At 69.8% G+C, this 56,024-nt stretch carries 53 protein-coding genes (2 of these 53 only partly in view); 33 read left to right on the forward strand and 20 right to left on the reverse strand.

Features of this window, described 5'->3' with window-relative positions; translation table 11 throughout:
• The 3 genes in view from ACFWNN_RS17055 to ACFWNN_RS17065 are tightly spaced (at most 57 nt apart) and all read right to left on the reverse strand, a layout consistent with a single transcriptional unit that may run on beyond the window.
• Positions 1-260: the 5' portion of an MFS transporter gene (locus ACFWNN_RS17055; RefSeq protein ID WP_382440860.1), read on the reverse strand. 970 nt of this gene lie to the left of the window's left edge; 260 of the gene's 1,230 nt are visible here — the first part of the coding sequence; its start codon is at positions 258-260; its stop codon lies beyond the left edge, outside the window.
• Positions 212-1,255, reverse strand: coding sequence for a PLP-dependent cysteine synthase family protein (locus ACFWNN_RS17060; protein ID WP_382440861.1), 1,044 nt, complete (start codon positions 1,253-1,255; stop codon positions 212-214). The genes ACFWNN_RS17055 and ACFWNN_RS17060 overlap by 49 nt, the downstream gene beginning before the upstream one ends.
• 57 nt (positions 1,256-1,312) lie before the next feature.
• Entirely contained in the window at positions 1,313-1,654 is a 342-nt protein-coding gene (locus tag ACFWNN_RS17065; RefSeq protein ID WP_382440862.1) for a hypothetical protein, read from the reverse strand.
• Positions 1,655-1,734: 80 nt separating this feature from the next.
• On the opposite strand from ACFWNN_RS17065, the gene ACFWNN_RS17070 reads away from it, so the two are divergent.
• The 5 genes from ACFWNN_RS17070 (at position 1,735) to ACFWNN_RS17090 (ending at position 6,291) form a co-directional block, all read left to right on the forward strand.
• Positions 1,735-2,727, forward strand: coding sequence for an ABC transporter substrate-binding protein (locus ACFWNN_RS17070; protein WP_382440863.1), 993 nt, complete (start codon positions 1,735-1,737; stop codon positions 2,725-2,727).
• A gap of 4 nt (positions 2,728-2,731) precedes the next feature.
• Complete coding sequence (locus ACFWNN_RS17075; RefSeq protein ID WP_382440864.1) at positions 2,732-3,931, forward strand: MFS transporter; 1,200 nt, start codon at positions 2,732-2,734, stop codon at positions 3,929-3,931.
• Positions 3,932-4,030: 99 nt separating this feature from the next.
• Positions 4,031-4,951 (forward strand): hypothetical protein, encoded by a 921-nt coding sequence (locus ACFWNN_RS17080; protein WP_382440865.1) that lies wholly within the window; start codon positions 4,031-4,033, stop codon positions 4,949-4,951.
• A gap of 18 nt (positions 4,952-4,969) precedes the next feature.
• Positions 4,970-5,887, forward strand: a complete 918-nt coding sequence (gene pip / locus ACFWNN_RS17085; RefSeq protein ID WP_382440866.1) for a prolyl aminopeptidase — start codon at positions 4,970-4,972, stop codon at positions 5,885-5,887.
• Positions 5,884-6,291 carry a DUF1992 domain-containing protein gene (locus ACFWNN_RS17090; RefSeq protein WP_382440867.1) on the forward strand — a complete coding sequence of 136 codons (408 nt, stop codon included), beginning with the start codon at positions 5,884-5,886 and terminating at the stop codon, positions 6,289-6,291. The genes pip and ACFWNN_RS17090 overlap by 4 nt, the downstream gene beginning before the upstream one ends.
• A gap of 495 nt (positions 6,292-6,786) precedes the next feature.
• Here ACFWNN_RS17090 and ACFWNN_RS17095 read toward each other — a convergent pair whose 3' ends face one another.
• Positions 6,787-7,299 (reverse strand): lytic polysaccharide monooxygenase auxiliary activity family 9 protein, encoded by a 513-nt coding sequence (locus ACFWNN_RS17095; RefSeq protein WP_382440868.1) that lies wholly within the window; start codon positions 7,297-7,299, stop codon positions 6,787-6,789.
• Between the two features lie 450 nt (positions 7,300-7,749).
• Between ACFWNN_RS17095 and ACFWNN_RS17100 the strand changes: the two genes are divergently transcribed.
• Complete coding sequence (locus ACFWNN_RS17100; RefSeq protein ID WP_382440869.1) at positions 7,750-9,774, forward strand: ATP-binding protein; 2,025 nt, start codon at positions 7,750-7,752, stop codon at positions 9,772-9,774.
• Complete coding sequence (locus ACFWNN_RS17105) at positions 9,771-10,889, forward strand: LuxR C-terminal-related transcriptional regulator (protein WP_382440870.1); 1,119 nt, start codon at positions 9,771-9,773, stop codon at positions 10,887-10,889. Before ACFWNN_RS17100 ends, ACFWNN_RS17105 begins: the two co-directional genes overlap by 4 nt.
• Here ACFWNN_RS17105 and ACFWNN_RS17110 read toward each other — a convergent pair.
• Entirely contained in the window at positions 10,876-11,523 is a 648-nt protein-coding gene (locus ACFWNN_RS17110; protein ID WP_382440871.1) for a DedA family protein, read from the reverse strand. The two genes, ACFWNN_RS17105 and ACFWNN_RS17110, sit on opposite strands and share 14 nt — an antisense overlap.
• 23 nt (positions 11,524-11,546) lie before the next feature.
• Between ACFWNN_RS17110 and ACFWNN_RS17115 the strand changes: the two genes are divergently transcribed.
• From ACFWNN_RS17115 to ACFWNN_RS17125, 3 genes are all read left to right on the forward strand, one after another.
• Positions 11,547-12,338 (forward strand): cytochrome c biogenesis CcdA family protein, encoded by a 792-nt coding sequence (locus ACFWNN_RS17115; RefSeq protein WP_382440872.1) that lies wholly within the window; start codon positions 11,547-11,549, stop codon positions 12,336-12,338.
• An 8-nt stretch (positions 12,339-12,346) separates the two neighbouring features.
• Positions 12,347-12,820 carry a TlpA family protein disulfide reductase gene (locus ACFWNN_RS17120; RefSeq protein WP_382440873.1) on the forward strand — a complete coding sequence of 158 codons (474 nt, stop codon included), beginning with the start codon at positions 12,347-12,349 and terminating at the stop codon, positions 12,818-12,820.
• Positions 12,821-12,958: 138 nt separating this feature from the next.
• The gene (locus ACFWNN_RS17125; RefSeq protein WP_382440874.1) at positions 12,959-13,267 is read left to right on the forward strand and encodes an HPF/RaiA family ribosome-associated protein; all 309 of its coding nucleotides are present in this window, start codon (positions 12,959-12,961) and stop codon (positions 13,265-13,267) included.
• Positions 13,268-13,313: 46 nt separating this feature from the next.
• On the opposite strand, the gene ACFWNN_RS17130 is transcribed toward ACFWNN_RS17125, so the two are convergent.
• The 3 genes from ACFWNN_RS17130 to ACFWNN_RS17140 form a co-directional block, all read right to left on the reverse strand.
• The gene (locus ACFWNN_RS17130) at positions 13,314-15,542 is read right to left on the reverse strand and encodes a PEP/pyruvate-binding domain-containing protein (protein WP_382440875.1); all 2,229 of its coding nucleotides are present in this window, start codon (positions 15,540-15,542) and stop codon (positions 13,314-13,316) included.
• Positions 15,543-15,955: 413 nt separating this feature from the next.
• On the reverse strand, positions 15,956-17,059 hold the full coding sequence (locus tag ACFWNN_RS17135; RefSeq protein WP_382440876.1) for an MAB_1171c family putative transporter: 1,104 nt from the start codon (positions 17,057-17,059) through the stop codon (positions 15,956-15,958).
• Complete coding sequence (locus ACFWNN_RS17140; RefSeq protein WP_382440877.1) at positions 17,056-17,562, reverse strand: hypothetical protein; 507 nt, start codon at positions 17,560-17,562, stop codon at positions 17,056-17,058. Before ACFWNN_RS17140 ends, ACFWNN_RS17135 begins: the two co-directional genes overlap by 4 nt.
• Before the next feature lie 69 nt (positions 17,563-17,631).
• Between ACFWNN_RS17140 and ACFWNN_RS17145 the strand changes: the two genes are divergently transcribed.
• Both ACFWNN_RS17145 and ACFWNN_RS17150 read left to right on the forward strand, forming a co-directional pair.
• Positions 17,632-17,979: a YciI family protein gene (locus ACFWNN_RS17145; protein ID WP_382440878.1), complete on the forward strand. Its 348-nt coding sequence runs from the start codon at positions 17,632-17,634 to the stop codon at positions 17,977-17,979.
• The gene (locus ACFWNN_RS17150; protein WP_382440879.1) at positions 17,979-19,175 is read left to right on the forward strand and encodes an RNA polymerase sigma factor; all 1,197 of its coding nucleotides are present in this window, start codon (positions 17,979-17,981) and stop codon (positions 19,173-19,175) included. The genes ACFWNN_RS17145 and ACFWNN_RS17150 overlap by 1 nt, the downstream gene beginning before the upstream one ends.
• On the opposite strand, the gene ACFWNN_RS17155 is transcribed toward ACFWNN_RS17150, so the two are convergent.
• Together ACFWNN_RS17155 and ACFWNN_RS17160 are read right to left on the reverse strand one after the other, a co-directional pair.
• Positions 19,116-19,673, reverse strand: coding sequence for a copper resistance protein CopC (locus ACFWNN_RS17155; RefSeq protein WP_382440880.1), 558 nt, complete (start codon positions 19,671-19,673; stop codon positions 19,116-19,118). The two genes, ACFWNN_RS17150 and ACFWNN_RS17155, sit on opposite strands and share 60 nt — an antisense overlap.
• A gap of 75 nt (positions 19,674-19,748) precedes the next feature.
• A complete protein-coding gene (locus ACFWNN_RS17160; RefSeq protein WP_382440881.1) occupies positions 19,749-20,921 on the reverse strand; it encodes an MFS transporter in 1,173 nt (390 codons plus the stop codon).
• Between the two features lie 126 nt (positions 20,922-21,047).
• Between ACFWNN_RS17160 and ACFWNN_RS17165 the strand changes: the two genes are divergently transcribed.
• Together ACFWNN_RS17165 and ACFWNN_RS17170 are read left to right on the forward strand one after the other, a co-directional pair.
• Positions 21,048-21,443: an ATP-binding protein gene (locus ACFWNN_RS17165; protein WP_382440882.1), complete on the forward strand. Its 396-nt coding sequence runs from the start codon at positions 21,048-21,050 to the stop codon at positions 21,441-21,443.
• A gap of 82 nt (positions 21,444-21,525) precedes the next feature.
• Entirely contained in the window at positions 21,526-21,927 is a 402-nt protein-coding gene (locus ACFWNN_RS17170; protein WP_382440883.1) for an ATP-binding protein, read from the forward strand.
• Here ACFWNN_RS17170 and bla read toward each other — a convergent pair.
• From bla to ACFWNN_RS17190, 4 genes are read right to left on the reverse strand one after another with little or no spacing between them, the layout of a single operon-like run.
• A complete protein-coding gene (gene bla, locus ACFWNN_RS17175) occupies positions 21,920-22,819 on the reverse strand; it encodes a class A beta-lactamase (RefSeq protein WP_382440884.1) in 900 nt (299 codons plus the stop codon). The genes ACFWNN_RS17170 and bla overlap by 8 nt on opposite strands.
• 9 nt (positions 22,820-22,828) lie before the next feature.
• Positions 22,829-25,495: an amino acid adenylation domain-containing protein gene (locus ACFWNN_RS17180; protein ID WP_382440885.1), complete on the reverse strand. Its 2,667-nt coding sequence runs from the start codon at positions 25,493-25,495 to the stop codon at positions 22,829-22,831.
• 32 nt (positions 25,496-25,527) lie between these two features.
• The gene (locus tag ACFWNN_RS17185; protein WP_382440886.1) at positions 25,528-26,121 is read right to left on the reverse strand and encodes a GntR family transcriptional regulator; all 594 of its coding nucleotides are present in this window, start codon (positions 26,119-26,121) and stop codon (positions 25,528-25,530) included.
• 11 nt (positions 26,122-26,132) lie between these two features.
• A complete protein-coding gene (locus tag ACFWNN_RS17190; protein WP_382440887.1) occupies positions 26,133-29,612 on the reverse strand; it encodes a BTAD domain-containing putative transcriptional regulator in 3,480 nt (1,159 codons plus the stop codon).
• Positions 29,613-30,095: 483 nt separating this feature from the next.
• On the opposite strand from ACFWNN_RS17190, the gene ACFWNN_RS17195 reads away from it, so the two are divergent.
• The 5 genes from ACFWNN_RS17195 to ACFWNN_RS17215 are packed head-to-tail and all read left to right on the forward strand — an operon-like array spanning position 30,096 to position 34,832.
• Positions 30,096-31,475 carry an extracellular solute-binding protein gene (locus tag ACFWNN_RS17195; protein WP_382440888.1) on the forward strand — a complete coding sequence of 460 codons (1,380 nt, stop codon included), beginning with the start codon at positions 30,096-30,098 and terminating at the stop codon, positions 31,473-31,475.
• Positions 31,476-31,500: 25 nt separating this feature from the next.
• Positions 31,501-32,334 (forward strand): carbohydrate ABC transporter permease, encoded by an 834-nt coding sequence (locus tag ACFWNN_RS17200; RefSeq protein ID WP_382440889.1) that lies wholly within the window; start codon positions 31,501-31,503, stop codon positions 32,332-32,334.
• Complete coding sequence (locus tag ACFWNN_RS17205; RefSeq protein WP_382440890.1) at positions 32,331-33,152, forward strand: ABC transporter permease subunit; 822 nt, start codon at positions 32,331-32,333, stop codon at positions 33,150-33,152. The genes ACFWNN_RS17200 and ACFWNN_RS17205 overlap by 4 nt, the downstream gene beginning before the upstream one ends.
• Positions 33,152-34,135 carry an ABC transporter ATP-binding protein gene (locus ACFWNN_RS17210; RefSeq protein ID WP_382440891.1) on the forward strand — a complete coding sequence of 328 codons (984 nt, stop codon included), beginning with the start codon at positions 33,152-33,154 and terminating at the stop codon, positions 34,133-34,135. Before ACFWNN_RS17205 ends, ACFWNN_RS17210 begins: the two co-directional genes overlap by 1 nt.
• A 4-nt stretch (positions 34,136-34,139) precedes the next feature.
• On the forward strand, positions 34,140-34,832 hold the full coding sequence (locus ACFWNN_RS17215; RefSeq protein ID WP_382440892.1) for a phytanoyl-CoA dioxygenase family protein: 693 nt from the start codon (positions 34,140-34,142) through the stop codon (positions 34,830-34,832).
• Here the strand turns inward: ACFWNN_RS17215 and ACFWNN_RS17220 are convergent.
• Positions 34,808-35,941 carry a mandelate racemase/muconate lactonizing enzyme family protein gene (locus tag ACFWNN_RS17220; protein WP_382440893.1) on the reverse strand — a complete coding sequence of 378 codons (1,134 nt, stop codon included), beginning with the start codon at positions 35,939-35,941 and terminating at the stop codon, positions 34,808-34,810. The two genes, ACFWNN_RS17215 and ACFWNN_RS17220, sit on opposite strands and share 25 nt — an antisense overlap.
• 74 nt (positions 35,942-36,015) lie before the next feature.
• On the opposite strand from ACFWNN_RS17220, the gene ACFWNN_RS17225 reads away from it, so the two are divergent.
• The 6 genes from ACFWNN_RS17225 to ACFWNN_RS17250 all read left to right on the forward strand — a co-directional run bounded on the left by ACFWNN_RS17225 (position 36,016) and on the right by ACFWNN_RS17250 (position 44,644).
• Entirely contained in the window at positions 36,016-36,831 is an 816-nt protein-coding gene (locus tag ACFWNN_RS17225) for an ABC transporter permease (protein ID WP_382440894.1), read from the forward strand.
• Positions 36,832-36,833: 2 nt separating this feature from the next.
• Positions 36,834-37,841, forward strand: a complete 1,008-nt coding sequence (locus tag ACFWNN_RS17230; RefSeq protein WP_382440895.1) for an ABC transporter substrate-binding protein — start codon at positions 36,834-36,836, stop codon at positions 37,839-37,841.
• Positions 37,838-38,629 (forward strand): ABC transporter ATP-binding protein, encoded by a 792-nt coding sequence (locus tag ACFWNN_RS17235; RefSeq protein ID WP_382440896.1) that lies wholly within the window; start codon positions 37,838-37,840, stop codon positions 38,627-38,629. The genes ACFWNN_RS17230 and ACFWNN_RS17235 overlap by 4 nt, the downstream gene beginning before the upstream one ends.
• A gap of 68 nt (positions 38,630-38,697) precedes the next feature.
• Positions 38,698-41,577, forward strand: a complete 2,880-nt coding sequence (locus ACFWNN_RS17240; protein WP_382440897.1) for a PQQ-dependent sugar dehydrogenase — start codon at positions 38,698-38,700, stop codon at positions 41,575-41,577.
• A gap of 116 nt (positions 41,578-41,693) precedes the next feature.
• Complete coding sequence (locus ACFWNN_RS17245; protein WP_382440898.1) at positions 41,694-43,724, forward strand: PQQ-dependent sugar dehydrogenase; 2,031 nt, start codon at positions 41,694-41,696, stop codon at positions 43,722-43,724.
• Positions 43,724-44,644 carry a hypothetical protein gene (locus ACFWNN_RS17250; protein ID WP_382440899.1) on the forward strand — a complete coding sequence of 307 codons (921 nt, stop codon included), beginning with the start codon at positions 43,724-43,726 and terminating at the stop codon, positions 44,642-44,644. Before ACFWNN_RS17245 ends, ACFWNN_RS17250 begins: the two co-directional genes overlap by 1 nt.
• Here the strand turns inward: ACFWNN_RS17250 and ACFWNN_RS17255 are convergent.
• Both ACFWNN_RS17255 and ACFWNN_RS17260 read right to left on the reverse strand, forming a co-directional pair.
• Positions 44,641-45,204: a DUF4232 domain-containing protein gene (locus ACFWNN_RS17255; RefSeq protein WP_382440900.1), complete on the reverse strand. Its 564-nt coding sequence runs from the start codon at positions 45,202-45,204 to the stop codon at positions 44,641-44,643. The two genes, ACFWNN_RS17250 and ACFWNN_RS17255, sit on opposite strands and share 4 nt — an antisense overlap.
• A gap of 88 nt (positions 45,205-45,292) precedes the next feature.
• Positions 45,293-46,468, reverse strand: a complete 1,176-nt coding sequence (locus ACFWNN_RS17260) for an SGNH/GDSL hydrolase family protein (protein ID WP_382440901.1) — start codon at positions 46,466-46,468, stop codon at positions 45,293-45,295.
• A gap of 55 nt (positions 46,469-46,523) precedes the next feature.
• Here ACFWNN_RS17260 and ACFWNN_RS17265 point away from each other — a divergent pair, with 55 nt between their 5' ends.
• On the forward strand, positions 46,524-47,075 hold the full coding sequence (locus ACFWNN_RS17265) for a class I SAM-dependent DNA methyltransferase (RefSeq protein ID WP_382440902.1): 552 nt from the start codon (positions 46,524-46,526) through the stop codon (positions 47,073-47,075).
• A gap of 61 nt (positions 47,076-47,136) precedes the next feature.
• On the forward strand, positions 47,137-48,843 hold the full coding sequence (locus tag ACFWNN_RS17270; RefSeq protein WP_382440903.1) for a hypothetical protein: 1,707 nt from the start codon (positions 47,137-47,139) through the stop codon (positions 48,841-48,843).
• A 10-nt stretch (positions 48,844-48,853) separates the two neighbouring features.
• Here ACFWNN_RS17270 and ACFWNN_RS17275 read toward each other — a convergent pair whose 3' ends face one another.
• On the reverse strand, positions 48,854-49,663 hold the full coding sequence (locus tag ACFWNN_RS17275; RefSeq protein ID WP_382440904.1) for a LysR family transcriptional regulator: 810 nt from the start codon (positions 49,661-49,663) through the stop codon (positions 48,854-48,856).
• 83 nt (positions 49,664-49,746) lie between these two features.
• Here ACFWNN_RS17275 and ACFWNN_RS17280 point away from each other — a divergent pair, with 83 nt between their 5' ends.
• Positions 49,747-50,628 carry an MBL fold metallo-hydrolase gene (locus ACFWNN_RS17280; RefSeq protein WP_382440905.1) on the forward strand — a complete coding sequence of 294 codons (882 nt, stop codon included), beginning with the start codon at positions 49,747-49,749 and terminating at the stop codon, positions 50,626-50,628.
• Here the strand turns inward: ACFWNN_RS17280 and ACFWNN_RS17285 are convergent.
• The gene (locus ACFWNN_RS17285; protein WP_382440906.1) at positions 50,625-50,975 is read right to left on the reverse strand and encodes an MmcQ/YjbR family DNA-binding protein; all 351 of its coding nucleotides are present in this window, start codon (positions 50,973-50,975) and stop codon (positions 50,625-50,627) included. The two genes, ACFWNN_RS17280 and ACFWNN_RS17285, sit on opposite strands and share 4 nt — an antisense overlap.
• A 335-nt stretch (positions 50,976-51,310) precedes the next feature.
• Between ACFWNN_RS17285 and ACFWNN_RS17290 the strand changes: the two genes are divergently transcribed.
• The 3 genes from ACFWNN_RS17290 (at position 51,311) to ACFWNN_RS17300 (ending at position 54,834) form a co-directional block, all read left to right on the forward strand.
• Complete coding sequence (locus tag ACFWNN_RS17290; RefSeq protein WP_382440907.1) at positions 51,311-52,045, forward strand: carbonic anhydrase family protein; 735 nt, start codon at positions 51,311-51,313, stop codon at positions 52,043-52,045.
• Between the two features lie 333 nt (positions 52,046-52,378).
• The gene (locus ACFWNN_RS17295; RefSeq protein WP_382440908.1) at positions 52,379-53,587 is read left to right on the forward strand and encodes an MFS transporter; all 1,209 of its coding nucleotides are present in this window, start codon (positions 52,379-52,381) and stop codon (positions 53,585-53,587) included.
• 38 nt (positions 53,588-53,625) lie between these two features.
• Positions 53,626-54,834 carry an MFS transporter gene (locus tag ACFWNN_RS17300; RefSeq protein ID WP_382440909.1) on the forward strand — a complete coding sequence of 403 codons (1,209 nt, stop codon included), beginning with the start codon at positions 53,626-53,628 and terminating at the stop codon, positions 54,832-54,834.
• Here the strand turns inward: ACFWNN_RS17300 and ACFWNN_RS17305 are convergent.
• Positions 54,741-55,334: a DedA family protein gene (locus ACFWNN_RS17305; RefSeq protein WP_382440910.1), complete on the reverse strand. Its 594-nt coding sequence runs from the start codon at positions 55,332-55,334 to the stop codon at positions 54,741-54,743. The genes ACFWNN_RS17300 and ACFWNN_RS17305 overlap by 94 nt on opposite strands.
• Positions 55,335-55,452: 118 nt before the next feature.
• Between ACFWNN_RS17305 and ACFWNN_RS17310 the strand changes: the two genes are divergently transcribed.
• Positions 55,453-55,986: a DUF1453 domain-containing protein gene (locus ACFWNN_RS17310; protein WP_382440911.1), complete on the forward strand. Its 534-nt coding sequence runs from the start codon at positions 55,453-55,455 to the stop codon at positions 55,984-55,986.
• Positions 55,983-56,024, forward strand: the beginning of a protein-coding gene (locus ACFWNN_RS17315; RefSeq protein WP_382440912.1) for a sensor histidine kinase. It continues 1,053 nt past the right edge of the window; only the first 42 of its 1,095 coding nucleotides appear in the window; its start codon is at positions 55,983-55,985; its stop codon lies beyond the right edge, outside the window. The genes ACFWNN_RS17310 and ACFWNN_RS17315 overlap by 4 nt, the downstream gene beginning before the upstream one ends.

Consider the following 56,024-nt stretch of genomic DNA (forward strand, 5'->3'; position numbering starts at 1 on the left):
CGATCGGCGAGCGTGCCGCCGATCAGGAACATGCCCTGCTGCGCGAAGTTCCGCACCCCCAGGATCAACCCGACGGCCCACCCGGCCAGCGCCAGCGTTACCGACAGGTGCGCGGCGAGGTACGGCATCAGCATGTAGAAGCCCACGTTGATGCTGAACTGGTTGAGCAGCAACAACTGCACGCTGCGGTCGAACGAGCGGAACTTCGCGATCACGCCGTCACCGCCACCGGGTCCACCACGGAGGCGCACCGCGTCCACGACAGCACCTCGCGCTCGCCCGGCGCCTCGATCACCAGCGGATCGGCCGCCGGAACGACGTCCAGCAGCCCGTTCGCGGCGCAGAACTCGTCGTTGAACACCGTGTCGAAGTACCGCTGCGGCCCGTCCGGGAACACCGCGGCGATCCGCGTTCCGGGCGGTGAGGTCCGCGCCACCCAGGACGCCACCAGCGCCACGGCGCCCACGCTCCAGCCGCCGCTCGCGTAGTGCCGCGCGGCCAGCGTCCGGCACGCCCACACGGCCTCGCCAGGGTTCACCCAGTGCGCCTCGGCGAACGCCGGGTAGTCGACGTTGCGCGGGAAGATGCTCGACCCGAGCCCGCGCATGAGCCGGGTCCTGGCGGGCTGGCCGAAGATCGTCGAGCCGATCGTGTCGACGCCGACCAGCCGCAACGCCGGGAAGTGCTGTCGCAGCACCGAGGACACGCCCGCGCTGTGCCCGCCGGTGCCCACAGCGCAGACCAGCACGTCGACGTGTCCGAGCTGGTCGGCGAGCTCGTGGGCCAGCGGCGCGTAGCCCGCCACGTTGTCGGGGTTGTTGTACTGGTCGGGGCAGTACGCGCCGGGCAGGCTCTCCAGCAGCGCCGCGACCCGCTGCCGCCGCGCCTCCTGCCAGCCTCCGGTCGGATGTGGACGGTCGACCACCTCCACGGTCGCGCCGTACGCGCGCAGCATCCGCGCGATGATCGGCTCCAGCCCGGGATCGGTGACGAGTGTGACCGGGATGCCGTGCACGATGCCGGCGAGCGCGAGGCCGAGCCCGAGCGTGCCGCTGGTCGACTCGACGATGTGGCCGCCGGGCGTGAGGTCACCACGTTCGAGCGCGCACCTGACCATGTGCAGGGCGGCGCGGTCCTTCATCCCGCCGCCGGGGTTGGCGCTCTCCAGCTTCGCGAAGAAACCGGCGTTCGACGTGCGGGAGAGCTCGTCGATCCAGAGCACGGGCGTGCTTCGGTCCAGCACTGGGACAGACATGGGAAATCCCTCGGAGAAAGGTGGTGCGAGAAAAGGGTGTAGGGGGCTGGGGCCGGCCTACGTCCGGGAGATTCCGAGGTCGAGCAGGAGCGAACGCCCTGAGGCGCCGTGGTCGAGCAGTGCCGGGCACGAGCGCGATCTGGCTGAGGGCCGTTCGGCCGGTTCCGCGTCCGGAGTGGTGAACGACAGGGCGCTGACCTGCACGGCGGCCTGCGCCGTCGGGGCGGGGGACGCCTGGTGGCGCTCGCCGTGGTGACACAGCTCGCCGGAGATGCCAGGCACGAACGCGCCGTGGTGCGCGGGCTCCGGCGGGCACGCCGGGTGGAGTGCGAACACCGCGATCAACAGGAGAGCGAGGGCCAGGAATCGGCCACGCCCTGTCGTCGATCGATTTCGCACGGTGACCAATCTACCGCAATGTCTGAAAGCGCAGATTCGCCTGTTAAGTTAGGCAAGCCTAAACTCAGGAGGTGGACAGATTGCGCAGGACAGTCGCCGCGGTTCTGCTGCTCGGCCTAGTGGCCGGGTGCGGTGGAAACGCTCCCACGGAGCAAGCGGGTGGCCAGTGGTCGTTCAAGGACGACCGCGGCAAGGAGGTCACCGCGGAGAAGCGCCCGGAGCGCGTCGTCGCGCAGGTGTCCGCCGCGGGCGCCCTCAAGGACTACGGCATCAACGTCGTGGGCACCTTCGGCCCGCTCAAGCGCGCGGACGGCACGACCGACCCGGAGGCGGGCAGCATCGACCCGAGCCAGGTCACCGACGTGACCGGCCCCGGCTACGGTGAGATCGACTTCGAGAAGTTCGCCGCGCTGAACGCCGACCTGGTCGTCGCGGGCTACTACCCCGAGGTCTCCGGGCTCTGGCACCTCACCGCCGAGTTCGAGGAGAAGGTCACCAAGGTCGCCCCGACCGTCGGCATCGGCCAGTCGAAGATCCAGCTGCCGGACGGCATCAAGCGCTTCAAGGAGCTCGCGAAGTCGCTCGGCGCGGACGTCGACTCGGCGAAGGTGAAGGCCGACGAGGAGGCGTTCACCAAGGCCTCCGAGCGGTTGAAGGCCATCGGCAAGAAGATGACGGACGCCGGGCAGAAGATCCAGGTGATCGGCGCGGACCCGAAGCTCTTCTACGTCGCCGTGCCCGCCCGCAACCCCGACCTGGACTGGTACGTCAAGGAGCTGGGCCTGCCGCTGCTCACGCCGGACAAGCCCGACACCGAGGGCGGCGGCTACTTCCAGTCGCTCTCGTGGGAGAACTCCGGCACGTACAAAGAGCACGTGATCATGTGGGACACCCGCCAGCACGTGCTGAGCCCGGAGCAGATGAAGGAGGGCCACCCGGTCTTCCAGGGGCTGCCCGCCGTGCAGGCCGGCCGGTTCGTGGAGTGGAACGCGGTCGCGCCGCTGAGCTACTCCTCCTACGCCGGGATCATGAACAAATTGGCTGACCAGCTGGACCAGGTGTTGGCAAAGTAGCCATGTGCTGACGCTTCTGAAGACGAACGGCCCGTTGCGCGTGCTCAGCACCGCACGGGTCGTTTCCGTTGTGGGGGACGCGCTCAGTCTCGTCACGCTGATGGTGCACGTGCAGACCGTGCTGGGGAAGGCGATCGCCGTCGCGGCGCTGCTGCTCGTGGGGGACTTCGCGCCGGCGTTGCTCAGTCCGCTGACCGGGGTCATCAGTGACCGGTTCGACCGGCGGACCGTGATGATCGTGTGCGAGGTCGCGCAGGGAGTGCTGCTGGCGGTCATCGCGTTCACGTTGCCGCCGTTGCCCGTCCTGCTGGTGCTGGTCGGGGTGCGGGCGGTGATCGGGCAGGTCTTCATCCCGGCGTCGCGGGCGGCCGTGCCGAGCCTGGTGGAGCCGAAGGACCTCGCGCAGGCGAACACCGCGCTGGGGCTGGGATCCAACAGCGCGGACGTCATCGGGCCGTTCCTGGCCGCCTTGCTGCTGCCGTTGCTCGGTGTTCGCGGTGTGTTGGCGGTGGACGCGGTTTCGTTCGTGTTGTCGGCGTTGTTGTTGCTGCGCCTGCCGAAGCTCGTGGTGGCGTCGGAGCCGGGGGAGACGGTGTTCACCGACGTGAAGGCCGGGGTCGGGGAGATCTGGCGCAACCGGGCGTTGCGGATCGTGTTCCTCGGGTTCTGCGGGGTCGTGGCGTGCACGGCGATCGACGACGTCGCGGTGCTGCAGCTGACGATGGGCGTGTTCGGGGAGTCGGAGAGCATGGCCGGGCTCGTGCTCGGCGCGGTCGGCGTCGGGCTGCTGCTCGGGTACGCGTTGCTGGCGCGCGGGTCCGCCGGGCTGAGCATGGTGACGTTGCTCGTGGTGGGGTTCGTGATCAGCAGTGCCGGCAACCTGTTCACCGGCCTGGCGTGGGGCGTCGCGTCGGCGTTCGCGCTGCAGGCCGTGCGGGGGCTGGGGATCGCGGCGATGGACGTCGCGCACAGCACCCTGATCCAGCGGCTGGTGCCCGCTGACCGGACGGGCAGGGTGTTCGGCAACTTCTACGGCGGAATCGGTGTGGCGGCGGCTGTTTCGTACGTCGCCGGTGGTCTGCTCATCGACGTGCTGGGGCCGCAGCTGCTGCTGGTGCTCGCGGGCGGTGCCGGGGTTTTGGTGGCGTTGTGGGTCGTTGCCGCCGCGCGCTCGAGAGGTGTTGAGTGGGAACCAGCCTCTTGAGGGGAGAAGGCGATGTGGGGGAAACGCATTGCTGTGCTTGCTGTTTCGTTGTTGTTGACCGGATTGACCGCTTCCGTTGCTCATGCGAGCACTTCGGTCGTGTCCGCTTCGACGTCGTGGACGTCCGCTGACCGGGGCTTCGTGCTGGGGCTGGACACGGTGTGCCAGAACGCGAACTGCCCGCAGCTCGTCCGCACGCTCGACGGCGGGTCTTCGTGGACTCGGGTGAAGACACCGGCGTTGTCCGTGCCGGAGACCGACCGGTTGCGCGTGCTGTTCGCGAACGACGCCGCCGGGATGGTGACCGACGGCTCGCAGTTGTTCGTCACCTCCACCGGCGGGACGCGGTGGGAGGCCTCGGGGATCAAGGGCACCGTCGGTGCGCTGGGGTTCGACGACGCCGGGTTCCTCGCGGTGATCTACGACGGCACCTCGTCGCGGTTGTACCAGCGCTCGCTGTGGTTCGGGGCGTGGCAGGCGGTGCCGGGTGTGGAGATCCCCGGCCAGGCCCGCGGGGAGATCGCCGCGGGCCAGGTGTCGCTGGCGCGGTTCGGTGAGGAGAACCGGTACTGGGTCCGGTCCGCTTCGGGCTGGGCTGCGGAGACCGCGCCGTGCGATCAGTTCGCCGCCACACGGCTCGGCACGGTCGACGCCTCGCGTTATGCGTTGTGCAGCTTCGATCCCGGGTTCGGGAACATGTCCAAGGAACTGCGCGTGTCCGACGGCGGGCCGTTCAAGACCGTCGGCGTGCCGCCGCGTGAGGGCATCACGACGGGTTTCGCGGTGTCTTCTTCGGGGGCCTTGGTGGCCGCGACCGGACGTGACTGGTCGTTCGTGCACCACAGCGCGGACTCGTCGAAGTGGGACACGCCTCTGGTGCTCGGGGGACCGGCCTTCGAGGACCTGGCGTTCTCGGACGCCCGCCACGCGACGCTCGTGCGGGGCGGGCCGGGTGCCGAGTTCGCCGAGGTGTACCGCTCGGACGACGCCGGCCTGACGTGGAGGATCTTGTCGGTGTAGCTCGGTACGCTCGGTTTCATGGAGCCCTACGACCACGGCATGCTCGACGTCGGCGACGGCGACCTCGTCTACTGGGAGACCGTCGGCAACCCCGGCGGCAAGCCTGCCGTGTTCGTGCACGGCGGCCCGGGCAGCCCCTCGAAGGGCGCCCGCAAGTCGCTGGACCCGGCGAAGTTCCGCATCGTGATCTTCCACCAGCGCGGCTGCGGCCAGAGCACCCCGCACGCGAGCGACCCGGCCGTGCCCATGAGCGCCAACACGACCGAGTCGCTGATCGCGGACATGGAGAATCTGCGGGAGCACCTCGGCATCGAGAAGTGGTTGCTGTACGGGGGTTCCTGGGGCACGACGCTGTCCGTCGCCTACGCGCAACGGCATCCTGAGCGCGTCTCGGAGCTGATCCTGATCGCCCTGACCCTGTCGTCCCGGCGCGAGATCGACTGGCTGTACTCCGGTGTGTCGCGCTTCTTCCCGGAGGCGTGGGCCAGGTTCAGCGCGCACGCCGGCGACGCCCCCGACGTGGTGCGTGCCTACGCGGACCTGATGGAGAGCCCCGACCGTTCGGTGCGCGAGCAGGCGGCGGCCGAGTGGTGCCGCTGGGAGGACACGGTGCTGTCGCTGGAGAACTTCGGCCAGGCCGACGTGTTCTCCGGCCGCCCGTCCGACGACGTGATCGCGCTCGTCCGGATCATCGCGCACTACTACGCGCACGGCGGCTTCGTGGAGGACCTGCTCGGTGGCGCCGGAAAGCTGGCGGGCATCCCCGGCGCGATCATCCACGGCAGGCGCGACCTGAGCTGCCCGGCCGACACGGCCTACGCGCTGGCCCAGGCCTGGCCGGACGCCGAACTGACCCTCGTCGACGACAGCGGCCACAAGGGCAGTCCCGCGTTCCGCGAGGCGATCGACGCCGCAGTGAGGAGGTTCTCCCCGTGACCCAGCGAAAGCCGCCCGGCATGGACTTCGAGTCGTGGATCGACAGGCAGATCCGCGAGGCCCAGGAGCGAGGAGAGTTCGACGGCCTCCCCAGCGCCGGCAAACCGCTCCCGGACGCCGGCCGCGCGCTCGAAGAGGACTGGTGGATCAAGAGGAAGGTGCGCGAGGAGGAGGGTGCCGCGGGATTGCCCCCTTCTCTAGTGCTGCGCAAGGAGGCTGAGACCGCACGGGCTCGTGCGCTTGCCGCTCGGACCGAGGACGAGGCGCGCGCGATCCTCGGTGAGATGAACGCCCGGATTCTGGACGCGCTGCGGAAACCGTTGTCTGGTCCGCCTTTGACGCTGATGCCGTTCGACGTCGACGAGGTGCTGCGGGAGAGGAAGGAGGCCGCGGGCGGGGCTTGATCGGCCTTGCGGTGGGCCTTCTTGGCGGTGCGGCGAGGGATGCCGGCCGCGCTGTACGTGGCGTGCGGTGGCGAAGCCTTCGTCGCCTGAGGCCCTGGTGGACGAGCAGCACACGTCGGCTGTCGGATGTGCCTGCCTGCCAAGCCTTGCGCAGCCTCACCGGGTGCAGGTCGTGGTCGCGTGCCCGCCCTGCCTTCAAGACCACGGCGCGGTGAGCTCTCGGCCGCCCGAGTCGTGCACGCCCTGCCTCCTGCGTGCGGTGAGCCGGCCCTCGTGGACGTCGGTGGCCACAAGGGCGGCCCGCGGTCACCGAGCAGTTCGGTGTCGCAAGTCGGGAACGAGCCCGCGTCGCAGGCCGACCGGAGAAGAGGGCATGACAGGGGTGCCCCCTTCCTCGGTGTCGGGCAGCAGGACAGAGGCCGCCGGAGTGTTCACCCCGGCGGCCGGGGTCCTGCGAGGGTCGCGTGAGAGGAAGGGGGCCTCACGCGGGAGTGATCAGCTCGCCTGGACGTCGATGCAGGAGTAGAACGCCATCGCGGTGTCGGCGATGTTCCACACCGCCAGGACCTTGTGGCGGCCGGCGCCGACGGTGACCTCGTGGCTGACGACGGAGCCCGGCATCTGGTTCTTGCCGTCGATGGTCGCGACCTTGCGGCCGTCGACGTAGTAGTCGTAGTCACGCGTCTTGTGACGGGCGGTGAACGTCCAGTTGAACTTCACCTTGGTCCCGGTCTTGGCGACGTTCCACTTCTTGCTCTCGTCGCTCAGGTCGGCGAACTGCGACAGGTTGGCGTGGCAGCTCTGCAGGCCCTTCGGGCCCTCGACCGACTGCGGTTCGTACTTGATGTTGCCGCAGGCGACGGTGCCCGCGGCGCACTGGGCCTGGCGGCTGGGCGGGGAGTTCACGTAGCCGTGCGCGAACGCCGTGCCGCTGGGGAGTGCCACGACGATCAACGGTGCAGCGAGAACGCCGGCCATGGCGGCCGTAACCCTGCGTCCAATCTTCATGTGACTTCCTTTGCCTTGATGTGTGCGTACTCCCGTTACATCGCGGCGGCGATTGAAGGTCTAGACCATACCGCGCGTAATCGTGGCGCCACAAGGTGTGTCTGTTGGACCGGTCAGGGAAGCGAATAACGCTCAGCTTTGTACAACTGCGAAATATCGGTCACGGGTGCGCGAAGTCGTTGGGTGTTGTGGGAGTTCGCGTTCGATCGGGGTGCTTCGCGCGTGTGCTCGTGGGCTTGTGCGGGTTCCCGGTCGCGGAGCCCCGGACCGGGATGCGGACCGGAATCTGGAGGCGGGTCGACGGAGGGTGAGGAAGTCGGCGTCTCAGCCGGTGACCGGTTCCCTCCCGGCGCGGACCGGTATCCGTGCAGTTCACGCCGGTTTCGGGAGTGGTACTGCAATTGTTGAGCGACATTTCTTCTTTTTGCATTCGCTTCTAGAATCGCGCGCATGTGGTCGTCGGCGCACTCGCGGACCCGCCTGGTGGGGCGGGACCGGGAGTTGACGACCGTGCGCCGGCTGTTGCGCAAGCACCGGCTGGTGACGCTCACCGGGCCTGGGGGCGCGGGCAAGTCGCGGCTGGCGGCCGAGCTGCGGCTCGGTGACGCCGTGGTCGAGCTGGAGCCCGTGCACCGGCCGGACCTGCTGTGGCACGTGATCGCGTTCGCGTTGAACGTGTGGGAGGAGCCGGGCTCGTCGTTGCACGAGGCGGTCGTGCGCGCGTTGGCCGACCATCGCGTGTTGGTGCTGGACAACTGCGAGCACCTCATCGACGAGGCCGCCGCCGCTGTGGCCGAGGTGCTGGCCGAGTGCCCACGGCTGCGTGTGCTCGTGACGAGCCGTGAGCCCCTCGACCTCGCGGGCGAGATGTGCGTCGAGCTCGGCCCGCTGCCGCCTGCGGACGCCCGGCAGTTGTTCGTCGAGTGCGGCGGCGCGCCGGAGCTCGCTGACTCCGTGCGCGACCATCTGCCGTTGGCGATCGAGCTCGCGGCGGCTCGCACCGACGTGCCCGCGCGGCACCGCACGCTCGACGCGGTGATCCGGTGGAGCTACGAACTGCTGACCCCGGACGAGCGGTCGGCGTTGCGCGGGCTGTCGGCGTTGATCGGCGACTTCGACCTCGGCCTGGCCGCCGCGGTGTGCGGTGTGCCCGCGGACGTCGTCGCGGTGATGGGATCGTTGCGCGCCAAGTCATTGGTCGTGCGGTCGCCGTCGTCGTCGAGCGCGCGGTTCCGGATGCTGGAGTCGATCCGGCTGTTCGGCCTGGCACGGCTGGAGGAGCACGGCGAGGCGGAGCGGGCGTTCGAACGGCTCGTCACGCACCTCACCGAGACGATCCAGGCCGTCTCGGCCGCGCCCGTCGTCACGAGCGAGATGAACGCCTGGCTGCTCAGCCAGGAACACCAGCTGCTGCACGTGATCGGACGCCTCCCGCACACCGATCCGCGGCACACGTGGCTCGTCGCCGGCGTTGCGCACGTCTGGTACGTGCAGGGTTCGTACAGCGAGGCGATGCACTTGGCGTGCTCCACGTTGACGCACGGGCCGTTGACGTCGCACGCCGAGTTGCTGCTCTTCCGTGCTGCCTGGCTCGCAGGCCGCACGGGCAACGAGGTGACCGCGTTGCGGTTCGCCGAGGCGTTGGTCGCGCACCCGGCAACGAGCGAACCGTCGTGGGACGCCCGTGCGTGGAACGCGCTGGGCTACGCACGGGGGTTGAACGCCGACCTCGCCGGTGCGCGCGTGGCCAACGAACGATCGGTGGCGGCCGCACGCGCGATGAACAATCCTGCTTTGTTGATGACGTTCCTCAACAACCACGCGTGGCTGCTGATGCGCCTGAACGACCTGCCGGGCGCGCTCGCGGCGACGCTGGAATCGCTGTCGTTCGGTGTCCTGGACACCTTCCACCTGATGGCCTCGCGGCACACCGCGGGGGTGATCGCGCTGGCGTCCGGCGACGTCGACCAGGCCGAGCACCACTTCGCGATCGCGTTGCGCGTGGGAGCTCCCGGGGCCGTCTCCGAAGCCGGTGTGCTGGAAGGATTCGGCGTCGTGGCGGCTCATCGCGGTGATGCCGACCGTGCGGTCGTGCTGCTCACCGCCGCCGACGTCGCGCGCAGAAAACGTGGTTCACGGCAGGAAGAACCGTGGAACCGGATGGTGGCGGACGCGCGCGAACTCGCGGTGACGTCGGCCGGTCCGCGCCGGGCCACGCACGCCCGGCAACTGGGGGAGCGGCTCGATCACGCCGGGCTGATGGCGTTCGTCAGCGCGGGACGGCAGGACGAACCGCTGACCGCGCGGCAACGGGAGATCGCGGACCTGGTGGCGGACGGGCTGACCAACACGGAGATCGCGGCGCGGCTCGGGATCTCGGCGGGGACCGTGCGGTCGCACGTGACCCAGATGCTGTCGCGGCTGGGGCTCACGTCCCGCACCCAGCTCGCGGCGCGGACGGCGAGGGCGCGGTGACCTGCGAGGACTGCGGAACGGCGCTGACCGCTCCCGGCAAGTACTGCTCCGGCGCGTGCCGGCAGCGCGCCTATCGGCGTCGCGCCCGCGACGTCGTGCCCACGTCCCAGCGGCTCGACTCGTTCGTCGGCCGCGCAGCGGAGCTGGCCGATCTCACGAAACTGCTGGCGCGCAACAGGATCGTTACCGTGACGGGACCGCCGGGCGTCGGCAAGTCCCGGCTCGTGCACGAGGTGGTCGCGCACCGGCAGAACGTGCTGTTCGTCGAGCTCTCGGACGCCGGCCGGGTGCCGGACCTGCTCGACGCCGAACCCGCGTTGCTGGTGCTGGACGGGTGTGAGGGCGTCGCAGACGACTGCGCCGCTCTGATCGCACGGCATCCGTCGTTGCGCGTGCTGGCCACGAGCCATTCGCCGCTGGCCGTGCCGGGGGAGCAGCAGTACCGGCTGAAACCGTTGAGCCGGCACGAGTCCAAGCGGTTGTTCGGAGACCGGGCGACGGCGCTCGACAGCGAGTTCGACGAGAAGTCCGCGCTGCTCGACTTCGTGTGCGAGCGGCTCGACCGGCTGCCGCTGGCGCTCGAGCTCGCGGCACGGCTGGTGCGCGTGCTGACGCTGGAGGAGATCGCGGGCCGGATGGACGACAGGTTCGCCGTCCTCACGCACGCCCCGCGCGACGCCCCGGCACACCACCGGTCGCTGCACGCGGCGTTCGACCGCGCCTACCAGCTGCTGACCGGCGAGGAGAAGGTGGCGCTGCACCAGTTCGCGCTGATGCCGGGCACGATCGAGGCCGACCTCGCGGCGAACCTGCAGACGCGGTCGTTGCTCGAACCCGACCTCACGATGCTGGAGTCGGTGCGGCAGTTCGCGTTGCCGGGCGTGTCCGTCGCGGCGCCGCGCCCGCAGGCCGAACCCGAGGAGACCGCGCTGTCGTGGCGCGACGAACGGCTGCTGCGCGTCGCGGCGATGGTCGCGGAAGGCCTGACCAACAAGCAGATCGCGGACGACCTGCACGTGTCGCTGCGGACCGTGGAGGCGGACGTCCGCGACCTCAAGACGGTGCTGGGCGTGCGGTCGCGCGCCCAGATCGCCGCCTGGACTACGCGGTCGTGACCTCTTCCGCAGCTTCTTGCTCGGCCTTTTCGGCGGCTTTGGCGAGGCGCTTTTTCACGATGAAGACACCGGCGACGCCGAACACCACCGCGATCGCGAGACCGGCGTAGGAAAAGCCCTTCAGCCATTTCTCCGCGACGACCCCGAGGTAGTAGACGGCCGCCGCCGTGCCGCCCGCCCACACGACGCCACCCAGCGCGTTCGCGACGAGGAACCGGCCGTACGGCATGTGCATCGACCCGGCCAGCGGCCCGGCGAGAATGCGCAGCAGAGCCACGAACCGGCCGAAGAACACAGCCCACGCGCCGCGTTTCTGGAACACCTTCCGGGCGTGGTCGAGCTGCGTTTCGCCGAAGTGCTTCGGGAATTTCCGGCCCATCCAGGCAAAGAGCCGCGGCCCGCCGCGCCGCCCGATGAGGTACCCGAAGTTGTCGCCGATGATGGCGCCCGCGCTCGCCCACACGCCGATCCACAACGGGCTCAGCTCGTCGTGCTGCGACGCCAGCAGCGAGGCCGTGACCAGCACGATCTCGCCGGGCAACGGGATGCCGAGCGACTCGAAGCCGATCACCAGGCCGACGATGGCGTACACGAGCAGAGGTGGAATGGCTTCGAGCCACTGTTCGATCGGCACGGTTCGACTCTAGCCTCTGCCGGGTGAACGAGCTCGCACTAGCGGTTCTCGCGGGAATGGTGGCCACGGTCAACCCGTGCGGTTTCGCGATGCTGCCCGCCTATTTGGCGCTGGTGGCCCGCGACTCCCCGGCGCGCGCCTTTATGTCCGGTTTGGTGATGACAGCCGGATTCGTCACTTTCTTCGGCGCATTCGGAATTCTGGTCAGCCCGGTGGCCGCGACGCTGAAGCGCTACCTGCCGTTCGTGACGGTCGTGATCGGGCTGGTGATGCTCGTCGTGGGCGTGCTCCTGCTGCTGGGCAAGGACCTCTACGTCCGGCTGCCGAAGCTGTCCGCCGCGCCGCGCGGCCTGTGGTCCATGTACGGCTACGGCATCGCGTTCGCCATCGCCTCTCTCTCGTGCGCGATCGGCCCGTTCATCGCCGTGGTGGGTGCATCGCTGCAGACGGGCGTGTTCGCGTTCCTGGCCTATGCGCTGGGTATGGGGCTCGTCGTGACCGTGCTGGCCGTGGCGGGTTCCGCACTCGCGCCGCACGTTCGTCGCCTGCTGCCACACGTCGGTCGCATCGGCGGTGTGGTGCTGCTCGTCGTTGGCGCGTACGTGACCTACTACGGCGTCTACGAGCTGCGGTTGTTCCTGGCCGGTGGCAGCGCCATCGACCCCGTCGTGCTGGGCGCGGGACGGCTGCAGGGGGCGCTCGTGCGGTTCGTCACGGCGCTGGGGCCGTGGCCGTTCGTGGTGGCGTTGGTCGTCATCGGTGCGTGGTGGCTGAACCGGAGGAGGCGCAAGGCCGTACGTCCTGACGGGAGGTGAGGGGCCGAATGCGCATCCTCGGACTGCTATTGGGGATCCTGCTGCTCGCCGGCTGCGCGGAGCAGGCGCCGACGCCGGAGAAGTTCCAGTTCACCGCGAAGACGTTGGACGGGGCCGAGTTCCGCGGCGACAAGCTCGCCGGCCAGCCCGCCGTGCTGTGGTTCTGGACGCCGTGGTGCCCGTCGTGCAACGCCGAGGCCGAGACGGTGGAGGCACTCGCCAAGCGGCACGAGAAGGTCCAGTTCGTCGGCGTCGCGGCCGAGGACCAGCTCGACGCGATGAAGAAGTTCGTGGCGGACCACGGGATGAGCAGCTTCCCGCACCTCGCCGACCTCGACGGCTCGGTGTGGAAGCGGTTCGGCGTCACCGCGCAGCCGACGTTCGCGTTCGTGGGCGCGGACGGCTCCGTCGAACTGCTGATCGGCTCGCCCACGGAGGAGCAGCTCGACGAGCGAGTTTCCTCTTTGGTGCCAAAGACTTGATCCCAGTCACATCCCTAGGTCACCTGGTCCCACTATCACTTCAGACAGAAAGACCCTGTTCTGTCGGGACCAACGCCTGGTTCGGCGTTGCGATCGGATTCGTATCGTCGAACTGCCGCGGGGCGGTGCCGCGCGGCCATGAGGAGGCAGGTGTCGATGGACTACATCCAGGTCTCGCTCGCGGAGGCCATTCCCGAGCAGGCCAGGGACTACGCGTCCGCGCGGATCGGTTCGCTGGACCGGTACGCGCCGGACCGCGTCGACTTCGCGTGGGTCAACCTGACCTCGGACAAGTCCGTGATCCACGCACACGCGCGGCTCGACCTGAAGTGGGTCGAGGTGCAGGCGTACGCGGAGGGCGACACGGTGACCGAGGTGATCGACCTGGTGCGGGAACGCATGCGGCGGCAGCTGGTCTCCATGCGCGGCGTGGCCGTGCACAACTGACCTCGGTGCGCTGAACCCACCACTCGGCAGCGGACGGGTGGTGGGTTCAGCGCACCTTCCGCACCGTCCCGCGCGTGCCGTCCACCCTCACGACGTCTCCGGTGGCGATCCGGGTCGTGGCGTTCCCACAGCCCACGACCGCAGGGATGCCCAGCTCCCGTGCGACGATCGCCGCGTGCGACAGGGGCGCGCCCACGTCCGTCACCACCGCGGCGGCACGGGGGAAGAGCGGGGTCCAGCCGATGTTCGTCACCGTGGTCACGAGGATCTCGCCCTGCCGCAACGCCTCGCCGTCCTCGACGCGGGTCAGCACCCGTGCGACCCCCTCGACCACGCCCGCCGAGCCCGGGAAACCCGTGACGTCGGACGGCATCGGGACGTCGGCGGTCGCGTCGTGGAGGTCGGCGCGGCGGTCCGGGTTCGCCGCCCACGACTCCGGGTCGAAGCGGCCGCGGATCAGCGCCGGGTACGGGGGCAGGGCCCGGTAGCGCTCGTAGGCCTGGCGCTGGGCGGGGACGCGGTCCAGCAGTGAGGTCTCGCCGGCCAGCACGCGCAGCACGTCGTCGATCGGCAGGAAGAAGAGGTCGTCGCCGGACGACGTGAGCTCGCCCGCGCGCAGCACGAACTCCCGCAGCACCCAGAACGCCCGCACCATCTCGGATCGGGCCTGTTCCCGGGCACGCGCGCCCTCGCCGATGCGGTCGAGGCGCTTGCGGACGCGCGCCGCTTCGCCGGGGTGGGCGGCTTTGAGGCGGTCCCACGCGGCCGACCTCGCCGAGGCCTGGCGGGTCAGCAGGGCGTCGGGGCCGGTCAGGGACTCGAGCTGCCGGGAGATCCAGGACGGGTCCTCGGCGGGGCGCGGGGCGGAGAGTTCGAACTCGTTCGTGCACCGGTGGCCCCAGGTCTCGGCGAAGGTGTCGCGGTCGAGGGCGCCCGACTTGAGCCGGGAGAGGCCGATCAGCGGTCCGAGGCTCGCCAGACCCTCGTCGTCGTGGAAGCCGGTCAGCAGCGTCGCCGCGTCCTCCTCGCCCACCAGCGCCACCAGCGAGCGCCGGAACGACGCCGGCCCGCCCGCGATCATGCGCGCCCCGGCGTCGAGCACCGGGCACACCACCCGCAGCAGGTCGTCGAGGTCGCGCCGCCACACGTCCAGCAACGCGGCCGTCGTAGCGCAAGCCCCGATCGCCCGCCGCGCCGCCGCACACCGCGCGGGGTTCGCGCGGACCAGCCTCGCCATCCGCGTCCGGTACCGGAACTGCTGTTTGAGAGGTTCACGAGCGCCCCGCAGCACCGCGCCGAGGATCGCCGCACGGGACATCGGCAACGGCGGCACGGTCACGCCGGCGGGGATGCGCCCGAACGTTTCTTCCCCGGCGCGCAGCATCTCGTCCGCCCGCCCGACGGCGGTGCCGAGCGCGGAGTAGGTGCTGAGGTTGAGGTAGAAGCGGCCGCCGATGTTGCCGGAGATCCGGTGCGGGCCGATCGCCGCGCTCGACAACACCCTGATCACCGACCACGTCACCGGCGTCATCACCTCGGGCACGGCCTCGCCGACGTTGCCGCTGGACCACAGGTAGTCGCCGTCGAGGCTGTCGTTCCACTCGACCCGCAACGACGTGATCGGCCGCGCCTGCAGGATCTGGAACCCGCCGCCGGCCCACGCCCACTCGACGTCCATCGGCGTGCCGTACAACGCCTCGATCCGTTCGCCCAGCTTCACGAGCGACGCCTTCTGCTCGTCGGACAGCAGGTCTGCGGCGTCGGCCTCCCCGCTGACGAGCGCCTCCCCGAGCCCGCGCGCCGCGTTGATCACCGGCTCGGGCCGTCCGGTCACCGGGTCCGCCGTGAACAGCACCCCGGACACCTCCGCGGGCACCATCCGCTGCACGACGACAGCCATCTCGGCCGACGTCACGCCGTTGCGCGCGCGGTAGGCGACGGCGCGGTCGGACCTCAGCGAGTCCCAGCAGCGCAGGATCGCGTCGAACAGCCCGTCCTCTTTGACGTTCAGGACGGTGTCGTGCTGCCCGGCGAACGACAGGCCGGGCAGGTCCTCGGCGGTGGCCGACGACCGCACCGCGACCGGGCCGCCCAGTTCCCGGAACGCTTCCAGCACGCCCTCCATCGACCGCTCGCGGTAGGCGCGGGTGGTGAGGTGGAACCCCGGCGGCACCGGTAGGCCCGCCTGGACCAGCCGCGCGAGGGACGCGCCCTTGCCGCCCACCGCGGCTAGCACCGCCTTCGGGTCATCGAGGGGGAGGAGCAACGAGGACATGATCGCCATGGTCGCCGACGCGGCGCCGCGATGGGGTGGCAACGCGCAAAGCGGTCCGGGGCGGTGGCCGGTGTGTGGGGGCGAGTGGGCCGTGCTGGCGGCTGGGTGCGGGGGTGTGGAGGAGTCGCCTGGCCGCGAGGGTGAGTGGTCCCTTGGCGGTGGGAGTGGCGGCTGGTCGCGGGGTTGGGGAGAGCCGCCTGGCGGTGGTGGCCGGGTGCCGGGGTGAGCGGTCCGTTGGTGACTGGGTGCGGGGAAGCCGTCTCGTACCGGCGGCTGGGGTGCGGGCGTGAGTGGTCCAGCGATGCCGGGAGCGGTGGCCGGGTGACAGGGGCGTGCGTGTGAGTGGTCCGCTGGCGAGTCCTCGCGTGAGCAGTCCAGCGGTGAAGCCCAGCGTGAGCGGTCCGTCCACGCGGTCAGCGCGGCAACGCCCGTGATACCTCGATCAGCCACCCCAACTCCGCGTCCGGGTCGTCCGGCCGGTTGTCCGCCGCCGCCCTCCCGTCCGTCACCGGCACGCCCTCGCGCCGGCGCCGCAGCCCGTCCGCGATCAACGCCGCCTCCGCCGCGCTGCCACCGGGCACCGCCGCCGGGTCGAGGTGCGGACGCAGCCGCAGCCGGCCGTCCCAGATCTCGATGATCCGCCGGTACAGGGCGTGCTCGGGGTGCCGGAAGCCCGCGTGGCGTGTCGGCGCGTCCAGGGCCAGGCCGGGGAACTCGTCGTGCAGCGCCCGCCACAACGGGTCGAGGCGGCGGTACGAGCGGTCGACGCGCCACCAGTGGGCGAGGTGGTCGAGCCCGAGGCGGCCTCCGACCAGCGGCAGCGCGATGCCGAGGAACACCAGGCCCGCAGCGGTGAGGTAGAGGTCGCCGATCAGGTTGCCGCGGATCGCCGGGACCACAACGCCCAGCTGGTAGGTGACCATCGCCGCGAGCCGCACGACCGTGTAGGCGATCGCGATCACCGCCGCCACAGAGATCGCGACGAGCCCATAGCGCAGCGAGAACCGCTCGGCGACCAGCACGTACGCCCACGACGTGCGGATCAGCCCGACGCACAGCACCGTCAGGGAAACCAGGTAGAGGTAGCCCGCGGCGGAGGTCACCGGCACCTGGATCGGCTCACCCGCGTTGGCCAGCACCTCCTCGTAGTTCGACGGCACGAGCAGGAACAGCACCACGACCAGCACGATCACGCCGAACGTCCACCGCAGCAGGGTGTTCGCGCGGGCACCGGGCCGCACCACGTGCAGGAACCCGCGTTGCGCGCAGGCCGCGGCCAGCAGCGTCGCGCAGTTCGACAGGGTGCCCGCCATGTTGAGCACGGTGACGGCGTCGACGGCGGTGTGGACCACCTTGAACTGCAGCACCAGCGAGAACGTGAGGATGCCGAGCGACGCGGTGATCCACCTCATGGCGGGGTTGGCGTCGCCGCGGTGCAGCTGGAACAGCCGCAGCACGAGCGCCGTGCAGCCCGCGACGACGACCAGGATCACGTACTGCTGGGCGCTCCAGTTCATCCGCCGGCTCCCGGCGCGAGCGCGGCCTCGACGCGGTCGAGGAGCTCGGCGAGCTCGGGGGAGAGGGGGCGCACGCGGGACGGCAGCTTGCCGGCGCGTTCGAGCACGAGCATCGCGAACGTCTCCGCCTGTCGTTCCTCCGGATCGCTGTAGGCCGTCCTGCCGAGCACCGACCGCACCATCGCCGGGTCGAGCGACGGCATCAGCAGCCGCAACGCCAGGCCGGGATCGGGCTGCGGGGTCTCGTGGTCGCACAGCAGGTGGCCGAGCTCGTGCAGGACGATGTGCTCCTGGTGCATCGGGCTCGTGCCCTCCGCGTACCAGATGTGGTCGGTCGTGCCCGTCGCGATCCACAGCCCGCTCGGGCCTTCCGGGGGCATGGCGGCGGCCTGCAGCACGATCGGCCGTTGCCTCGTCGCGGCGATCCGGCGGACGAGCTCCTCGACGCTGAACGGGTCGGGCACGTCCAGAAGTGCCACGATCTCAGCCAGCCGTCCGGTCACGAAACAGAACGTACACGGCTGTCGAAACGGGCCTTCCGCGTTCGTTCAACGGGGGAGAGGAGACAAACGATGACGCAGAAGTACCTGCTCAGCATCTACCAGCCCGACGGCGAGGTGCCGCCGCCCGAGGTGCTCGACCCGATCATGGAGAACCTCGCCGCGCTCAACGAGGAGATGCAGGCCAAGGGCGCCTGGGTGTTCGCCGTCGGCCTGCACCCGCCGTCGACCGCGACCGTGCTCAGGGCGAAGGACGACGACGTGCTGATGACCGACGGACCGTTCACCGAGGGCAAGGAGCACATCGGCGGGTTCACCGTGATCCAGGCCGAGGACCTCGACGAGGCGCTCGACTGGGGACGGCGGCTGGCCGAGGTGCTCAGCCCGCTGTCGATCGAGGTCAGGCCGATCGCGACCTGATGATCGAGCAGATCTTCCGGGCCGAGTACGGCCGCGCGGTGTCCGTCCTGACCCGCTTCCTCGGCGACCTCGACCTCGCCGAGGAGGCCGTGCAGGACGCGTTCGCCAAGGCCGTCCAGCGCTGGCCGGTCGACGGCGTCCCACCGGCGCCGGCGGGCTGGATCATCACGACGGCCCGCAACGGCGCGATCGACCGCCTGCGCCGCGAGTCCACGGGCCGGGAGAAGCACGCGCAGGCCGAACTGCTGCACCACGAGCCGGAGGAAGAGGAGGCATCAGACGTGCCCGACGACCGGTTGCGGCTGATCTTCACCTGCTGCCACCCGTCGCTCGCACGGCAGGCCCAGGTCGCCCTCACGCTGAAGCTCCTCGGCGGCCTGACCACGGCGGAGATCGCCAGGGCGTTCCTCGTGCCGGAACCCACGATGGCGCAACGGATCGTGCGGGCGAAGGGCAAGATCCGCGCGGCCCGCGTGCCGTACCGGGTGCCGCGCGACGCGGACCTGCCCGACCGGCTGAACGCCGTGCTGGCCGTCCTCTACCTGATCTTCAACGAGGGCTGGCTCGACAAGGACGACCTGGCGGACGAGGCGATCCGGCTCACCCGCGTGCTCGCCGCGCTGATGCCGGACGAACCCGAGGTGTGGGGCCTGCTCGCGTTGATGCTGCTCGTCGCTTCACGCCGCGACGCCCGCCTACGTGACGGCCGGATCGTGCTGCTGGAGGACCAGGACCGGGCGCTGTGGAACGCGGACCTGATCGCGGAGGGCCAGGACCTCGTGCGTCAGTGCCTGCGCCGCAACCAGCCGGGCCCGTACCAGCTCCAGGCCGCGATCAACGCCGTGCACAGCGACCCGCCGACCGACTGGCACCAGGTCGTCGCCCTCTACGACCAGCTGATGGCCGTCGCGCCGAGCCCGGTCGTCGCCCTGCACCGGGCCGTCGCGCTCGCCGAGACCGCGGGCCCGCGCCAGGCCCTCGCCGAGGTCGACGCGCTGGACCTCGACCGCTACCACCTGTTCCACGCCGTGCGCGCGGACCTGCTGCACCGCCTCGGCGAAGACCCGGCGGACGCGCTCAGGGCCGCGCTGGACCGGGCCGAACACCCGGCCGAACGCGACCTGCTCAGCGAACGCCTACGCGTCCTCGGGCTTGCGCCGCCGGACCAGCAGGACCGCGCCGACGATCACCACTAGCGCGACCAGGATCCACACCCACAACGGCACGCCACCGGACTCGGCGGGCGCCGTCGAAGGCGGTGCGTTCGACACCGGGGCGCTCGGGGTCGCCGAGGAGGGCGGCGGCGCGCTGGAGGACGTCTGCTCCGGCGCGGTCATCGTGAACGAGAACTTGCCGGTGATCGTGTCACCGTCCTCGGACTTGGCCGCCCAGTCGACGGTGTGCGCACCCGACTTGGCCGCCTTGACGTCGAGCGTCGCCGTGATCGTGGCGTCGACGGCCTGCGTCTTGGTGACCGGCACCTTGACGCCGTCCGGCCCCGTGACGGTGACCGCGGCGCCGTCCGGCAGCTCGATCGACTCGCTGAACACCAGCTCGACCTGGGCGGGCGGGGCCGGCAGGGTCGCGCCGGACGCCGGGTTGCTGCTCTTGAGCTCGGCGTGGGCCTGCGCGGGGACGACCAGGGCCGTCGCGGCGAGCAGGGCCAGCACGAGTGCGCTGAAGTAGCGGGTCACGAGCGCAGCGTAGTGGCAGGAACGATCAGTGCGGCAGCCTCAGTTCGTGCCGGAACAGGTCCTCGAACCGGGGCCTCACACGGCAGAGTGTGGGACACGCGGCCCGGTCGGGACGAACGCGAGCCCGGTCGCGACCAGCGCCGACGCCCCCGCGACGAGAGCCGGGGCGTCGGGTGCCACCTCGAACAGCAGGCCCGTCAGCATCGGCCCGACGAGGAACGTCACCCCGCTCGTCAACGTCACCAGCCCGGCGACCAGCCCCTGCCGCCGCCACCCCACTCCGAGCGAGGCCGTAGCCGCGAACCCGGTGATCCCGAGACCGACGCCCAACGCGACGACCAGCAGCGCCACCGTGATGACCCCGGCGGACGGCGCGACGGCGAGCAGCGCGTACCCGGCCACCGCGACCGGCGCGCCGACCTTCAGCAGCCGGTCCGGCGTCCACCTCAGCAGCGGCACCAGCAGACCCTGCGCCAGCACGAGCCCGAGCCCGGCCCCGAGCAGCACCCCCTCGATCTCCCCGGACCCGATCCGCTCCCGGTCCGCGGCGAGGAACACGACGACGACCTCGGCGATCGCGAACGACAGGGAGAGGAACAACCCGGCACCGAACGCGGGCAGCAGCTCCACCGGCGCGACCCGCACGGGCTCCTGCGCCACCGGGACCACCGGCTTCACCAGCACGAGCACCACGACCGCCGCCACCACGGCGACGACCGGTGCCAGGTAGATCGGCAACGTCATCGAGGCCGCCGCGAGTGCCCCGGCGACGATCGGGCCGACCAGGACGCCGAGACCCTGCGCCGCGCCGACGAACCCGATGGCGCGCGTGCGGTCCCCGACCCCTGCCGTCGTCAGGCCCGCCAGGGCGAGCGCGGCGACGAGCACGGCCGCGATCCCCACCCCGAACACCACCCCGCGGAACAGCAGGATCAGCACGAACGCGAGGTCAGTGCCCAGCGTCTCGTCGAGCCCGAGCGTCACGGTGGCGGCGAACCCGGCGGGGCCTGCCACGCACAGCACGAGTCCGGCGATCAGCACGGGACGGGGCCCGGCGGCGTCGAGCAGCAGGCCCCACAACGGGCTCGCCACCGCCGTCGCCACGGCGGCGACCGAGAACAGCAGGCTCAGCTGGGACGCCGGGAGGCCGAACCCCGTGGCGAGCGGACCGAGGACGGAGGCGAGTTGCTGCTGCACCAGGTACATCAGGAGGACGGCGATCAGCACTGGTGGCAAAGGTCTGGGCACGCGGTTCTCCCTGGCGTCGCGGCGGAGCCGTGAGGGTAGTTGACGTTGGTGAACGCAAGGGATGGTTTGGCTGTCGATGCACTCGGGTAACCCGCGCCCGAACTGATCAACTGACCGAGGAGCGGTTTGGCTCGCGACCAGGCAGCACGGACGGGAGAGGCGGCGCACCTGCCACTGGGCAGGCAACGGCCGTCACTCGCGGCGGTACGGCGCTGGGTGCGGCTGGAGCTCATGGGCGAGGACGCCGACGCGGTCGCGGACGTGTTGCTGGTGGTGAACGAGCTGGTCAGCAACGCGTACCGGTACACGTCGGAACCGTCTTTCTTACGCGTCGTCGTGGAGCAGCAGAGGATCCGCGTCGAGATCGCACACGACGCCAGAGCCCATCCGCCGTTGCGCAAGGTGTCCCGGCCCCAACGCGGGTACGGCCTGGTCCTGGTGGCCCGGCTGTCCGACCGGTGGGGCGTGGACAGGGCTCACGGTGGCACCGTGGTCTGGGCGGACCTCCCGAGGTCGCCGTGATTCCACTTCGACGGGTTTCGATGTGCGCGCTCTGGGGTATGAAGCCTCCTGCCTTGAACCAACAGGGCGCGGGGAGATGCTGATGGGTATTGCAGGACGGTCCAGCGAACGACTGGACCTCGTCCTACCGGAGGGTGTCCTGCCGCTCGCGGACGTGCGGGCGGAGGTGCGTCGCCTTCTGAGGGGTATGCACGAGAACGTGATCGTCGACGTGATGGTCGTGGCCACGGAGCTGGTGAGCAACGCCTACCACCACGCCGCTCCGCACCGCGCGGCCCGGATCTTCCGCCTGCCCGAACGGGAGGTGGTGCGGGTCGAGGTCGACGACGGCACCCCCGGCCGCTTCCCCCAGCTCGGGCGGATGGGGTTCCTCGGGCGGCGGCAGCGGGGGTTGTTGCTGGTCAACGGATTGGCGCAGGTGTGGGGGCACAACCGGTTCCCCGACTCCAAGACCGTGTGGGCGGACGTGTCGTCCGTCAGGTGAGGGTCTTGACGACGTAGGCGGCGGCTTCGGCGACGAGAGCCTCGTCGTACTTCGCGTCCGCGGACGCCTTGCTCGACATGATCGCGATCAGGACCGGCTTCCGGTTCGGCGGCCACACGACGGCGATGTCGTTGACCGTGCCGTGGTCGCCGGTGCCGGTCTTGCTCGCGACCTTGCTGCCCTGGGGCACCCCGGCACGGACGCGGTTCGCGCCGGTGACCGACCGCTCCAGCAGGTCCTTCAGGAAGTCGCGCTTCGCCGGTTCGAGCGCGTCGCCGAGCACGATCCGCTGGTAGTCCGTGCCGAGCGACCGAGGTGTGGCGGTGTCGCGCGGGTCGCCGGGCGTGGCCGAGGTGATGTCCGGCTCGATCCGGTCCATCCTGGTCTCGGTGTCGCCGAGCTCGCGCAGGTACCGCGTGAGCTCCGCCGGTCCGCCGACCTCGCGCAGCAGCAGGTTGCCCGCCGTGCCGTCGCTGTAGCGGACGGCCGCGTCGCACAGGTCACGCAGTTTCATGCCATTGAGGACGTTCTGCTTCGTGATGGCCGAGCTCTTCATCAGGTCGGCCTCGGTGTACGTGACCACCTCGTCCAGATGCGACATCGGGTTGCGGTGCAGCACCGCCGCCGCGGCAAGGCCTTTGAACGTCGAGCAGAACGCGAACCGTTCGTCCGCCCGGTGTTCGATCGTGCTTCCGCTGTCGCTCATCGCGTAGACGCCCAGCCGTGCGTCGAACTTCTTCTCCAGCTCGAACAACGCCTCGTGCCGCACGGGTGCGGCGCTCGTCGTCGTCGGCACCGGCGTCGTGGTGGTGGGCTGCGCTGACGGGGTGGCGGCACAGCCGGCGAGCGGGAGCAGGGCGAAAGTTTTCAGGACGGTGCGTCGATCGGTCACCCGGTCACACTAGGTCAGGGTCCGTGCGAGCCGCCGGGGCGTGCGGTGGTGGAACAACGCGGGCAACGGCAGGTCGGCGCCGAGCTCCGCGTGCACGCCGGTGATCACGCGGGTGGCGAGCAGGGAATGGCCGCCCAGCGCGAAGAAGTCGTCGGTCGCGCCCACGTCCTCGATGCCGAGCACGTCCGCGAACACCTGACACAGCGCGGACTCCTCGCTGGTGCGCGGCCGCACGTGCGGTGAGCGCGGAGCCGGGGTGGGCAACGCGCGGCGGTTGACCTTCCCGTTGGCCAGCAACGGGAACTCGGGCACCGGCAGGAAGATCGACGGCACGAGCTGGACGGGAAGGTGCGCGGCGCAGTGCTCCAGCAGGTCGTCGGCCTCGCCGGTGAAGCAGGCGACGAGGTGCTTGTCCCGCACCACGACCACGGCCCGGGAGACCTTCGGGTGCGCGTTCAGGACGGCCTCGACCTCGCCCGGTTCGACCCGCACGCCGCGGATCTTCACCTGGTCGTCGACCCGGCCGTGGAACTGCAACAGGCCGTCGTCGGTCCACGACGCGAGGTCGCCCGTCAGGTACAGCAGCTCGCCGTCGTGCGTGACGAACTTCCGTTCGGTCAGGTCGGGACGCCGGTGGTAGCCGGCCGCGAGTCCCGCGCCCGCCACGCACAGCTGGCCCGGGACCCCGACGCCGACGGGCAGCAGGGCGGCGTCGAGCACGTGGATCCTGGTGTTGTCGACGGGCCTGCCGATCGGGGCGGTGGCGGGCCAGGCCGTGACGTCGGCGGGCAGCGAGTACGACGTGATGACGTGCGACTCGGCGGGGCCGTAGTGGTTGTGCACGCGCAGCCAAGGCCGTCGAGCGCAGAAGTCGCGCAGCTTCCCGTCCAGCGTCAGCGGTTCGCCGGCCTGCGAGACGTGCCGCATCGAGGCGAACGACGGGTTCTCGTCCAGCAGCGCCCGCAGCACCGAGTCCGGCGCGAACAGCCGGGTGATCCGTTCGGCGTCGAGCCAGGCGGCGAACGCGGCGGGGTCGCGGCGCACCTCGTCGGACGGGATCACCAGCGTGCCGCCGAACAGCAACGCCGAGAAGATCTCCTGCAGCGACACGTCGAACGTGGCGGTGGTGAACTGCGCCGTGCGGCTGTCCGGCTCGCGGTCGAGCGCCTTCTCCTGCCAGCGCACCAGGTTCACCACGCACCGGCTGGGCACGAGCACGCCCTTGGGTCGCCCGGTCGAGCCGGAGGTGTAGATCATGCAGGCCGGCGCGTCCGGGTTCGTGCGCGGTGACGGCGAGTCGGAGTGTCCATCCACTTCGGACGGATCCAGCGGCTGGTGGAACAGCACGCGGTTGCGGCTGACCACCGCGGCCAGTCCGGCGTCGTCGAGCACGAACCGCACGCGGTCGAGCGGGTGCTCGGGGTCGATCGGCACGTAGGTGGCGCCCGCCTGGAGCACGCCCAGGATCGTGACGATCAGGTCGACACCCCGGGGGAGGCACACGCCGACGAGGTCGCCGCTCCGGATTCCCTTCGACCGCAGCAGGTTCGCCATCCTGCGTGCCCGGCGGCCCAGCTCGGCGTAGGTGAGGCTCTCGGCGCCGTGCTCCACGGCGGTGGCGTCCGGGGTGGCGAGGACCTGCTCGGCGAACAGCTCGGGGATGCTCACGTCCGGCAGGTGCTCCGTGGTGTCGTTCCACTCGGCGAGCAGCGCGGCCTCGGCGTCGTCGATCATCGAGACGCGGGAGAGGCGTTCGTCGGACGGCGTCGCGAGCACCGCCGACAGGTGGGTCAGCAGCCGGGTGATCGTCGGGCGGTCGAACAACGCCCGGTCGTAGAGCACGCGGCCGTTCTGGAACTCCAGGTCGAAGCTGGTGAACGCGACCTCGGGGTCGTACAGGTCGCGGTGCGGCCGCAGGTCGACCAGCACCTGGACGAGCGGGTGCCGCGACAGGTCGCGTTCGGGGTGAAGCAGGTCCACGACCCGGTCGAACCGGACCAGGTGCGCGGCGGCCGTGGTCAGCTGCTCGGCCGTCAGCCCGCACAGCTCGCCGAACGTCGGGTCGCCGGACAGGTCGCCGCGCAGCACCACGAGCTCGTCGGCGACGACCACGCCGATCGGCACGTCCGTCTGACGCGCGTACCGGCTCAGCACCACCTGCAGGGCGGCGAGAACGGCGTCGGAGTCGGCGTCCGCCGACCACGGGATCACGCCCGCCTCCGGCCTGTGCAGCGGTGGCCGCGGCCGGTCGGTGGGCAGCTCCAGCACCGGGAGGTCGCGCAGCTGGTCCAGCCAGTAGGCCGGGTCGCCGTGGGGCTCGGCCGGGTTCTGGCCGCCCAGCACCGTTTCCAGCACGCGGATGTCACCGAGGACGCCGTGCATCGTCAGCACCAGCAACGATCCGTTGAGCTCCAGCGCGCGCACGAGCGGGCCTGTGCTCAGGTCGAACGGCTGGGTGATCTCGGCCCTCACCGCCGCCCTGATGTCGGTGACGGTCGCCTTGCGCACGACGACGGGCTCGGTGGCCGGGACGGGGCGCGCGTCGTCGTCGAACCGGACGAGGAGGGCGTCGGGCACCTGGACGGCCGTCGGGGTGGTGATCAGCGTGACGTGGTGGCTGGGGTTGCCGGGGTCGAGCCGGTCGAGGAACCACAGTCGGTGCCGGGTGTCGGTCATGGTTCCTCCTGCTGCGGAGTCGGGCCACGACGCTATCCGGCGCGGAACTGGTCGGATCCCTGGACTTGCAGCGCGAGGTGGACGCGGTCGCTGCGCAGGACGACGCGGGACCTCTCCCTGAGCACGCCTCTCGGGTCGTGGCCGAGCCAGGCGACGGCCAGCAACGGGGTGGCGGGGCGGACGTGCAGCAGGCTCGCCGCGCGCGGGGTGGCCAAGGTGGTGGTGCACCACGGTTCGCTCTGGCGGAGGCGGCCGGTGGCGGCGCTGAGGTGGGTCTGGCGGACGCCGATCGGGTCGTCGAGGTGGACCAGGACCGACTCGGTGGTGGTCATGTCGTTCGTCGTTCTCGTCGTGGTGCGTTCGCTCGGGATCTGGTCCTGGAGCAGTGCGTGCAGGGTGACGCGGAGGGGCTGTCGCCGTGGCGCGACCGTGGTGCCCTGGCGTCCGGTGCCTCGCAGCAGCCGGCCTTCCAGCACGAGTTCGTCCAGGGCCTTGCGGATCGTGCTCCTGGACATCCTGAGCAGGTCCGAGAGTGCGCGTTCGGGTGGGAACGGGGTGTGGCCCGGCAGGCCGTCCAGCAGGTCCAGCAGCGTGGCCTTGGCCTGGTAGTAGCGGGGGATGGGCACGTTTCCCGACGTTATGGCCGTGCGATAACCAGCGACTCATCGTCGGCGTCGGGGCGGGAGCCGATCTCCTGGTAGATGCGTTTGGCCGTGGCCTTGTCACCGCTCAGATGGGCGACGGCGGCGTCCTTCCAGCGCGACCAGGAGACGGTGGCGAGGGAGTCGGCGGTGTGGCCGGTGGCGGCCAGGACGACCGGCAGGTCCACGCCGATCAGGCCGGTGATCTGGTGGCCCTGGAGCACGGTCACCAGCTCGCTCGTGTCGGGCTTCTCGCCGGTGTGCAGGGCGATCCTGGCGGTGAGGGTCAGCGGATGGTGCAGGTCGGTCGGGATGCCGGTGGTCCTGGCCGCCGCCAGTGCGGTGGCGGCGTCCTGCTTCGCGCCGTCGAGGTCGCCGGTCAGCAGGCGGATGCGGCCGCGGGCGGCGAGGAGGTGGGAGTGGGCCGGGTTCTCCAGGACCTTCAGGGCTTCGGTGTAGCGCTTGTCCCAGAACAGTTCCACGTAGCTGGACGCGGTCAACCAGGCGAGCGTGTCCTGGTCGCCGTGGCGGAGGGCCGCCGCGCGCGCCTCGGCTCTGGCCTGCTGCCGTGCCTTCGCGTCGCCGATGGTGGTGTGGGCGGTGCTCGTGTTGAACAGGCAGAGCCCGGTGGAGATGCCGGCTCGTTCGCGTTCGGTCACGGCCTGGCGCAGGTCGTCGAACCCGTCGAGGTGTCCCTGCTTCACCCTGGCCAGGCCTCTGGCCTCCAGCGCGATGGCCCGTTCGATGTTCTTCGCCCCTTGTAGCGCGCTTTCCGCCGCTGTGATGGCCTCGGCGAGCCTGTCGGTGAGCGTCAGGGCGTGCGCGACGTACGCCTGGACGTCGTGGGCCGGTGCCGAGTCGAGGAACTCGATCGCCTGGTCCAGGTGGTGCCGGGCCGCTTCGTGGTCGCCGCGGTGCCAGGCGGAGCGCCAGGACGCCCTCGCCGCCTGCGCCGCGCCCGCGAAGTTGTTCGTTGTTGTGTGGAGTTCGATCGCCCTGGCCAGTTCCGCTGTGCCGTCACCGGTCTGGGCGAGGCAGGAGCCGAGCAGCGTGAGGAGTTCGGCGGTGTCCGGGTGACCGTCCGGGCACACGGCCAGAGCCGCGCGGTAGCAGCGGATCGCGGTCTCCCGCGCGGCCAGGTTGGTGGCCCTGCGGCCCGCGTCGGTGAGGGCGGTTCTGGCCTTGGCGCCCATGATGTCGCACGGCCGTCCGGACGCCTCGGCTATCCACACCGCTTCCTGGAAGTGGTGCGCGAGAAGCGGAACGTGCTCCAACGGCAACGACCGCACCCACTCCGCCGCGTGGTAGTGCTTCATCGCCTTGGTGCCGCGCGGCACCCGGTCGTAGGCGACGTCGCGCACCAGCACGTGGCTGAACGCGTACTCGGCCTCCCCGGCCACGTTGCTCGTGCTGTTGCGGCGCAGGAAGTCCCGTTGCGTCAGGATCTCCAGGCACCGGGTGATCTCCGTCCGGTCGCGGTCGGCGACGGCCGCGACGACGCCGGGCCACACGGTCTCGCCGATCACCGCCGCGTCCTGCAACACCGACCTCTCGAGCTGGGGCAACGAGTCGAGCCGCGCGCCGATGACGTTCTGCACCGTCTCCGGCAGGGCCTCCGGCGCGCCGTCCCTGAGCATGCGCACGTACTCGGCGGCGAACAGCGGGTTGCCCTGGGCGCGGTGTTCGAGTTCGGTGAGGTCGGCGTCGACGTGGTGATGCTTCGCCAGTGCCGTCAGGAGTTCGGCCGTGTCCTCTTCGGACAGAGGGTGCAGCGGGAGGGTGTCCGTTCGTGTTCGGTGGTTCGGGCGGGTGGTGAGGAGGACGAGCAGCGGGACGGTCGTGGTCGCCAGGTCGTGGAGGAAGTCCGTGACCAGGTCGTCCGCCCAGTGGACGTCCTCGATGACGAGGGTGAGCGGTTCGTCCGCGAGGTGCTCGACCAGGCGCCGCCACGCGGTCAGCACGTCGTTGCCCTGCGGGCCGACGCCCACCAGCGCTTTGAGCTGGGTGGTCAGCCACGGGTCTCCGTCGATGGCCTGGATCTTCTCGGTGACCGTGCCGGCGTCATCGGTGTCCAGGATTCCCGCGTGGGCGCGGACCACGTCGGCCAGCGGGGCGAAGGTGTCGTTGCCGGCGAACGCGGGGGTGCGGCCGGTCAGCGTGCGCTTGCCGGTGGTGAACTCCCTGACGAGCCTGGTCTTGCCGGTGCCCGGCTCGCCCAGCACGGTGATCACCCTGGGGTGGCCTGTTCTGGTCACCTGCTCGTAGGCGTGCTGGAGTTTCTCGAGTTCTGTCGTGCGGCCGATGAACGGGGTGTCGTCTCCGGTCGGGGTGGTGGCCCTGGTCGTGACCGGGCAGGTGCTGACCTCGCCCGTCTTCGTCTGGGTCAGCAGGTTCGTGGCGGCGTCCAGCACCGTGCCGCTGACCGTCACCTCGTCGCCCGACGTGACCAGGGCCGGGCCGGTGGCGACCGCGGCCGCGGCCGGGTGGGTGCCGGTGATCTCCAGGGCCGCTCGGGTGGCCCGTTGTGCGTCGTCCTCGCGGTTTCTCGGTGCGCCGAACGCCGCGCAGATGGTCGAGCCGAGGGTGGTGATGGTCGTGCCGCCCAGCGCTTCTGTCCGTGCTCGGACCTCGGCCGCGGTGGTGGCCAGGTGTTCGTCGGCCGCCTCGTCGGTGCCGGGGAGGTCGAGGCGGATCGCGAGGACGCTGATCTTCTTGCGTTCCTGGACGGTCAGGGTGGTTCGGGGTGGTGCGGACAGGGCCGGGTCCTGGGTGAGGATGGCCTGTTCCAGGCGGACCAGGTCCTGGCCGGGGTCCACGCCCAGTTCGGTGGCCAGGTGGTGGCGGGTCGTTCTGGCGGTGGCCAGGGCGTCTGTTTGGCGGCCGGAGCGGTAGAGGGCGAGCATCAGGAGGGTTTGGACGCGTTCCCTGGTCGGGTGGGTTTTCGCCAGGGCTTCCAGGTCTGCGGTGACCTCGCGGTGGCGGCCTGCGGCCAGTTCGGCCTCGTAGCGGTCTTCTGTGGCCTGGTCGTGGAGTTCGGTGATTTTGGTGAGGGCGGGCCAGGTGATGCCTTCCGCGACCAGGTCTGCCAGTACCGGGCCGCGCCACAGGGTCAGGGCGTTCCGCAGGATTGTCGCTGCCTGGTCTGGGGCGGCTTTGGTCGCTTGGTTCAGTGCGGTGCGGAACCTGTGCAGGTCCAGGTGGTCCGGGTCGATCTGCAGTTGGTAGCCGGGTTTGCGGGTGGTGATGGGGATGCCGGCTTTGCGGAGGGCTGAGACTGCGTTGAGGAGGATGCCGCGGGCGGTTCTGGGGTGGTCTGTTGGCCAGAGGGCGTTGGTCAGGTCGCTGATCGAGACTGTGTGGTTCGGGTGGAGGAGGAGGTAGGCCAGGGTGGCTCGGCGGGTGAAGCCGCCGAGGTGGTGCTCGTGGCCGTCCACGCGCACTTGCAGGGGACCTAGCACCGCGAACTCTATGGGCATGTCGTTTGGACCATACCGCGTGTGCGGGTGCCGGTTGCGTTGCTGTGGTTCCTGTTCCAGCGGGGTTGGTTGCGTTTTGTTGGTCGGGCTGCGGTTGCGAGGGTTGGTTGCGTGGGTCTCGACGAAAGACCTGGGGTGTGCGATTGGGGCTTGACTTCGGGGCCCTTGCGACGTGCTGGTCGGCCGGAAAAGGCCGGGCTGAAAAGCGCCCGGCCGAGCTCGAGAAGCTAGCACCTCGCACCCAAAGTCAAGCCCCAATCGCCTTGAGCGGCGTAACCGGCTCTGTGGCGGGCATCAGCCCGTTCGGGCTCGCCTTCGGCTTCGCGTGCCAGGTTTCGTAGGTGGTTGGCTTTGCGTTGACGGCTGCCGGTTGAGAGCGCGCGCCTGGCCTGCGTGCGTGCTTGGGTTGCGTTGACGACTGCGGTTGCGTGCTTTGCCTGCTTGCCTCTTGTGGGCCAGATGAACCAGTGCCAGGTTGGGAGCATGGGGCGAACAAAGGTGTTCGGGCTGCTGGTGGTGTGCGGGCTGTTGGCCGGGTGTCTGGGGCAGACGTCGGGTGGCGATCAGGCTCGAAACGCGGACGCCAAGGAGTTCACGCTCACGATCGTGGCCAATGCGGCGGTGGGTGGGAAGAACGCTCGTGGGGCCAACTGGATCCAGAACTGGGTGATACCCCGGTTCGTGGAGTTGCAGAAGGCCAAGGGTGTGGCGGCGACGGTGAAGTTCGAGCAGAACGGCACCGGGGACGAGGACTTCAAGACCAAGGTCGCGCTGGATTTGAAGACCGGTGGTGGTGGGGACGTCGTCGAGATCGACGGGATCTGGCTCGGGGAGTTCGCTCAGGCCGGGCAGATCAAGCCGTTGGACGAGGTTGTGGGAGATGCGGAGTGGGATGGGTGGGGGCAGATTCCCAAGGCCGTGCAGGGGCTGGGGGAGTTTGAAGGCAAGCGGTACGGGGTGCCCATGGGGACGGATGGGCGGGTGTTGTTCTTCAACAAGAAGTTGTTCGCTCAGGCCGGGTTGCCGAGCGGGTGGCAGCCCAGGTCGTGGCAGGACGTGCTCGACGCGGGCGCGAAGCTGAAGGCCGTTCCGGGGGTAACGCCGATTCAGCTCAACGCCGGGTCTGCCATGGGCGAGGCGACGACGATGCAGGGGGTGTTGCCCGCGCTCGTCGGGACTGGGAAGCCGGTGTACGAGAACGGGAAGTGGCAGGGGGATTCTGCTCAGGTTCGGGACGTGCTGGGGCTGTACCAGAAGATTTACGGTGGTGGGCTCGGGGATCCCGTGTTGCAGCAGGAGGCGAACGGGCGGCAGCGGTCGTTCACGTTGTTCAGCGAGAACAAGATCGGGATCCTGCTGGAGAGCGACTACTTCTGGCGGTCGGTCGTCGAGCCGGTCAACGGGGTGGCGAAGATGGCCGATCGGGACTCGGCCGTCGGGTGGGCGTTGGTGCCGGCCAAGGCTGTTGGGGCCGGGGTGGGTGGGCAGGACTTCGTGAGCATGTCCGGGGGTGGGGTGCGGGTGATCAACCCCAACACGCAGTATCCGCGGCAGGCCTGGGAGTTCATGCAGTTCCTGAATTCTGCGGAGGCGGTCAAGGAGTCTTTGGCGGGGACCGCCCAGCTGACGCAGCGGCAGGACGTGAACGACCAGGTGCTCGGGGGTGACCCGATGTTGTCGTTCATCGCGGAGAAGGTTCTGCCGATCACCCGGTACCGGCCCGGGGTGGCGGACTACCCGAAGGTGTCGGCGGCGTTGCAGCAGGCCACGGCGGACGTGGTGTCCGGGAGGAGTCCGGACGACGCGGCGAAGGCCTATCGGGAGGCGTTGGTGAAGGCGGTCGGCGAGCAGAACGTTGGATAGCGCCGGGTTGGGTGTCCGGCGCGCGGTGGGTTTTGTCGCGCCCGCGCTGGTGCTGATCGGGGTGTTTCTGGTCTTTCCCGCGCTGTGGACGCTCTACATCGGGATCACGAACTACCAGCTGACCGGGGCCGCCGCGGCCAACCCGCGGGTCGTCGGTGTCGACAACCTCGTTGAAGCGGTGCGGGATCCGCTGTTCACCAACTCGGTGTGGCTGACGGCGTTGTTCGTGCTGTTCTCGGCGGTGATCGGGCAGAACGTGCTCGGGTTCGGGCTGGCGTGGCTGTTGCGGTCGGTCAGTCCGTGGTTGCGGCGCACGGCCGAAGGGCTGGTGCTGCTGTCGTGGATCCTGCCCAGCACGGTGGTGGCGTTCCTGTGGTTCGCGGTGCTGAGCCGCGACACCGGGACGCTCGGGTTGCTGCTCGGGTCGCCGCGGACGTCGTGGCTGGTCGAGTACCCGATGACCAGCCTGATCATCTTCAACGTGTGGCGCGGCACGGCGTTCTCGATGCTGCTCTACACCTCGGCGCTGGCCGCCGTGCCGCCGTCGCAGCTGGAGACCGCGCGGCTGGTGGGGGCGTCCGGGTGGCAGACGGTGCGGGACGTGGTGTTCCCGCACATCCGGGGGCACGTGCTGACGAACACGTTGCTGATCAGCCTGTGGACGGCCAACGACTTCACGCCGTTCCTGCTGACTTCGGGCGGGCCGAACCACCAGTCCGAGGTGTTGCCGGTGCTGATCTACCGGCAGGCGCTGGAGGGCGGGCAGCTCGGGTACGCGTCGGCGATGTCGATGTTGTTGCTGGTCGGGAACCTGGTGGTCGCGCTGGTGTACCTGCGGTTGCTGCGGAGGCGCGCGTGAGTCCTCTGTGGATCGTGCGGCGGATCGGCTTCTACGTGCTGGTCGCGGTGGTGCTGGCGTTCTTCGCGGTGCCGATGCTGTGGCTGGCGTCGGCGCCGTTCGACGAGAAGCCCGGGCTCGGGCTGCGGTGGCCGGACTGGACGTTGCGCAACGTCGTGACGACGTTCGAGCACCCGTACGCGGTGTCGTCGCTGGTCAACTCGCTGGTGTTGTGCGTGGTCGCGACCGTGGTGACGACGGTGCTCGCGGCGTTGGCGGCTTATGCGTTGTCACGGGTGCGGATTCCTGGGAGGGATCTGCTGCTGTACCTGCTGTTGCTGTTGTCGTCGGTGGTCACGGGGACGGCGGCGATGGTGCCGATCTTCGTGATGATGCTGCAGCTCGGGCTGATCAACTCGCAGTTCGGGACGGCGCTGGTGATCGCGGGCGGGATGCTGCCCGCCGCGATCTTCATCCTCAAGGACTTCATGGACGCCGTGCCGCGGTCGTACGAGGAGTCGGCACGGGTGTTCGGGGCCTCGCCGCGGCAGGTGCTGAGCCACGTGGTGCTGCCGGTCGCGCGGCATGGGGTGGCGACGATCTTCGTGTGGGCGTTCGTCAACGCCTGGGGCAACTTCCTGCTGCCGTTCCTGCTGTTGCGCGACGTCGGGCAGCAGCCGGCGGCGGTGTTGTTGCGGACGCTGTACGACGAGGGCGGCAGCGCCAACCTGACGGTGATCCCGGTGTTCTCGTTGCTGTACTCGATTCCGGTGGTCGTGCTCTACCTGTTCGTGAGCAAGCGGTACGGGTTCCGATTCCACGGAGGCATCAAGAGCTGATGGCGGGCATCACTGTCGAGGAACTGTCCACCGTGTACCCGAACGGGGTGCGCGCGGTGGACTCGCTGGACCTGGAGATCGCCGACGGCGAGCTGTTCGCCCTGCTCGGGCCGTCCGGGTGCGGGAAGACGACGTTGCTGCGCACCATCGCCGGGCTGGAGGCCGCCACCGCCGGGGCCGTGGCGATCGGCGAACGGGACGTCACGCGGGTCCAGCCCGGCGAGCGGCGGGTGGCGATGGTGTTCCAGGACTACGCGCTGTTCCCGCACATGACGGTCTCGGAGAACATCGCCTACCCGTTGCGGGTGAGGGGTGCGCCGAAGGCCGTGCAGCAGGAGACGGCGGTGCGGACGGCCGCCGGGCTGAGCCTGGGGGAGTTGCTCGATCGACGGCCCGGGCAGCTCTCCGGCGGGCAGCAGCAACGGGCGGCGCTCGCGCGGGCGGTCGCGGCGTCGGCCGAGGTGCTGTTGCTGGACGAGCCGTTGTCCAATCTGGACGCCCGGTTGCGACTGGAGGCGCGGACGTTCCTCAAGCAGCTGCAACGGGAGCTGGCGCTGACGACGGTGTTCGTGACGCACGACCAGGCCGAGGCGCTGGCGCTGGCCGACCGGATCGCGGTGATGGACGCCGGCCGGATCAGGCAGCTCGGCACGCCGCGCGAGGTGTTCCAGCGGCCCGCGGACACGTTCGTCGCCAACTTCATCGGCTCCACGCCCATGAACCTGGTGCCGCGCGGCGAGGAGATCATCGGTGTGCGTCCCGAGTACCTGTCGCCCGCGCGGGAAGGGCTGTTCAACGGCGTGGTGTCCATTGTGGAGAACCTCGGCGTCACGTCGCTGGTGACGCTGGACTGCGGTGAGGACCAGATCGGGTACGTCGTGCCCGAGGACGAGGAACCCGCCGTCGGCACGGTGGTGACGGTGGACGCGCCCGATGCCCGCGTTCTGCGGTACGACAAGGAGACCGGCCTACTCGTGAGGTGACGCGATGTTCCAGACCGACGGTTACGAGACGCACGCGAGTCTGCTGGCGCCGGCGAGGTTCGAGGCGCTGGCTGCGCACTTCGAGGCGAAGCTCGCGGCCTTGCCGGAGGGCCAACGGCCCGAGCACATGGACGTGCCGCACCTCACCGACCCGGCCCTGTTCGAGTGGTTGCTGGACGCCGACGTGCTCGACCTGGTGGAGTCGCTGATCGGGCCGGACATCGCGTTGTTCTCGTCGCACTTCATCTGCAAGCCGGCGGGCGACGGGAAACCGGTGCCGTGGCACCAGGACGCGCACTTCTGGCGGGACAGCATCGAACCGGCCGGGGACGCGGTCACGGTGTGGCTCGCGATCGACCCGTCGACCGTCGAGAACGGGTGCCTGCGGGTCATTCCCGGTAGCCACCTCGCCGCTGCCGAGCACACGGGGACGGCCGACTCGTTCTTCAACCAGGAGACGGCGGTCGACGAGTCACGAGCGGTCGACGTCGAGCTCGAACGCGGGGCGTGCAGCGTGCACTCGGCCATGCTCGTGCACGGAAGTCCGCCCAACCGCAGCACGCTGAGGCGCTGCGGCTACACCATGCGGTACATGCCCACGACCGTCCGGTTCCTGAAGGCGGACAACCACAAGATCTACCTCGCCCGCGGCCGTGACCACGCCGGCAACACCTACAGCTCGACCGAGAGCTCCTGAACCACCGACTCGTCCACCTCGACGCCGAGTCCCGGCCCGGACGGGACCTGGGCGATGCCGTTCGCGACCTTGATGCCGGAGGCGTAGGGCGAGGCGATGAACTGGCGGCCGTTGAGGTCGGCCGGGCCGCCGATGCCGTGCGCGCTGAACAGGTGCAGGGAGGCGGCGAGGCCGACGTCCGAGTCGGTCAGGCCCGAGCCCAGCAGCCGGACGCCGCAGTCCTCGGCCAGCTGGCACAGGCGGTGCGACAGCGTCAGGCCGCCGGAGCGTTGCACCTTCGCCACCGCCACGTCGATCGCGTCGAGCTTGACGAACGTCGCCAGGTCGGTGGGGTGCCGGAGGCTTTCGTCCAGCGCCACGGGCAGGGGAGAGGCGGCACGGAGACGGCGCTGGCCCGCCACGTCGTTGGCCGGCAGGGGCTGCTCGAACGCGAACACGTCGTAGGGCTGGAGTTTCGCGGCGATTCTCAGCGCCTCGTCGACGGTGTAGGCCTGGTTCGCGTCCACCCACAACGGCGCGTCCGGGGCCGCCTCGCGGACGGCGTGCACCACGCCGAGGTCCGTGCGTTCGTCGTGCAGGCCGATCTTCACCTTGAACGAGCGGTAGCCGTGCTCGACGCCCTCCGCGACGCACTCGGCCACCTCGGCGGGCGTTTGGCCGGAGACGATCCACGCGAGCTCGACCTCCTCGTGCCTGCGCTGGCCCCACAGGACGCCGATCGGGACGTCCAGCGCGCGGCCGATCAGGTCGTGCAGCGCCACGTCGACAGCGCACTTGGCGAGAGGCGCGCCGATCGAGAACCCGCGGTTGATCGTGCGGTCGAAGATCCGGCTGATGCCGTCCAGCTGCCAGACGGGCTGACCGATGATCGCGGGCGCCAGGTAGCGCTTGACGGTCCAATAAATCGATTCAGCGGTCTCGTAGGTCCAGGCGGGAATCGGCGTGGCCTCACCCCAGCCGCAGAGCCCGCCCGCGCTGATCTTCACGAGGATCCGGATGCTCGGATGACCTGCGACGGCGACCGATCCGCCGGACACGCCGAACGAACGGAGCGTGGGCAGGGCGACCGCGTGCACGGCGACTTCTTCGACGGTCAGGCCGAGCTGCATCGATCCTCCATCTTGACCGGTCAGTGGACCGGACATAGCGTACGGGAAAGCGCTTTCCAACGGAGGGGAGCTACGTGAGCACAGTTCAGGCAGATCGCTGGCGAGGTGTCGTCGAACGGACGTGGCGTCCGGCCGCGCTGCTCGCCGCGTGCCTCGCGATCTGGCACCTCGTCACCGCCACCGGGCTGGTCGAGGCATACCTCGTGCCGTCGCCCGCCAAGACGTTCGGCCTGCTGGTGGACAAGTGGTCCTACCTCTCGGGCCACACGTGGGTGACCACCTACGAGACGATCCTCGGGTTCGTCATCGCGGGCGTCCTCGGCGTGCTGGTGGCCGTCGCGATGGTCTACTCGCGGACGATCGAGAGCACCGCGTACCCGATCCTGCTGTTCGCGCAGGTCATCCCGAAGATCGCGATCGCGCCGCTGTTCGTGGTGTGGCTCGGGTTCGGCTTCGAGCCCAAGGTGATCGTGGCCGTGCTGATGGCGTTCTTCCCGGTGGTGATCTCCACGGTCACCGGCCTGAAGTCGGTCGACACCGAGATGCTCGAACTCGCCGCGACGATGGGCGGCGGCCCGGTGAAGACGTTCGTGAAGATCCGCTTCCCCGCCGCGCTGCCGCACCTGTTCGCGGGGTTGAAGGTCGCGGTCACGCTCGCCGTGACCGGCGCCGTGGTCGGCGAGTTCGTCGGCTCCAACGAAGGCCTCGGCTACGTGATCCTGCAGGCCAACGGGAACATGGACACCCCGATGCTGTTCGCCGGCCTGATCGTCATCTCCGTGGTCGGCGTCGTGCTCTTCCTGCTGCTCGACCTCGCCGAAAAGCTGATGCTGCCGTGGCACGCCAGCCGGCGTGGCGCCGCCGTCACAACCCTTCTCGCGAAAGGCTGATGATGAAGAGAGTGCTTGCAGGCCTGTTGCCCGCGATGCTGCTGATCACCGCCTGCGGTGGGGGAGGCGGCACGACGTCGAGCTCGGGTGGTGAGGTCAAGGACGTCACGCTGACCCTCAACTGGTACCCGTACGGCGAGCACGCGCCGTTCTACTACGGCGTGCAGCAAGGCATTTACGAGAAGCACGGCATCAAGCTCAAGATCCAGGCGGGCCAGGGATCGGGCAAGACGGTCACCGCGACCGGGGCCGGGCAGACGGACTTCGGCTGGGCCGACACGTCCGCGCTCGCCACGGCCGTCGAGCAGGGCGTGCCCGCCAAGAGCATCGGCGTGTTCCTCCAGACCACGCCCGCGTCCGTGCAGTTCTTCACCGACAAGAACATCAAGAAGCCCGAGGACCTCAAGGGCAAGTCCGTCGCCACGACGGCCGGGGACGCGCTGACGAAGACGTTCCCCGCGTTCCTGAAGCAGAACGGCATGCAGGAGTCGGACGTCTCCATCCAGAACATCGACCCGGCGGGCAAGATGGCCGCGGTCATCTCGAACCGCACGGACGTGCTGCTCGGGTTCGCGTCCGACCAGGGGCCGACGATCAAGGAGAAGTCCGGCAAGGACGTCGGCTACCTGCGGTTCTCCGAGTTCGGCCTGAACTACTTCAGCAACGGTCTGCTGACCTCGAAGTCCATGCTGCAGAAGGACCCGGAGCTGGTGAAGAAGATGGTCGCGGCGACGCAGGAGGCGTGGACGGCGGCCGAGAAGGCGCCGGAGGCCGCGGCCGAGTCGATGAAGGGCGCGGCCGAGCAGCTGCCGTCGCCGACGGTGGTGCTGGAGCAGTTCAAGACCACGCTCACGTTGCTGCACACCGACGCCACGAAGGACAAGGCGCCGGGCGTGAACTCCGTGGACGACTGGAAGAAGACCATCGACACCTTCCAGAAGACCGGCATCATCAAGGAAGCGTCCGAGCCGTCGGCCTACTGGGAAGAAAGCGTGGCACCCAAGGGATGAGCACCGCTGTGGAGACCGCCGCCACCGTCTCGATCAACGACGTCTCCGTGCGCTTCCAGTCGAAGCGCACGGAGGTGACCGCGATCGACCGGGTCTCGCTCGACGTCGCGCCGGGCGAGTTCGTGTCCATCGTCGGCCCGTCCGGCTGCGGCAAGTCGACGTTGCTGAAGCTGGTGTCGGGGCTGTTGACGCCGTCGGCCGGTTCGGTGACGCTGCTCGGCGAGCCGGTGCGCGGGCCGCGGCACGACATCGGGTTCGTGTTCCAGCGCGCCGCCCTCCTGGAGTGGCGGTCGGCACGCAGGAACATCCTGTTGCAGGCCGAGATGCGCGGGATGAACGCGGCCGAGGCGGCCAGGCGGGCGGACGAGCTCATCGAGATGACCGGGTTGTCCGGGTTCGAGAACGCTCTCCCGCACGAGTTGTCCGGAGGCATGCAGCAGCGCGTGGCGTTGTGCCGTGCGTTGCTGCACCAGCCGCGCGTGCTGCTGATGGACGAACCGTTCGGCGCTTTGGACGCGTTGACCCGCGAGCAGATGAACGTGGAGCTGCACCGGGTGTGGCGGGAGACCGGCACGACCGTGCTGCTCGTGACGCACTCGATCGCGGAGTCGGTGTACCTGGCGAACCGGGTGATCGTGCTGACCCGCAGGCCTGCGGTCGTGCACGAGGTCATCGACGTCGACCTCCCGGCCGAACGCGACTACTCGGCGACGATGGCCCGCCCCGAGTTCGCGTCGGCCACCGCCCGCATCCGCGACCTGCTCGGAGCCGTGACAGGTCAGGACTGAGCGCGTAGAGTCTGGCTCGCCGCCGCGTGGTAAGCGCTTTCCCAAGCCGATCCACGAGGTGGTGCGCGATGAAACGCTCGCTCTCGGTCCTGGCCGCGCTGGCCGTGGCGGCGGCCACCCTGGTCCCCCAGGCGGCCGCCCAGCCCGGTCCCGTCACCGATCCGCTCCCGGCCCCCGCGCCGTCCGGCACGGGCGTGCGGCTGCAGGAGATCGCCCGCCTGCCGCAGTCGTCGACCACGCCCGAGGCCGGGGACAGCAGGCTCAAGCAGTACAACCGGATCAACTACCTCGGCGAAGTTCCGGACGGCTCCGGCCGGTTCTTCGTGCCGGACATGAACGGCAGGCTGTACACCCTCGGGCGCGACGGCAGCGGGCAGCGCACGTACCTCGACGTGCGCACGACGATCGGCGCGAACTTCCACAACCACCAGGGACTCGGCAGCGGGTTCGGGTTCGTCGCGTTCCACCCGAAGTTCGCCACGAACGGCAAGTTCTACACCGCGCACACCGAGGCCAAGGACGCGCTGAAGAACCGCAAACCAGACCTGCCGTCACCGAACTCCGTGGTGCACGGCGTGATCACCGAGTGGACCGCTTCGAACCCTCGGGCGGCGACCTTCTCCGGCACGCGCCGCGAGTTGCTGCGCGTCGGGTTCGCCCAGTACCTGCACGGGTTCCAGGAGATCGGCTTCGGGCCGGACGAGCTGCTGTACCTGGCCGTGGGCGACGGCGGCATCGGCTACCGCTCGGACGTGCCGCAGGACGTCACCGTGCCGCAGGGCAAGATCCTGCGCATCGACCCGGCCGGAACCAACAGCGGAAACGGGAAGTACGGCATCCCGCCGTCGAACCCGTTCCTGGGCAGGCCCGGCGCGCTGGCCGAGCTGTACGCGATCGGCATGCGCGACCCGTACCGCTTCAGCTGGGACACCGGCGGCACCCGCAAGATGCTCCTCGGCCACATCGGCGAGAAGGTCGTCGAGTCGGTGTACGAGGTCAAGCCCGGCGCGAACCTCGGCTGGGGGCAACGGGAAGGCCACCTCACCTACCGCCGCAACGACCCGAAGTGCCAGCTCTACCCGTTGCCCGCGGACGACGCGAAGTACGGCTACACCTACCCGGTCGCGGGCTTCGACCACAACCGGCCCGGTGGCGGCTGCGGGGACAGCGGCAACGCGCTGATCGGCGGGTTCGTCTACCGGGGCAGCGCGATCCCCGCGTTGCAGGGCAAGTACGTCTACGGCGAGGGCGTGAAGGGCCTGCTGTACTACGCCGACGAACGCGACATGCGGGCCGGCGCGCCGATCGCCAGGACGTTCGAACTCGCGGTGTACGACTCGGCGGGCAGGCGGACGACGATGCAGTCGCTGGCCGGCAAGAGCCGCGTCGACCTGCGGTTCGGCACGGACGCGGCCGGCGAGCTCTACGTGCTGGCCAAGGCGAACGGCAAGATCTGGAAGGTCACCGGCACCGTGCAGACGGCGCAGGCGTGTGCTGCTGGTGGCGACGTCGTCAGCGACGTGACCCGTGCGGCCGACTGGAAGCCGGTCACGCCGTTGCGCTGGCGGTTCCCCGGCACCGAGGTCGTGCTGTCCAAGGCCGGTGGGGTGCGGCCCGGTCCGCGGCGGCCCAACGAGTACGCGGTCGTGACGAAGGGGCCCTCGTTCGGCAACGTCGTCGTGGACGCCCAGGTGCGGCTGGACACGCCGGTCACGCAGAAGGAACGTGACGTCGTGATCGTGTTCGGGTACCAGTCCGACACGCGCTTCTACTACGCGCACCTGTCGTCGGACAACAAGATCTACCCGCACAACGGGATCTTCCTGGTGGACAACGCCGACCGGGTGCGCATCGACGACCAGTGGAACGGGTCGGTCGGGGCCGCGCCCGCCATCTCCGACATGAAGTGGCACCACGTGCGGGTGACGCACTGCGCGGACACCGGGGCGATCGCCGTGCACGTGGACGGGTCGTCGCAGCCGTTGATGACGGCGACGAACACCGTGGTGCGGTCCGGTCGCGTCGGGTTCGGGTCGTTCGACAACATCGGCCGCGTCGCCGACCTGCGGATCAGCGGACAGGCCGTCTCGGCGCAGGCGGCGTCCGAGGTGTCGCCGGGCATCGCCGCGTCGGTCGTGAACCGCTACGACTTCGAACACCCGGCCGCGGACGCGAAGAAGGAGGACGACCTCGGGCGGCCCGACTCGCGCACGCCGATCACGCTGGTCAACGGCGGCGCGGCCATGCGCGTGCAGGACGGTGCGTTCCCAGGCTCCCAGACGTCGCTCCAGGTTCGTCAGGTGCGGCCCGGGGTGAAGGGCAACGACGACTGGAAGGCGGGCGTGTACGGCTCCTCCGGGGTCGCGTCGATGAAGGCGTTCGGCAAGGCGCGCGGCATGTCGATCATGACGTGGGTGAAGATCACCGGTGAGGCGCCTGCGCGGAGCACGTCCGGGCTCTACAGTGCGATCGGGTTCGCCGGGGTGCTCTCGGGCGACTCCGACGGCCACGCCGCGCGGGCGTTGCTGGAGGCGGAGAACCACGACGGCGCGATGCGGCTGATCGCCCTGGGGCGTCGGCTCGACGGCGGCGACAAGCAGTTCTTCGTGGCCAAGGCCGACTGGAGGACGTTGCTGCCGCCGGGGAAGTGGGTGTTCCTCGCCGGGACGTTCGACTTCGACAACGGCACGATCGGGCTGTACGTCGACGGCCGTCCGGTCGAGGGGTCTTACGCGGTGAGCGGTGATCCGTGGAAGATCGTCGGCGGGGCCGAGCCGGACGTCACGTCCGCCGCTGCTCCGCGTGGCGTCAAGATCGGCGGCAGTCATCCGCAGAACAACCGCGAGGCCAACGCGTGCAACTGCCGGTTGGACGGGCTGATGTTCCTGGACCGCGCGGTGACTTCTGACGAGGTGCGCGCGCAGTACGACTGGGTGCGGGGGTTGTAACCACCTTATTAGCTGGGTAGATTCCCGAGGGTCGCCGCATTGGAAAGCGCTTTCCGCTGCCGTGCCGCACGGCCTGGCCCACAGGGTGGTGGGGGATGTACAGACGCTTATCTCGTTTGGCAGTCACAACATTCGTGCTCTCGGCGTTGTTCGTGCCGATCGCCTCCGCGCAGGACGCGCCGATCGCCGACCCGTTGCCGACACCGGGTGCCTCCGGTGTCGGCCTGGAGCTCACCGAGGTGGCACAGCTGCCGAAGTCGCAGCCCGTGCCACCGCCGACCGACACCAGGTTGGTGCGCTACAACAGGATCAACTACCTGGGCGAGGTACCCGACGGCTCGGGCCGGATGTTCGTGCCCGACATGAACGGCAAGCTGTACCTGCTCGATGCCGGTGTCCAGCACGCGTTCCTCGATCTGGGGGCTTTGGTCGGCCCCGACTTCCACACGCACCGCGGTCTGGGCAGCGGGTTCGGGTTCGCCGCGTTCCACCCGGACTTCCGGCGCAACGGCAAGTTCTACACCGTGCACACCGAAACCGGTTCCGCGCTGGTGGACAAGAAGCCCGACCTGCCGTCGCCCAATGCCGTGGTGCACGGCGTGGTCACCGAGTGGACCGCCTCGGACCCACGTGCGGACGTCTTCGCGGGCACCCGTCGTGAGCTGCTGCGCGTCGGGTTCGCCTCGTACATCCACGGCTTCCAGGAGATCGGGTTCAACCCGACCGCACGCTGGTGGGACGAGGACTACCGGCTGCTGTACATCGCCTCCGGCGACGGCGGCATCGGTGTGTCCACCACGGTGCCGCAGGACCTTTCGGTGCCGCAGGGCAAGATCCTGCGCATCGACCCAGCCCGTCGTGACGGCGTGAACGGCCAGTACGGCGTGCCGCGCGCGAATCCGTTCGTGCGCACCTCCGGCGCGTTGGGTGAGATCTACGCGTACGGCATGCGCGACCCGTACCGCTTCAGCTGGGACCCTGTCGGCGGCCGGATGTACATGGGCCACATCGGGGAGAAGGCCGTCGACGCGGTCTACGAGGTCCGCAAGGGCGCCAACCTGGGGTGGAGCGAACGCGAGGGCATCTGGGAGTACCGGCGCGGCGACCGGTCGTGCGGCGTGTTCCCGCTGCCCGCGGACGACGCGCGGTTCGGTTTCACCTACCCGGTGACCGCGTTCGACCACAACCGCCTTTCCACCCAAAGTCCCTGCGCGGACAGCGGAAACGCGTTGATGGGCGGGTTCGTCTACCGCGGTTCGAAGATCCCTTCGTTGCGCGGCAAGTACATCTACGGCGAGGGCGTGAAGGGCCTGCTCTACTACGCCGACTCCCGTGAGATGCGCGCCGGTCGCCCGATGGCCGTGTCGCGCGAGCTGATGGTGTACTCCGGCGGCCGGCTCACCACGATGAAGGAGCTGGTGGGGGACCCGAACCGGGTCGACCTGCGGTTCGGCGCGGACGCCGCCGGTGAGCTCTACGTGCTGGCCAAGGCGAACGGCAAGATCTGGAAGGTGACGGGTGCGCGCACCTTCGCCTCCTGCCGTTCCGGCCACGACTACGTCTCCGGCGCGGTCGGCGAACGTTCGTGGCAGCCGGTGACGCCTTCGCTGTGGCAGTTCCCCGGCCGTGAGGTGGTGCTGGCCGAGCCCGGCGTCGCCCGTCCCGGCCCGCGCCGCCCGTTCGAGTACGCCGTCCTCGCCAAGGGCCCCGCGTTCGGTTCGGTGCAGGTCGACGCGTCGGTGCGGCTCGACACACCGGTCGCCGAGTCCAACCGGGACGTGATCATCGTGTTCGGCTACCGCTCGGACACGGAGTTCTACTACGCCCATCTCTCGTCCGACAACAAGATCTACCCGCACAACGGCATCTTCGTCGTGAACAACGCCGATCGGCTGAGACTGGACCACCAGTGGGACGCGGTGCGTTCCGTCGGCGCTCCGCCGGCGGTGACCGACCTGGCGTGGCATCGCGTGCGGGTCAAGCACTGCGCCGACTCCGGGGAGATCGCCGTGTACGTGGACGGGTCGCCTTACCCGTTGATGACGGCCGTGGACAAGACGTTCTCGTCCGGCCGCGTGGGCTTCGGCTCGTTCGACAACGTCGGCCGCCTGCGCGACCTGCGCGTGCAGGGCAAGGGGGTTCGCTGATGCGCGTGATCCTGCTCGTGGCGGTCTTGCTGGTGGGAACGGCCGTGCCTGCCCAGGCCACGTTCGGCACGGTGCTGCCTTCCTTGTCGCGCAACCTGGTGTCCTACTACGACTTCGAACACCCGGTGCGCGGCAACGCCTCGTTGGAACGGGACAGCGGCCGCTCCGGCACGGCGTTGCAGCTGATCAACGGCGGCGCCTCGATGCGCGTGCGCGACGGCGCCTTCCGGACGAGCCGCACCTCGTTGCAGCTTCAGCAGATCAGCCCTTCGGCCGCCGGGAACGACGACTGGAAGGCGGGCCTGTACAGCGAAACCGGCGTGCCGACGCTGAACGCGTTCAACGGCGCGCGCCAGGCGTCGATCATGGGCTGGGTGAAGATGACGGGCCAGAACCCGGCCCCGAACTCGAACTCCGCCGACCCGGCCGACCTGTACGGCGCGATCGGCCTGGCCGGCGTGCTGTCCGGCGACTCCAACGGCCACGCGGTCCGCGCCCTGCTGGAACTGATCCAGGTGGACGGCTCGCTGAAGCTCGTCGCCCTGGCCAGACGGGTCGACGGCGGCGACTCCCAGACGTTCGCGGCATCCGAAGACTGGCAGAAGCTGTTGCCGCAGAACGAATGGGTGTTCCTGGCCGCCACCTTCGACTTCGACACCGGCGCGATGGCCCTGTACCGCGACGGAAAGCCGTTGGCGGGCAAGTACGTCGCGGCCGGCGACCCGTGGCAGCTGGAAGGTGAACCGGAGCCCGATCTCGCGTCCGCCACGAACCCGCGCGGCCTCAAGATCGGCGGCAGCTACCCGCAGAACACCCGCGAGGGCAACGCCTGCAACTGCCGCATGGACAGCCTGATGTTCCTCGACCGGGTCGCCAGGCCGTGGGAGGTGGCCCTGCAGTACCGCTGGATGAAGGGCTAGTCGAACACCGTGACGCCCTGGGCGGCCGGCTGCATCGTCCCGACCTTGGCCTCGCTCACCTTGAGCTTGGACATGTCGGCGATCGGCTGGCCGTCCGTCCCGATGAACGTGACCTTCACCGGCGTCATCCCAGGCAGCTCGGCCATCATCTCGTTGATGGCGAACGAGTTGGTGTCGTCCGTGTCGAACAGCACCCCGGCGAACGCGGTCTGCCCGGGCTGCAACGTGATCGACGGCCCCTCACCCGGCACCAGCTTCTGCTCGACCGCAATCGCCGCGGGCTCGTTCGCCGCGTTGGTGAAGGAGAGCTTCGGCCAGCCCTGGAACGTGATCGGCGCGCCGCCCTGGTTGGTGGCCGTGAGCAGCCCCAGCCCCGGCTTGCCCTGCATGGTCAGCTCGGCCTTCACCGCGGGCTTCTGCTTGTCGCTCGTCACGCTGGACGTGCCGCTCGCCGAGGTGGGCGTGTCCGTCGCCTGGCCCTGCTGGGCCGCCGGAGTGGACGAACCGCAGGCCGTGGTGGCGGCGGCCGCGAGGACGGCGGCGACGATCGTGAGACGCATGCGTGAACCCCTTACCGGTGGACCGTGTTGATCTCCATCGAATAGCCCGTCCGGGTGTACCGCAAACGCCCCTCGCCCGTTCGAGTGGTCAGAGGGTGGTGAGCTTCACCGCCTTCGCCATCGCCTCGAACCCCTTGTCGCCGGGGTGCAGGTGATCGCCCTGGTCGTAGTCGGGCCGAATCCGCTGCGGGTCCGCCGGATCCCGGATCACCCGGTCGAAGTCCACCACGGCGTCGAAGTCAGGGCTGGTGCGGATGAACGAGTTCACGGCCTGCCGCACGCCCTCCAGCTCCTCGGTGTAGCTGTTCCAGCCCTTGAACGGCGTGATCGTCGCCCCGACCACCCGCAGCCCGCGGTCGTGCGCGCGTCCGGCGATCTGCTTCAGCGCCGCGATGATCGGCGCGGGGTCGGTCTGGTGCGGGGTCTGCTGGATGTCGTTGATGCCCTCGAACACGATCACGGTCCGCACGCCGGTCTGGGTCAGGACGTCGCGGTTCAGCCGCGCCAGGGCGTTCGGGCCCGCTGAACCGCCGTCCAGCAGCAGGCGGTTGCCGCTGATGCCCGCGTTCAGCACGCCCAGGCGGGTGTTCACGCGGTCGGCGAGCTGGTCGGGCCAGCGGAGGTTGGCGCCCCAGGTGGAGTTGGCGCCGTCGGTGATCGAGTCGCCCAGCGCCACGACGCTGCCCTGCAACGTCGAGGAGCGGACGTCGACGCCGGAGACGTAGTGCCAGGCCGTGGTGCGTTCAGGGAAGAAGACGGCCGACTCCTCGGCGGTGACGTTGCCGGTGCGGTTGAAGTACGAGTTCTGCATCGTGAGGCCGTGGTGGGTGACCGGGCCGCCGGGCGTCGGGGTGAAGGTGCTGATCAGCAGGTCCGAGTCGGCCGGGACGGTGAGGGACACGCCGTCGCTCACCACGTCGGCGCCGGGCGGGGCGGTGATCGAGGAGGCACCGCCGAACGTCAGGGTGCGCATGGTGCCGGGCAGGGCCAGCGGGGTGTCGGGGCCTGCCGCGCGAGCCACGGTGACCTGGCCGAACGTGATCGGGGTGCGGCCGTAGGCGTTGGAGAGGCGGACGCGGATCTCCTTGCCGCCCGCGCTGACGTGCACGATGTTGCGGATCGTGAAGTTCGGATAGCCGTTGTCGGTACCGGGGACCGCGGACGACGGCGCGGTGGCCCAGGTGCCGACCCACCGCGCGGGTGCGGCCTGGGCGGGGGAGGCCGCCGCCACGAGCAACGCCACTGCCAGCAGAAAGCGCGTCATGCCTTCGACCTTGGCAGCGCTCCCACACGGGCGGTATCCGCCGATCTTCGGTTCTATGCTGGCGGACGTGTGGAACGGGGCGGAGTACCAGCGCAGATTCGACGCACTCGCCGAGTCCGGGATGGACGTGCACGGCGAGGCGACCTTCGTGCGCGCGTTCGGGCCGGGTTCGGTGCTGGACGCCGGGTGCGGCACGGGACGGGTCGCGATCGAGCTCGCGCGGCACGGCATCGAGGTGGTCGGGGCGGACCTCGACGAGTCCATGCTCGCCCACGCGCGCGAACAGGCGCCGCAGCTCACGTGGGTGCGGTCCGACCTGGCCGAACTCGACCTGGGACGCACGTTCGACGTCGTGGTCATGGCGGGCAACGTGCCGCTGTTCACCCCGCCCGGCACGCAACGCGCACTTGTCGCCGGGGTCGCCAAACATGTCGGGAACGTGTTGGTCGCCGGGTTCGGTCTGGGACGTGGTTACAGCGTCGAGGAATACGACGACCACTGCGCGCAAGCCGGGCTCACGCTGGTCGAACGCTTCGCCACGTGGGACCGGAAACCCTTCGAGGGCGGCGACTACGCCGTCACGGTGAGCCGTCTCAACAGGAGCTGAGCCTGGTCCTCACTCCTCCTGTCGCGGTAGATCTTGAAACATCTACCGGCAGGGGGAGCACATGCGCTTGGCAGCAGCGATCGTCGTCACCGCACTGGTGATGAGCGGTCAGGGCGTCGCGTCGGCGGCGGCCGCACCGGTCCGGCCGGACCCGTTGCTCTCGTGGAGCGAGCACCCCGGCCACGTCGACGCGGCCACGCTCGCCCGGACGCGGGCGGCCAAGTCCCGGGAGCGGATCCTCGCCACGACCACGCCCGGCCGGGTCCACGCGGAACGGGAGCCGGCGTCGGCGCGCGGCCGCAACGACGCGGTGGCGTCCGCGGAGGTCACGGGGTTCAGCAGCAGCCCCGGCGCGGTGATCACCGGGTCCCTGCTCGCGGACCCGACGCTGGCGGTCCTGCCCGAGTTCGCCGAGCCCAACGACTCGGCGGCGGCCGCGAGCGACACCGGCGTCGGCACGCCCGCTCGCCGCGCGATGCGCACGACAGGCCGCATCACTGGCGCTGACCAGGACTTCTACCGCCTGCGCGGCTCGGGCCACACCCGGATCGCCACGCTCACGCCCGGCAGCGACCTCGACACCGTGCTGACCGTGTTCGACGCGGCGGGCCAGGAGGTCGCGGCGTCCGACAACGTCGGCGCCACCTTCGACGCGAGCCTGGAGGCCGACCTCACCGCGGGTGCCGAGTACCTCGTGCGCGTCACGGGCGGGCCCGGCGGTCCGTCCGGCACCTACGAGCTGACCATCGATACCGGGGAAGGCCTGGGGGACAAGGACTTCTACTCGGTCCGGCTCAAGGCGGGCGACGTGCTCGGCGCGTCCGTCACGGGCTCCGCGCGCAAGCTCGTCGTGCACGACACCGCGGGCCGTGAGGTGCAGGGCTCGCGGCAGGACTTCTCGGTCGTGTACCCGCCTTCGAGCCCGCTTCCCGGCGGGGGCAACGCCGTCGTCGACTTCGTCGCGCCGTCGGCCGGTCGGTACTACCTCGGTGTCGAGGACGGTGAGGGCCGCTACGACCTGACGCTCAAGGCGCTGCGGCCCGGTGCCGAGGCGGCCGGGCTCCAGACCGTGTTCGTCGACTTCGACGGCGCCCTGGTCGACACCACCCCGTACGGCGGCGAAGGCGTGAAGTCGTTGTCTCCCATGGCGAACTTCCTCGCCGCGTGGGGGCTCGGCCCGGCCGACGAGGCCGCGGTGAGCACGGCCGCGGTCGACGCGTTGCGGGAGAACCTGGGGCTGTCCGGCCGGTTCGGCGTGCGGATCCTCAACAGCCGCGACCACGCCGACCCGTGGGGGCGGAAGAACGTCAGTCGCCTGGTGATCGGCGGCACGATCGCCGAGTCCGGAGTGTCCACTGTGGCCATCGCGCAGAGCATCGACCCGGGCAACTTCGCGCACGAGGAGACCGCCCTGGTGCAGCTCGACCTGCTGAGCGCGCCGGCGGGCCCGTCCGTCTCGCTCAACACCTACCTCACGCCGGCGAGCGACAAGACCCGCTTCATCGGCCGCGCGCTCGGCAACATCGCGGCGCACGAGCTCGGTCACCTGTCCGGGTCATGGCACCAGCACCAGTTCAACGAGCACGACACGCTGATGGACCAGGGCGGCAACGCGCCGGCGATGTTCGCGGTCGGCGCCGACGGCATCGGTGGCAACGCGGACGACGTCGACATCGACTTCGGCGAGGACGTCTTCGTGCCGAACGAGGGCTTCACCGGTGTCGAGGACGCGGCGAACCGCACTCGCTGGGGTTACAGCCGGGGTTAGTGAGGGGTTATCAGGCGTGGCTCGCTGACTCGACGAACGCACGGGTCAGCGGGTCGTCCTTGATCCACGCGATCACGACGGGGCTGGGCGCCATGTCGGCGAGCGGCACCGTGACGAGCTCGCCGAGATCGTGCCCGAGCGGGGCCAGGCCCACGGAACCGTTCCACAGCACGGACTGCACGCACTCCTGGACGGCCCGGACGACGGGGCCGGTGCGTGCTTTCCCGCCGTTCCAGTAGCTCTGCCAGATCTCGTCGGTGCCTTCGGGGAACTGGAACCAGTCGCGGCCGTCGAGGTCGGCGGTGGTGATCCGGTCGCGAGTGGCGAGCGGGTCGTCGGCCCTGAGCACCGCGCCGACCGGATCCTCGGTCAGGACAAGGGTTTTCAGGCCCGTCTCGTCGAACGGGCCGCGCGTCAGGGCGACGTCGACGTGGCCCGCGCGCAGGCCGCAGGTCGGGTCGGTCAGGTCCGTCTCGCGGACGCGGATCTCGACGTCGGGGTGGGTGCGCCGGAACGCCTCCGCGAGGTGCGGGCCGTGGCCGCCGAGCATGCCGACGGTGATCGTCCTCCTCGTGAGCTTGGCGCGGATGCGGCCGGCGTGCTCCAGCAGCGCCTTGGCCTCGTCGAGGAGCGTGTGGCCGGCGGCGGTGAGCGTGACGCCCGCGGGGGAGCGGACCAGCAGCGTCGTGCCGAGGTCGTGCTCCAGCTGCTTGATCGCGCGGCTCAGCGGCGGCTGGCTCAGGTGGAGTCGTTTCGCGGCCCGGCCGAAGTGCAGTTCCTCGGCGACGGCGACGAAGTAGCGCAGCGTCCGCAGCTCCATGACCAGGCACGATACTCGCCCGGTATCGGGAGTGCGCTCTTGGTCTTGGACGTGGGGTGCTGCGTGGGGGTTCGGTTGGGGTCATGAACCTTCCTGACCCTGTCGTGCAGGTCTCCGGCGCCGTCGAGGTGGCGCCCGAGGTGCTGGTGATCCCCAACTCCGGTGTCAGCCTGGTGCCCAACATCGGGATCATCGGCGGCCGTGAGGCGGTGCTCGTGGTGGACACGGGACTCGGCCTCGTCAACGCCGCCGCCGTGCGCGCGTTCGCCGAGGAGTTCGCTCGTGGGCGGCGGGTGCACCTGACCACGACCCACTTCCACCCGGAGCACGCGTTCGGCGCTTCGGTGTTCGCGGGTGACTACCTGGTGAACTCGGCGCAGGCGAATGACCTGCGCCGCAAGGGTTCCGGCTACCTGGAGATGTTCCGGGGGTTCGGCGGGGACGTGGAGGCGCGCCTGGCCGACGTGGAACTGCCGGTGCCGGACGAGGTGTACGACGGCGTGCGCGCGCTGGACCTCGGCGGCAGGACCGTCCTGCTGCGGCCGACCGGGCGCGGGCACACGCTGGGGGACCAGGTCGTCGAGGTGCCCGACGCCGGCGTCCTGTTCACCGGCGACCTGGCCGAGACCGGGCAGTTCGCGATCTTCCCGTGGTTCCCGCCGCACGACACCGACGTGTCCGGGGTGGCGTGGATCGGCGTGCTGGAGTCGTTGGTCGCCGGTTCGCCGCGGATCGTCGTGCCGGGGCACGGGTCGGTGGGAGATGTGGGGGTACTGCAGGGGGTACAGGACTACCTCCACGAACTACGGGACGAGACGTGGCGGCGCCGGGACTTCGCGATGGCCGTGGACGAGATCGAGGCCGAGGTGCGCGAGGTGCTGCTCGCGCGGCATCCGTCGTGGTCGGGGCGGGAGTGGATCTCGCCCGGCGTGCGTTGTCTGTGCAGTGACTTCAGTGTTGACTAAAGATAGTCCTCGCCGAGGCGTGCGCGGATGAGCTTCTTGGGCACGCACAGGGCCCAGGCGCCTTCGATGAGCTCGGTCATCTCCTCGACGTCGAGCTCGGCCATCGAGGCGTGCACCCACTGGAAGCGCATGTCGGACTCGCTGGGGAACGCGAACTTGACGGGGTCGCTCGCGACGAGCGCCTCCCGTTCCTCGCGCGGGTACCCGAAGCCGAGCACGGTCTCGTCGCGCGACAGGGCCGCGTAGACGATCTGGCCGACGCGGAACTTCACGCGGTCGCGGATGAGGTGCTCGGTGGTGCGCGGCAGCGTCTTCGCCACGGCGCGAATGTCGTCCACGGTGACCATCGGCTCATCCTGCCCCATGTTTCGTGTTCGCGGAGTTACTTCAGGCAAATTCGGCAAATCATCCTGAATCGGACAATAGTGATCAAGAACGCTTGCGTTCATCAATTTTCCCGGTCGTTCCGCGCTGTCTCAATTCGAATTTGCGCGTTCAACAAACTTGCCCTGAATGGCGCCCCGCCGCACCTGTTTCGACAGCCGTGACCTGCATAGACGCATGTCCGAACGCTGAATTGGTTCAGTCTCGTCCTGATTGGAGCGCGCGGAATATTTCCGGCCGATGAGAGCGCGACCACACTCCACTCCCCATTTCACCCGATCGGGTGAAAAGTAGCGTTATGAACCTTAAGCGGTCCCTTCCGGCGCTTCTTCCGCTCGTGCTCACCGCGACGTTCTTCGCGTCCGGTGCGGCCGAGTCGGCGACGCCGACGCAGAGTCCCGTGAACGTCACGCCGAACGCGATCCGCTTCGACCCGCACGCGGCGAAGCTCGACGTGTCGTACGGCGAGTCCGCGCTGGAGCTGAAGTACATCCGCAAGGACGCGGACAAGCCCAACGGCTGCACCACCCGCGACCACGAGGAAACAGAAGAGGCCGAGGTAGAGCCCGGCGCCGGCCACGTGACGGTGGCGGGCACCAGATACGACCTGGTCCAGTTCCACTTCCACACGCCGTCCGAGCACGCGTTCGGCGGCCGCCACACCCCGCTCGAGATGCACCTGGTCCACCGCAGCGCCGCCGGCAAGCTCCTGGTCGTCGGCGTCCCGCTGGTCGTCGGCGGCCACTCGGTCGTCGACGACGTGCTCGCCAAGCTCTCCCCGGAGTGCGGCGCGCCGGTCGACATCGAGCCGATCAACCTCAACCGCCTGCTCCCCGCGGGCCACCACACGCTGCACTACACGGGTTCGCTCACCACGGCCCCGTTCACTGAGGGCGTCGAGTGGTACCTCACGGGCGAGCAGCACGTGACGGCGGCGACCATCGCCCGCTTCAAGGGCCTGTTCACCGCGGGCAACGCACGCGCGACGCAGCCGCTCAACGGCCGCACGTTCGTGGACGTGCCGCGGATCTGAGTTCGGGTTGAGGGAAGGCCGGTCCCACTCGGGGCCGGCCTTTCGTCGTGTTCGGGGGATGCATGGGGTTAGGAGTGGGGCGTCAGGTGGGGCCTGGGTGTTGGAGTCGGGGAGCGCTGGGGTGCTGAGCGGGGCGGTGTGGTGGGCATGTGAAGGCTGTTGGGCCTGACCTGCGCTGTCCGGGAGTGCTGGTCGCCGCCCTTCCGCGTGCTCCCGTCCCTCTCGTCGGCCTCGGCGCGTGACGCGCTTCACCGATACAGGAGTCGCATGCAATTGCCCGCGTGTGCAACTATTGCTGGCGCGGACAACCTACGACTTCAAGGACTGTGTGACATGCCTGTCGCCCTGCTCGCCCTCGCGATCAGCGCCTTCGCCATCGGCACGACCGAGTTCGTGATCATGGGCCTGCTGCCGGAGGTGGCGGCCGATCTCGGCGTGACCATCCCCAGTGCGGGGTTGTTGATCTCCGGCTATGCGCTCGGGGTGGTGGTCGGGGCGCCGTTGCTGACCATCCTCGGAGGTCGGCTGCCGCGGAAGAAGATGCTGCTGGCGTTGATGGTGCTGTTCATCGCGGGCAACCTCGTCTCGGCGCTCGCGAGCACCTACGGCGTGTTGATGACCGGGCGGGTCGTCGCGGCGCTGGCGCACGGGGCGTTCTTCGGGGTCGGGTCGGTGGTGGCCGCTGATCTCGTTGCGCCGCAGCGGAAGGCGAGCGCCATCGCGTTGATGTTCACCGGGTTGACGGTGGCGAACGTGCTGGGGGTGCCGATGGGGACGGCGCTGGGGCAGCAGTTGGGGTGGCAGTCGACGTTCTGGGCCGTGACCGCGCTCGGGGTGATCGGGTTGCTCGGCATCGTGTTCCTCGTGCCGCAGCAGCAGGCGAGCGGGAGCGATCTGCGCCAAGAGCTCGCGGTGTTCCGGAACCCGCAGGTGTGGCTGGCGCTGTTGATGACGGCGTTCGGCTTCGCGGGTGTGTTCGCGTCGTTCACCTACATCGCGCCGATGATGACCGAGGTGGCCGGGTTCGCGGCGAGCTCGGTGACGTGGTTGCTGGTGCTGTTCGGGGTGGGGCTGTTCGCGGGCAACCTGCTCGGCGGCAAGGCGGCGGACCGCAGCGTCATGAAGAGCATCATCGTCATCCTGATCGCCTTGGCCGCGGTCCTCACGGCGTTCGTGTTCACGGCGCACTCGCCGACGCTCGCGGCCATCACGATCGTGCTGTTCGGGGCGGCCGGGTTCGCGACGGTGCCGCCGTTGCAGATGCGGGTCATGCAGACGGCCGAGGGGGCGCCGGCGCTGGCCAGTGCGGCGAACATCGCGGCGTTCAACCTCGGCAACGCCGGTGGGGCGTGGCTCGGCGGCCTCGCCATCGAGCGGGGGCTCGGGTACACCGCGCCGAACTGGATCGGGGCGTTGCTGGCGGTGGGCGGGCTGGTCATCGCGCTCGGGTCCGTATTCCTGGAGCGGCGTGTGAGCATTCGCACTGCTCAGAAGGCTTCTGAAGCGCGTCAGAAAGACCGTAGCATCGTGTTGGTCGACTAGCTGACTAGCCAGGGGAAGCCTTGAACACCACGCGCGCCATGACCGCGCTCGCTCTCGGCGGGTTCGGCATCGGTACCACCGAGTTCGCGACGATGGGGTTGCTGCCGCAGATCGCGGAGACGTTCGGCATTCCCGACTACGAAGCCGGGCACGCCATCAGCCTGTACGCCGCCGGCGTGGTCGTCGGTGCGCCGTTGATCGCTGTGCTCGGAGCCAAGCTGCCGCGCAAGGGCATGCTCATCGGACTCATGCTGGCCGTGGCGCTGGGCAACGGGCTGTCGGTGATCGCGCAGGACAAGACGCTTCTGCTCGTGTCGCGGTTTGTGGCCGGGCTGCCGCACGGCGCGTTCTTCGGCATCGCGGCGGTCGTCGCCGCCACGCTCGTTGCTCCCGAACGGCGAGGAACGGCCGTTGCGCGCGTGATGGTCGGTCTGACCGTGGCGAACCTTGTGGGCGTGCCGCTGGCAACGGCGGCGGGGCAGCAGATCGGGTGGCGCACGGCGTACATGGCCGTCGCGGTGATCGCGGTCATCACGGCGTTGGCCATCGCGGCCTGGGTGCCGCGGGTGCCCAAGGTCGAGGGTGCGTCGATGAAGGGCGAGGTCCGCGCGTTCGGACGGCCCACGGTGTGGTTCGCGATCTTCACCGGCATGATCGGCTTCGGCGGCATGTTCGCCGTCTACTCCTACGTCGCGCCGCTCACGACCGAGGTCGCCGGGCTGTCGGCGAGCGCGGTGCCGTGGATCCTCGCGGTGTTCGGGCTCGGCATGACGCTCGGCGCGGCCTTCGGCGGCCGGTTCGTCGACCGGTCGGTGACGGGCTCGGTGTTCGGCGGGCTGATCGCGGTCACCGTGATCCTCGTGCTGTTCGGGCTGCTCGCGGCGGTCCCGGTGTTCCTCTTCGCCTTCCTGTTCCTGCTGGGCTTCACCGTGCAGATCCTCGCGGCGGCCCTGCAGATCAAGCTGATGGACGCCTCCCCGGACGCGCCGTCGCTCGCGGCCTCGTCGAACCACTCGTCGCTCAACGTCGCGAACGGCGCGGGCGCGTGGCTCGGCGGTCTCGCCATCGCGGCGGGCTGGGGTTACACCTCCACGGCGTGGGTCGGCGTGGCCCTGTCGGTCGCGGGCCTGGCGATCGCGAGCGCGGCGCTGGTCTACGAACGGCGTTCCTTGACGCGCGCCACCACGAACCAGGCGACGCTGATGGCCAGCACCACGAGCACCCCGGTCGAGACCCAGCCCAGGTAGCGGTCGACGAGCTCGTAGTTGTCGCCGAGCGCGTACCCCGCGAGGATCAGCGCGGTGTTCCAGACGAGGCTGCCCGCCGCGGTGTAGAGCGTGAACTTCACGATCGGCATCCCGGACACCCCGGCGGGGATGGAGATCAGGCTCCGCACCACCGGCACCATCCGGCCGAAGAAGACGGCCTTGTTGCCGTGCTTGTCGAACCACGAGTCGGACTTGTCCACATCGGACGCCGACGTGAACGGGATCCTGTCCGCGACCTTCCGCAGCCTCTCCAGCCCGAGCCACGCGCCCAGCCCGTAGAGCACCAGCGCGCCGACGACGGAACCCGCTGTCGTCCACAGGATCGCGGCGACCAGCGAGATCTTGCCCTGACCGGCGGTGAACCCGGCCAGCGGCAGGATCACCTCGCTCGGCACGGGCGGGAACACGTTCTCCAGCGCGACCGCGAGGCCCGCGCCGGGCGAGCCCAGCGCCTCCATCAGACGGGTGATCCAGTCCATACCCGACGAACTACCCGTTTCGCCCCACGGCTCAACCCTCGGGTGGAGACGGATCTCCACCCTGGCTACAGCCCTGGGTCCACGCGCTGACCTGCGGAAATTCCTAACGTTTGTCAGCATGAACGCAACCGCAGAGATCGTCCTCATCGCCGCCGCGATCATCTACGTGATGGCCCGCAGGCTGATGGGAGAACCCGCCGTCGGCAAGCGCCTGCTGCTGCTCCCGGTGATCCTCGGCCTGATCGGCCTGACCCAGACCACACCGAACGGACTGGGATTCCTGCTGGTCAGCGTCGTGCTGAGCGTCGCGTTCGGCGTGTTGCGCGGACTCACCATCCGCACCTACGAGCAGAACGGCATCGTGATGCTCCGCTACACCGCCATGACGGTCGTGCTGTGGGTGGCGAGCATCGCCGCGCGGTTCGCCGTCGGGTTCGCGCTGGCCCCTTCCGGTGCCCAGGGCAACGGCCTGATGCTCGTCGTCGGCGCCGGACTGCTGGCCGAGGGCCTGGTCGTGATGTCGAAGGCCGTGCGGCACGGTGGTCAGGTCGTCTGGGCGAAGGGCCGGGCCGGCGCCCCGCACCGCACGTCGGCGCTCCTCGACTCCTGGCAGGAGAAGGTCCGCGAGACCCGGCATGATTCCTCTCGATGAAGCTCGCTGACGAGATGTTCCGGCCGCTGGTCACGCTG

This window comes from Lentzea sp. NPDC058450, from assembly GCF_042721395.1.
GTDB lineage: Bacteria > Actinomycetota > Actinomycetes > Mycobacteriales > Pseudonocardiaceae > Lentzea.

Bases quoted from the DNA above. Each gene is read 5' to 3' on its own strand.
- ACFWNN_RS17230 (WP_382440895.1), top strand. From the start codon at position 36,834: ATGAAGAGAGTGCTTGCAGGCCTGTTGCCCGCGATGCTGCTGATCACC.
- ACFWNN_RS17120 (WP_382440873.1), top strand. From the start codon at position 12,347: ATGCGCATCCTCGGACTGCTATTGGGGATCCTGCTGCTCGCCGGCTGC.
- ACFWNN_RS17250 (WP_382440899.1), top strand. From the start codon at position 43,724: ATGCGCGTGATCCTGCTCGTGGCGGTCTTGCTGGTGGGAACGGCCGTG.
- ACFWNN_RS17290 (WP_382440907.1), top strand. From the start codon at position 51,311: ATGAACCTTAAGCGGTCCCTTCCGGCGCTTCTTCCGCTCGTGCTCACC.
- ACFWNN_RS17310 (WP_382440911.1), top strand. From the start codon at position 55,453: ATGAACGCAACCGCAGAGATCGTCCTCATCGCCGCCGCGATCATCTAC.
- ACFWNN_RS17295 (WP_382440908.1), top strand. From the start codon at position 52,379: ATGCCTGTCGCCCTGCTCGCCCTCGCGATCAGCGCCTTCGCCATCGGC.
- ACFWNN_RS17220 (WP_382440893.1), bottom strand. From the start codon at position 35,941: ATGCAGCTCGGCCTGACCGTCGAAGAAGTCGCCGTGCACGCGGTCGCC.
- ACFWNN_RS17265 (WP_382440902.1), top strand. From the start codon at position 46,524: ATGCTGGCGGACGTGTGGAACGGGGCGGAGTACCAGCGCAGATTCGAC.
- ACFWNN_RS17255 (WP_382440900.1), bottom strand. From the start codon at position 45,204: ATGCGTCTCACGATCGTCGCCGCCGTCCTCGCGGCCGCCGCCACCACG.
- ACFWNN_RS17060 (WP_382440861.1), bottom strand. From the start codon at position 1,255: ATGTCTGTCCCAGTGCTGGACCGAAGCACGCCCGTGCTCTGGATCGAC.
- ACFWNN_RS17210 (WP_382440891.1), top strand. From the start codon at position 33,152: ATGGCGGGCATCACTGTCGAGGAACTGTCCACCGTGTACCCGAACGGG.
- ACFWNN_RS17275 (WP_382440904.1), bottom strand. From the start codon at position 49,663: ATGGAGCTGCGGACGCTGCGCTACTTCGTCGCCGTCGCCGAGGAACTG.
- ACFWNN_RS17145 (WP_382440878.1), top strand. From the start codon at position 17,632: ATGACGCAGAAGTACCTGCTCAGCATCTACCAGCCCGACGGCGAGGTG.
- ACFWNN_RS17235 (WP_382440896.1), top strand. From the start codon at position 37,838: ATGAGCACCGCTGTGGAGACCGCCGCCACCGTCTCGATCAACGACGTC.
- ACFWNN_RS17285 (WP_382440906.1), bottom strand. From the start codon at position 50,975: ATGGTCACCGTGGACGACATTCGCGCCGTGGCGAAGACGCTGCCGCGC.
- ACFWNN_RS17180 (WP_382440885.1), bottom strand. From the start codon at position 25,495: ATGACCGACACCCGGCACCGACTGTGGTTCCTCGACCGGCTCGACCCC.
- ACFWNN_RS17150 (WP_382440879.1), top strand. From the start codon at position 17,979: ATGATCGAGCAGATCTTCCGGGCCGAGTACGGCCGCGCGGTGTCCGTC.
- ACFWNN_RS17305 (WP_382440910.1), bottom strand. From the start codon at position 55,334: ATGGACTGGATCACCCGTCTGATGGAGGCGCTGGGCTCGCCCGGCGCG.
- ACFWNN_RS17095 (WP_382440868.1), bottom strand. From the start codon at position 7,299: ATGAAGATTGGACGCAGGGTTACGGCCGCCATGGCCGGCGTTCTCGCT.
- ACFWNN_RS17125 (WP_382440874.1), top strand. From the start codon at position 12,959: ATGAGGAGGCAGGTGTCGATGGACTACATCCAGGTCTCGCTCGCGGAG.
- ACFWNN_RS17240 (WP_382440897.1), top strand. From the start codon at position 38,698: ATGAAACGCTCGCTCTCGGTCCTGGCCGCGCTGGCCGTGGCGGCGGCC.
- ACFWNN_RS17280 (WP_382440905.1), top strand. From the start codon at position 49,747: ATGAACCTTCCTGACCCTGTCGTGCAGGTCTCCGGCGCCGTCGAGGTG.
- ACFWNN_RS17135 (WP_382440876.1), bottom strand. From the start codon at position 17,059: ATGAACTGGAGCGCCCAGCAGTACGTGATCCTGGTCGTCGTCGCGGGC.
- ACFWNN_RS17190 (WP_382440887.1), bottom strand. From the start codon at position 29,612: ATGCCCATAGAGTTCGCGGTGCTAGGTCCCCTGCAAGTGCGCGTGGAC.
- ACFWNN_RS17300 (WP_382440909.1), top strand. From the start codon at position 53,626: ATGACCGCGCTCGCTCTCGGCGGGTTCGGCATCGGTACCACCGAGTTC.
- ACFWNN_RS17195 (WP_382440888.1), top strand. From the start codon at position 30,096: ATGGGGCGAACAAAGGTGTTCGGGCTGCTGGTGGTGTGCGGGCTGTTG.
- ACFWNN_RS17100 (WP_382440869.1), top strand. From the start codon at position 7,750: ATGTGGTCGTCGGCGCACTCGCGGACCCGCCTGGTGGGGCGGGACCGG.
- ACFWNN_RS17260 (WP_382440901.1), bottom strand. From the start codon at position 46,468: ATGACGCGCTTTCTGCTGGCAGTGGCGTTGCTCGTGGCGGCGGCCTCC.
- ACFWNN_RS17215 (WP_382440892.1), top strand. From the start codon at position 34,140: ATGTTCCAGACCGACGGTTACGAGACGCACGCGAGTCTGCTGGCGCCG.
- ACFWNN_RS17270 (WP_382440903.1), top strand. From the start codon at position 47,137: ATGCGCTTGGCAGCAGCGATCGTCGTCACCGCACTGGTGATGAGCGGT.
- pip (WP_382440866.1), top strand. From the start codon at position 4,970: ATGGAGCCCTACGACCACGGCATGCTCGACGTCGGCGACGGCGACCTC.
- ACFWNN_RS17130 (WP_382440875.1), bottom strand. From the start codon at position 15,542: ATGTCCTCGTTGCTCCTCCCCCTCGATGACCCGAAGGCGGTGCTAGCC.
- ACFWNN_RS17170 (WP_382440883.1), top strand. From the start codon at position 21,526: ATGGGTATTGCAGGACGGTCCAGCGAACGACTGGACCTCGTCCTACCG.